At 64.2% G+C, this 44,464-nt stretch carries 44 protein-coding genes and 2 tRNA genes (1 of these 46 running past the window's edge); 24 read left to right on the top strand and 22 right to left on the bottom strand.

Annotated features, from left to right (window positions below; all coding sequences use genetic code 11):
* Window positions 1-2 precede the first annotated feature (2 nt).
* Both MKW15_RS16175 and orn read right to left on the bottom strand, forming a co-directional pair.
* Window positions 3-75: transfer RNA gene (locus tag MKW15_RS16175), tRNA-His, on the bottom strand.
* A 104-nt stretch (window positions 76-179) separates the two neighbouring features.
* Window positions 180-779 (bottom strand): oligoribonuclease, encoded by a 600-nt coding sequence (gene orn / locus MKW15_RS16170; RefSeq protein WP_240860051.1) that lies wholly within the window; start codon window positions 777-779, stop codon window positions 180-182.
* A gap of 48 nt (window positions 780-827) precedes the next feature.
* Here orn and MKW15_RS16165 point away from each other — a divergent pair, with 48 nt between their 5' ends.
* Window positions 828-2,450 (top strand): helicase HerA-like domain-containing protein, encoded by a 1,623-nt coding sequence (locus tag MKW15_RS16165; RefSeq protein ID WP_240860050.1) that lies wholly within the window; start codon window positions 828-830, stop codon window positions 2,448-2,450.
* 146 nt (window positions 2,451-2,596) lie between these two features.
* Here the strand turns inward: MKW15_RS16165 and cmrA are convergent, their stop codons facing one another.
* The 6 genes from cmrA to MKW15_RS16135 form a co-directional block, all read right to left on the bottom strand.
* The gene (gene cmrA, locus MKW15_RS16160; RefSeq protein WP_240860049.1) at window positions 2,597-3,409 is read right to left on the bottom strand and encodes a mycolate reductase; all 813 of its coding nucleotides are present in this window, start codon (window positions 3,407-3,409) and stop codon (window positions 2,597-2,599) included.
* Window positions 3,410-3,445: 36 nt separating this feature from the next.
* Entirely contained in the window at window positions 3,446-5,509 is a 2,064-nt protein-coding gene (locus MKW15_RS16155; protein WP_240860048.1) for an NADPH-dependent 2,4-dienoyl-CoA reductase, read from the bottom strand.
* A 43-nt stretch (window positions 5,510-5,552) separates the two neighbouring features.
* On the bottom strand, window positions 5,553-6,098 hold the full coding sequence (locus tag MKW15_RS16150) for a PadR family transcriptional regulator (protein WP_240860047.1): 546 nt from the start codon (window positions 6,096-6,098) through the stop codon (window positions 5,553-5,555).
* Window positions 6,099-6,894: 796 nt separating this feature from the next.
* On the bottom strand, window positions 6,895-7,326 hold the full coding sequence (locus MKW15_RS16145; RefSeq protein ID WP_240860045.1) for a hypothetical protein: 432 nt from the start codon (window positions 7,324-7,326) through the stop codon (window positions 6,895-6,897).
* Window positions 7,323-8,501: a globin domain-containing protein gene (locus MKW15_RS16140; protein ID WP_240860044.1), complete on the bottom strand. Its 1,179-nt coding sequence runs from the start codon at window positions 8,499-8,501 to the stop codon at window positions 7,323-7,325. Before MKW15_RS16140 ends, MKW15_RS16145 begins: the two co-directional genes overlap by 4 nt.
* 66 nt (window positions 8,502-8,567) lie before the next feature.
* Window positions 8,568-9,077 (bottom strand): RrF2 family transcriptional regulator, encoded by a 510-nt coding sequence (locus MKW15_RS16135; RefSeq protein ID WP_240860041.1) that lies wholly within the window; start codon window positions 9,075-9,077, stop codon window positions 8,568-8,570.
* Between the two features lie 118 nt (window positions 9,078-9,195).
* Here MKW15_RS16135 and MKW15_RS16130 point away from each other — a divergent pair, with 118 nt between their 5' ends.
* A complete protein-coding gene (locus MKW15_RS16130) occupies window positions 9,196-10,482 on the top strand; it encodes a uracil-xanthine permease family protein (protein ID WP_240860039.1) in 1,287 nt (428 codons plus the stop codon).
* On the opposite strand, the gene MKW15_RS16125 is transcribed toward MKW15_RS16130, so the two are convergent.
* Both MKW15_RS16125 and MKW15_RS16120 read right to left on the bottom strand, forming a co-directional pair.
* Entirely contained in the window at window positions 10,463-12,271 is a 1,809-nt protein-coding gene (locus MKW15_RS16125) for an alpha/beta hydrolase (protein WP_240860038.1), read from the bottom strand. The two genes, MKW15_RS16130 and MKW15_RS16125, sit on opposite strands and share 20 nt — an antisense overlap.
* Window positions 12,271-12,579 (bottom strand): hypothetical protein, encoded by a 309-nt coding sequence (locus MKW15_RS16120; RefSeq protein ID WP_240860037.1) that lies wholly within the window; start codon window positions 12,577-12,579, stop codon window positions 12,271-12,273. The genes MKW15_RS16125 and MKW15_RS16120 overlap by 1 nt, the downstream gene beginning before the upstream one ends.
* Before the next feature lie 439 nt (window positions 12,580-13,018).
* On the opposite strand from MKW15_RS16120, the gene MKW15_RS16115 reads away from it, so the two are divergent.
* The 11 genes from MKW15_RS16115 (at window position 13,019) to MKW15_RS16070 (ending at window position 20,158) form a co-directional block, all read left to right on the top strand.
* Complete coding sequence (locus MKW15_RS16115; protein WP_240860036.1) at window positions 13,019-14,140, top strand: tyrosine-type recombinase/integrase; 1,122 nt, start codon at window positions 13,019-13,021, stop codon at window positions 14,138-14,140.
* Between the two features lie 353 nt (window positions 14,141-14,493).
* A complete protein-coding gene (locus MKW15_RS16110) occupies window positions 14,494-14,757 on the top strand; it encodes a hypothetical protein (protein WP_240860035.1) in 264 nt (87 codons plus the stop codon).
* Window positions 14,758-15,250: 493 nt separating this feature from the next.
* Entirely contained in the window at window positions 15,251-16,672 is a 1,422-nt protein-coding gene (locus tag MKW15_RS16105) for a DNA primase family protein (protein ID WP_240860034.1), read from the top strand.
* Window positions 16,673-16,861: 189 nt separating this feature from the next.
* Window positions 16,862-17,194 (top strand): sigma-70 family RNA polymerase sigma factor, encoded by a 333-nt coding sequence (locus MKW15_RS16100; protein ID WP_240860033.1) that lies wholly within the window; start codon window positions 16,862-16,864, stop codon window positions 17,192-17,194.
* 162 nt (window positions 17,195-17,356) lie between these two features.
* Entirely contained in the window at window positions 17,357-17,533 is a 177-nt protein-coding gene (locus tag MKW15_RS24680) for a helix-turn-helix domain-containing protein (RefSeq protein WP_374247393.1), read from the top strand.
* A 609-nt stretch (window positions 17,534-18,142) separates the two neighbouring features.
* Window positions 18,143-18,325, top strand: a complete 183-nt coding sequence (locus tag MKW15_RS16095; protein ID WP_240860032.1) for a hypothetical protein — start codon at window positions 18,143-18,145, stop codon at window positions 18,323-18,325.
* Between the two features lie 2 nt (window positions 18,326-18,327).
* A complete protein-coding gene (locus MKW15_RS16090) occupies window positions 18,328-18,582 on the top strand; it encodes a hypothetical protein (protein ID WP_240860031.1) in 255 nt (84 codons plus the stop codon).
* Window positions 18,575-19,072 (top strand): hypothetical protein, encoded by a 498-nt coding sequence (locus tag MKW15_RS16085; RefSeq protein WP_240860029.1) that lies wholly within the window; start codon window positions 18,575-18,577, stop codon window positions 19,070-19,072. Before MKW15_RS16090 ends, MKW15_RS16085 begins: the two co-directional genes overlap by 8 nt.
* Before the next feature lie 50 nt (window positions 19,073-19,122).
* The gene (locus tag MKW15_RS16080; RefSeq protein WP_240860028.1) at window positions 19,123-19,869 is read left to right on the top strand and encodes a hypothetical protein; all 747 of its coding nucleotides are present in this window, start codon (window positions 19,123-19,125) and stop codon (window positions 19,867-19,869) included.
* A complete protein-coding gene (locus MKW15_RS16075) occupies window positions 19,866-20,006 on the top strand; it encodes a hypothetical protein (RefSeq protein ID WP_240860027.1) in 141 nt (46 codons plus the stop codon). Before MKW15_RS16080 ends, MKW15_RS16075 begins: the two co-directional genes overlap by 4 nt.
* Window positions 20,003-20,158, top strand: coding sequence for a hypothetical protein (locus MKW15_RS16070; protein WP_240860026.1), 156 nt, complete (start codon window positions 20,003-20,005; stop codon window positions 20,156-20,158). The genes MKW15_RS16075 and MKW15_RS16070 overlap by 4 nt, the downstream gene beginning before the upstream one ends.
* Window positions 20,159-21,459: 1,301 nt before the next feature.
* Here the strand turns inward: MKW15_RS16070 and MKW15_RS16065 are convergent.
* The 6 genes from MKW15_RS16065 to MKW15_RS16040 all read right to left on the bottom strand — a co-directional run bounded on the left by MKW15_RS16065 (window position 21,460) and on the right by MKW15_RS16040 (window position 24,380).
* Complete coding sequence (locus MKW15_RS16065; RefSeq protein ID WP_240860025.1) at window positions 21,460-22,257, bottom strand: hypothetical protein; 798 nt, start codon at window positions 22,255-22,257, stop codon at window positions 21,460-21,462.
* 44 nt (window positions 22,258-22,301) lie between these two features.
* Window positions 22,302-23,162: a hypothetical protein gene (locus MKW15_RS16060; protein ID WP_240860023.1), complete on the bottom strand. Its 861-nt coding sequence runs from the start codon at window positions 23,160-23,162 to the stop codon at window positions 22,302-22,304.
* A gap of 510 nt (window positions 23,163-23,672) precedes the next feature.
* Window positions 23,673-23,924: a hypothetical protein gene (locus tag MKW15_RS16055; protein WP_240860022.1), complete on the bottom strand. Its 252-nt coding sequence runs from the start codon at window positions 23,922-23,924 to the stop codon at window positions 23,673-23,675.
* The gene (locus MKW15_RS16050; RefSeq protein ID WP_240860021.1) at window positions 23,921-24,121 is read right to left on the bottom strand and encodes a hypothetical protein; all 201 of its coding nucleotides are present in this window, start codon (window positions 24,119-24,121) and stop codon (window positions 23,921-23,923) included. Before MKW15_RS16050 ends, MKW15_RS16055 begins: the two co-directional genes overlap by 4 nt.
* Window positions 24,118-24,261: a hypothetical protein gene (locus MKW15_RS16045; protein ID WP_240860020.1), complete on the bottom strand. Its 144-nt coding sequence runs from the start codon at window positions 24,259-24,261 to the stop codon at window positions 24,118-24,120. The genes MKW15_RS16050 and MKW15_RS16045 overlap by 4 nt, the downstream gene beginning before the upstream one ends.
* Before the next feature lie 46 nt (window positions 24,262-24,307).
* A tRNA-Arg gene (locus MKW15_RS16040) sits at window positions 24,308-24,380 on the bottom strand.
* A gap of 234 nt (window positions 24,381-24,614) precedes the next feature.
* On the opposite strand from MKW15_RS16040, the gene MKW15_RS16035 reads away from it, so the two are divergent.
* A complete protein-coding gene (locus MKW15_RS16035; RefSeq protein WP_240860019.1) occupies window positions 24,615-26,642 on the top strand; it encodes a cytochrome c oxidase assembly protein in 2,028 nt (675 codons plus the stop codon).
* Window positions 26,643-26,762: 120 nt separating this feature from the next.
* The gene (locus MKW15_RS16030) at window positions 26,763-27,218 is read left to right on the top strand and encodes a single-stranded DNA-binding protein (RefSeq protein WP_240860018.1); all 456 of its coding nucleotides are present in this window, start codon (window positions 26,763-26,765) and stop codon (window positions 27,216-27,218) included.
* A gap of 26 nt (window positions 27,219-27,244) precedes the next feature.
* Here the strand turns inward: MKW15_RS16030 and MKW15_RS16025 are convergent, their stop codons facing one another.
* The 3 genes from MKW15_RS16025 to MKW15_RS16015 form a co-directional block, all read right to left on the bottom strand.
* Window positions 27,245-27,829 (bottom strand): hypothetical protein, encoded by a 585-nt coding sequence (locus tag MKW15_RS16025; protein ID WP_240860016.1) that lies wholly within the window; start codon window positions 27,827-27,829, stop codon window positions 27,245-27,247.
* Window positions 27,822-28,202 carry a hypothetical protein gene (locus MKW15_RS16020; RefSeq protein WP_240860014.1) on the bottom strand — a complete coding sequence of 127 codons (381 nt, stop codon included), beginning with the start codon at window positions 28,200-28,202 and terminating at the stop codon, window positions 27,822-27,824. The genes MKW15_RS16025 and MKW15_RS16020 overlap by 8 nt, the downstream gene beginning before the upstream one ends.
* Before the next feature lie 97 nt (window positions 28,203-28,299).
* Window positions 28,300-28,497, bottom strand: coding sequence for a three-helix bundle dimerization domain-containing protein (locus MKW15_RS16015; protein WP_240860012.1), 198 nt, complete (start codon window positions 28,495-28,497; stop codon window positions 28,300-28,302).
* A 247-nt stretch (window positions 28,498-28,744) separates the two neighbouring features.
* Here MKW15_RS16015 and ettA point away from each other — a divergent pair, with 247 nt between their 5' ends.
* From ettA to MKW15_RS15995, 4 genes are all read left to right on the top strand, one after another.
* On the top strand, window positions 28,745-30,418 hold the full coding sequence (ettA, locus tag MKW15_RS16010) for an energy-dependent translational throttle protein EttA (protein ID WP_240860010.1): 1,674 nt from the start codon (window positions 28,745-28,747) through the stop codon (window positions 30,416-30,418).
* A 54-nt stretch (window positions 30,419-30,472) separates the two neighbouring features.
* Window positions 30,473-35,203: an NAD-glutamate dehydrogenase gene (locus MKW15_RS16005; RefSeq protein ID WP_240860008.1), complete on the top strand. Its 4,731-nt coding sequence runs from the start codon at window positions 30,473-30,475 to the stop codon at window positions 35,201-35,203.
* 62 nt (window positions 35,204-35,265) lie between these two features.
* A complete protein-coding gene (locus MKW15_RS16000) occupies window positions 35,266-35,754 on the top strand; it encodes an acyl-CoA thioesterase (RefSeq protein WP_240860007.1) in 489 nt (162 codons plus the stop codon).
* On the top strand, window positions 35,751-36,443 hold the full coding sequence (locus MKW15_RS15995; RefSeq protein ID WP_240860006.1) for a hypothetical protein: 693 nt from the start codon (window positions 35,751-35,753) through the stop codon (window positions 36,441-36,443). Before MKW15_RS16000 ends, MKW15_RS15995 begins: the two co-directional genes overlap by 4 nt.
* A gap of 7 nt (window positions 36,444-36,450) precedes the next feature.
* Here MKW15_RS15995 and MKW15_RS15990 read toward each other — a convergent pair whose 3' ends face one another.
* Window positions 36,451-38,469, bottom strand: coding sequence for a glycoside hydrolase family 13 protein (locus MKW15_RS15990; protein WP_240860004.1), 2,019 nt, complete (start codon window positions 38,467-38,469; stop codon window positions 36,451-36,453).
* A 73-nt stretch (window positions 38,470-38,542) separates the two neighbouring features.
* On the bottom strand, window positions 38,543-38,989 hold the full coding sequence (locus MKW15_RS15985; protein ID WP_240860002.1) for a globin: 447 nt from the start codon (window positions 38,987-38,989) through the stop codon (window positions 38,543-38,545).
* Window positions 38,990-39,116: 127 nt separating this feature from the next.
* Here MKW15_RS15985 and MKW15_RS15980 point away from each other — a divergent pair, with 127 nt between their 5' ends.
* The 3 genes from MKW15_RS15980 to MKW15_RS15970 all read left to right on the top strand — a co-directional run bounded on the left by MKW15_RS15980 (window position 39,117) and on the right by MKW15_RS15970 (window position 40,574).
* Window positions 39,117-39,695 carry an HNH endonuclease gene (locus MKW15_RS15980; RefSeq protein ID WP_240860000.1) on the top strand — a complete coding sequence of 193 codons (579 nt, stop codon included), beginning with the start codon at window positions 39,117-39,119 and terminating at the stop codon, window positions 39,693-39,695.
* Between the two features lie 143 nt (window positions 39,696-39,838).
* Window positions 39,839-40,093, top strand: coding sequence for an aa3-type cytochrome oxidase subunit CtaJ (ctaJ, locus tag MKW15_RS15975; protein WP_276615065.1), 255 nt, complete (start codon window positions 39,839-39,841; stop codon window positions 40,091-40,093).
* Complete coding sequence (locus tag MKW15_RS15970) at window positions 40,080-40,574, top strand: DUF5130 family protein (RefSeq protein ID WP_240859998.1); 495 nt, start codon at window positions 40,080-40,082, stop codon at window positions 40,572-40,574. The genes ctaJ and MKW15_RS15970 overlap by 14 nt, the downstream gene beginning before the upstream one ends.
* A gap of 86 nt (window positions 40,575-40,660) precedes the next feature.
* Here the strand turns inward: MKW15_RS15970 and MKW15_RS15965 are convergent, their stop codons facing one another.
* On the bottom strand, window positions 40,661-42,067 hold the full coding sequence (locus MKW15_RS15965; RefSeq protein ID WP_240859996.1) for a cation:dicarboxylate symporter family transporter: 1,407 nt from the start codon (window positions 42,065-42,067) through the stop codon (window positions 40,661-40,663).
* 160 nt (window positions 42,068-42,227) lie between these two features.
* On the opposite strand from MKW15_RS15965, the gene MKW15_RS15960 reads away from it, so the two are divergent.
* Both MKW15_RS15960 and MKW15_RS15955 read left to right on the top strand, forming a co-directional pair.
* Window positions 42,228-43,808, top strand: a complete 1,581-nt coding sequence (locus MKW15_RS15960; protein WP_240859995.1) for a sensor histidine kinase — start codon at window positions 42,228-42,230, stop codon at window positions 43,806-43,808.
* Window positions 43,805-44,464, top strand: the 5' portion of a protein-coding gene (locus MKW15_RS15955; RefSeq protein WP_240859993.1) for a response regulator. It continues 60 nt past the right edge of the window; 660 of the gene's 720 nt are visible here — the first part of the coding sequence; the start codon lies at window positions 43,805-43,807; its stop codon lies off the right edge, out of view. Before MKW15_RS15960 ends, MKW15_RS15955 begins: the two co-directional genes overlap by 4 nt.

Genomic DNA, 44,464 nt, shown 5'->3' with positions numbered 1-44,464 from the left:
GGGGTGGATGACGGGACTCGAACCCGCGACAGCCAGGATCACAACCTGGTGCTCTACCAACTGAACTACATCCACCATCGGCGTCGGAAACCCAGGTGTGATGCGCCGGGTCCCAGAGCCAAGGTCATACTCTAGCGGGTGGCCGCCATCCAACACCAATCGGTTGATGACCAGCGCGTTCAGGCGGGGCCGAGTTCCTCGACGATGGCGGTGAGGGCGTCGGCGTCGGGGCCCGGCTGCGGAACAAACGCGGCCGCACGGTAGTAGCGCAGCTCGCGGATCGATTCCTTGATGTCGGCGAGGGCGCGGTGGGCCAGACCTTTCTCCGGCTGCCCGAAGTAGATGCGTGGATACCAGCGGCGGCACAGTTCCTTGATGGAGCTGACGTCGACCATGCGGTAGTGCAGGTAGGCGTCGAGTTCGGCCATGTCCCGGGAGATGAACCCGCGGTCGGTGGCGATGGAGTTGCCGGCGAGTGGAACCGCTCCGGCGGTGGTCACGTGCTTGCGGATGTACTCGAGCACGCGCTTCTCGGCTTCGGCCAAGGTGACCGTGGATGCGCGCACTTCCTCGGTGAGCCCAGACGCCGCATGCATCTTGGTGACAACGTCGGGCATGCCGGCCAGAGCGTCGTCGTCGGCGTGGATCACGATGTCCACACCCTCGCCGAGAACGTTGAGGTCACCGTCGGTGACCAGAGCAGCGATCTCGATGAGCTTGTCGGACCCCAAATCCAGGCCGGTCATCTCACAATCGATCCACACCAGTTTGTCCTGCACGCATCGAGCTTAACCAACAGGTGTCGATCGCTATTGTTGCTCTCGAGGATGCTCGTCGACGAGAGGACGCCCGTGACCGACGCCAATGGCCCAGACCAGAGCACGAATCCGCCTGCCGAACCCAGCCCGGCCCAGAAGATCGCCGCCGGGTACGCGTTCGGGTCAACGTCGCTGGAATTGGGGACGGTATCGGTCGACGGACAGGTCGACCCTGCAGCCAGGGTGCGCATCCCACTTGCGATGATGAACCGCCACGGACTGGTTGCGGGCGCGACCGGAACCGGAAAGACAAAGTCGCTGCAGCTCATCGCCGAGCAGCTCTCCGCCAACGGTGTGCCGGTCGTGATGGCCGACATCAAGGGTGACCTGTCGGGCCTCAGCCGACCCGGGGTGGCCAACGACAAGATCACGTCGCGTGCGCAGCAGACCGGCGATGATTGGCAGCCGTCCGCGTATCCGGTCGAGTTCGTGTCGCTCGGCTCGACTGGCATCGGCGTGCCGATTCGCGCAACGATCACCTCTTTCGGGCCGATTCTGTTGAGCAAGGTGTTGGGGCTCAACGAAACCCAGGAATCCACGTTGGGACTGATCTTCCACTGGGCGGATCAGAAGGGTCTGCCGCTGCTGGATCTGAAAGACCTGCGCTCGGTCATTGCCCACCTCACCAGCGACGAGGGCAAACCGGAGTTGAAGGCGATCGGCGGTGTCTCGACGCAGACGGCCGGGGTGATCCTGCGCGCCCTCACGAATCTGGAGGCCGACGGTGGCGACACCTTCTTCGGCGAACCGGAGGTCGAGCCGGCCGACCTGCTCCGACTGGCGCCGGACGGCCGCGGCATCGTGACGCTCTTCGAACTGGGTGCGCAGGCCGCGCGACCGGCGCTGTTCTCCACCTTCCTGATGTGGATTCTGGCCGACCTGTTCGAGTTCCTGCCGGAGGTCGGCGACATCGACAAGCCCAAACTGGTGTTCATCTTCGACGAGTCCCATCTGCTGTTCGACGACGCGTCGAAGGCCTTTGTCGACCAGGTGGTGCAGACCGTCAAACTCATTCGCTCCAAGGGTGTCGGCGTGTTCTTCTGTTCGCAGCTGCCGACCGACATCCCCAACGAGGTGTTGTCGCAGCTCGGCGCTCGAATTCAACACGCGCTGCGTGCGTTCACTCCCGACGACCAGAAGGCGCTCAGCAAGACCGTCAAGACCTACCCCGTCTCCGATGTCTACAAGCTCGACCAGGCGCTGACATCGTTGGGCACCGGTGAGGCCGTCGTGACCGTGCTGTCGGAGAAGGGTGCGCCCACGCCGGTTGCCTGGACGATCATGCGTCCGCCCCGCTCGTCGATGGAAGCCGTTGGCGCCGAAGGCATCACCGCTGCCGCCAAGGCAAGTCCGCTGTATGCCAAGTACGGTCAGTCGATCGACCGGGAATCGGCATACGAGAAGCTGACCGCAAAGGTGTTGGCCCCGAACGAATCACCGGACGCACCACCGCCGCCGCCCGCACCCGCGCCCGCGCCGGCTCCTGCGCCCAAGCCAGCGCCTGAGGAGCCCGGAGTGCTCACCGAGGTGCTCACCAGCAAGCCGATGCAGAGTTTCCTGCGATCGGCGGCCAGTGCTGCGGGGCGAGAGTTCAGTCGCGCGATCTTCGGGACGGGTAGGCGACGGAGGTAGAGCCACCCCCCGCTGATCGAGCCGGTACCGAGCCGCTAGGCGAGGCACCGTGTCGAGATCACCTAACGCGACCCGCGCTAACCGAGTCCGAGATGTCCTTCGAGTAACCCGACGAATCGACGCTCGATCACCGACTCCGGGTTCGATCAGTGTTCGTCGTTACCGAGCTTCTTGTAGAAGGAGCCGACAATCGGCGCGACGATTGCCCGCGGGCTGTAGCCGCCGGCCACCGACATGGCCTTGGACAGGGTGCCGGGGACGACGCGCATCTTGTTGTGCGCCAAGGCATCCAGACTCATCTCGGCAACCTTGGTGCTCGAGTGCCAGAGGAAGTCGGGCACCATCCGGTCGACGATCGACGCGTCGTCGGCCGATGGTGTCTCGGTACGCACGGGTCCTGGGGCCAGCAAGGTTACGTGCACGCCCTGCCCGGCCACCTCGCCGCGCACCGACTCGCTGAACGTGTTCACGAAGGCCTTGGTGGCGGCGTAGGTGGCGTTGTTGGGAATCGGCATGTTGCCCGCGGCAGACCCGACCATCAAGATGCCCCCCGATCCACGCTGGACCATCTGGGGGAGAACCGCGAGGGTCAGGTCGTGAACCGCGTTGACGTTCAAGAGAACCTGCGCACGCTCATATGCGGGGTCGAGCTCGCTCACGGCGCCGAACGTGGCGATCCCGGCGTTGTTGCACAAGATCGAGATCTCTCGGTCGGCGAACTCGGCGACCAGAACCTCGACAGCGGGCGGCTCGGAGAGATCCACCGCGCGAACTTCGGCAACAACGCCGTGCCGATCCTGCAGCTCGCCGGCGAGGTCTTCGAGAATGTCGCCGCGGCGGGCGACCAGGATCAGCGAATGGCCACGCGCAGCCAGTGCGCGCGCCAGTTCCATGCCGATCCCGGATGATGCCCCGGTGACGACGGCTCGAGCGGATTCGGTGGGTGACGGCAACGGCATGGCGGCCATCGTAGCCGCCAGCCGTATCGGGCCCGGTCAGCCGATGCCCGCCGCCACCTCGGTACCCTGCCGGATGGCCCGTTTGGCGTCGAGTTCGGCGGCCAGGTCGGCACCGCCGATCACGTGCGTGGTGACGCCGGCGAGGGTGAGCGGGTCGATCAGCTCGCGCACCGATTCCTGGCCCGCACACACGACGACGTTGTCCACCTCGAGAATCCGGGTATCGGTGACATTGCCTTCCTCGTCACGGAAACTCAGGTGCAGTCCGGCGTCGTCGATCTTGTCGTAATGGGCACCCGAGATCTGCTCGACGCCCTTCATCTTGATCGTCGCGCGGTGCACCCAGCCCGTGGTCTTGCCGAGCGTCTTGCCCTGCTTGCCGGACTTGCGCTGCACGAGGTACACCTCGCGGATGGCCGGCAGCGGCCGCGGCTTGGTGACGAAGCCGGGTTTGGAGCCGTCCTCGGTGACGCCCCATTCCTGTTCCCACTCTTTGAGATTCAGCGACGGCGACTCGTCGGTGGTGAGGAATTCACTGACGTCGAAGCCGATGCCGCCGGCACCGATGACGGCCACCCGCTTGCCGATCTCGCGGCGTCCGAGCACGGCGTCGGCGTAGGACATCACCATCGGGTGGTCGACGCCCGGGATGCTCGGGATTCTGGGTGTGACGCCGGTCGCGACGATTACGTCGTCGTACTTCGCGTCGATGATCTCATCGGCGGTGACTCGCTTGTTCAGCAAGACGTTGACGTTGTTGATCTCGAGTTGCCGGGTGAAGTAACGGATGGTCTCCCGGAACTCTTCCTTACCCGGGATGCGCGACGCGATCGAGAACTGGCCGCCGATGCTGGGTCCGCCTTCGTACAGGTCGACCTTGTGGCCACGCTTGGCCGCGGCGACCGCGGCAGACAAGCCGGCCGGTCCTGCGCCGATGACCGCCACCCGCTTGGCCCGACGCGTCGGACCGAGAAGCAATGTGGTCTCGCGTCCGGCCTGCGGATTGACAAGGCACGAAACGTGTTTGCCGACGAAGGCGTGATCGAGGCACGCCTGGTTGCAGCCGATGCAGGTGTTGATCTCGTCGGAACGTCCCTCTTGTGCCTTGATCGCGAGTTGCGGATCCGCGAGGAACGGGCGAGCCATCTGGATGGCGTCGACGCGGCCACGCTCGAGGACTTCCTCGGCCAGTTCCGCGGTATTGATGCGGTTGGCGGCGATGAGGGGGATGGACACCTGGTCGCGGAGTCGTTCGGTGAACTTCACAAACGCGCCGCGGGGCACCGAGGTGACGATTGTCGGGACCTGCGCCTCATGCCAGCCGATGTCGGTGTTGATGGCGTCGACGCCATGCTCCTCGGCCTTGCGCGCCATGAGCGCGACCTCGTCCCACGTCTGGCCCTTGCGGATCAGGTCGGCGATGGACTGGCGCAGGATGATCGGGAAATCGCGCGGCACCTGGCGACGCATCTCCTTGATGACCTCCACCAGGAAGCGTTGCCGATTCTCGGTGGTTCCGCCCCACTTGTCGGTGCGGTCGTTGGTGTGCGGGCACAGGAACTGGTTGATGAGATAGCCTTCGCCGCCCATGATCTCGACGGCGTCGTACCCAGCTTGACGCGCCAGTTTGGCCGAGCGGCCGAAGGTACGGATGACGTGCCAGATGATCGGCTCGGTCATCTTCAGATGCTTGAACGGGTGGATGGGCGACGGTTCGGACCCGGCGGCGACCTTGAACGGGTTGTAGCCGTAGCGACCGGCGTGGATCAGCTGCATCGCGATCTTGCCGCCCTCGTCGTGCACGGCCTGGGTCACCTTCTTGTGACGCTTGACCTCGAGGACGTTGGTCAGCTTGCCGCCGGCCGGGGAGAGCACGCCCGTGCGGCTGGTGGCGAAGCCGCCGGTGATGATCAGACCCGCACCGCCTTTCGCGCGCTCGGCGAAGTACGCGGCGAGCTTGTCGGCGTCCCACACCCGGTCTTCGAGTCCCGTGTGCATCGACCCCATGACCAGGCGGTTCTTGATGGTCATGCCGCCGATCTGCAGCGGCTCGAAAAGGTGGGGGAAGTGCGGATTGCGCTCGGCCGTGTGGGCTGACATGGCGTTGCCTTTCATCTCAGGGGATTGATCGGTCGGGTGGTGGTCAGGATGAGAGTTCGCGTTCGAGGGCCTCGATGACCTCGTCGCACCAATCGACAAAGCTCTGCTCCTGGCGAAGGCCGCCGCGGAGCACCAAGTACTGGTGCAGCTTTCGTCCGGTCAACGACGTCGGGTCGGGGTAGTAGTCGGCGGCAAAGCCTTGGTAGATGGCCAACTGGGCGAGATGCTCGTCCCGATGCGCCTTGAGTTCGCCGATGATGGCAGCCAGATCGCCGAACTCGGCGGCCCGGAGCTTGACCCCGAGGTCGCTGTGCAGTGGTTGCAGGGGTGTGGGGCTCATCGCCCAGTCCGCCAACACCTTTCGGCCGTCGTCGGAGATGGTGTAGAGCTTCTTGTCCGGCCGTCCGTTCTGGGCCACCGACTCGAAGCTGACGAGTCCGTCGGTGTGCAGCTTCTTCAGGGTTCGGTAGATCTGCTGATGGGTTGCCGACCAGAAGTAGCCGATCGACCGGTCGAACTGCTGACCGATCTCGTACCCCGTGCCGGGGCGTTCGGCCAGGGATACGAGGATCGCATGCTCGAGCGCCATGATCCGACGCTAACACTGCAACAGCGCACTATGCAACTGTGTGTATATAAACTCGGGTGCATATAGGTGTCCGTACGCATCGCGTTCGGACAGCTCAGTGTCGCGGCCCTGTGGGTGCCCTCAGGCCACACCCTGTGCCGAATCGGCTCACCTGTGTGCTGCAGCACACAGATTCTCCAACAGGACACAGAGTGTCCGGAGCGCCTCCGCTGCGGGCTGCATTTCCCCAGGTAAGCGCGGTGGTCACCCAACTCGACGGATGGACGCGGGAAGGGCCACCCCACGCTGCCTGAGGCGCCGCCCAGAGGAGCGAGCTTGCGAGCCTCGACGGCCGGGCGAGCTGACAATGTCCTCTCACCAGCTCTTCGAGCCACTCGGCTGGCGCCTCGGGCACCTCAGGGAGCGGAGTGGCCGAACGCGTTACCGCAGGTCAGAAGCCCTGGTCGCCGAGCTCTTCTAGTCAGCGTCCATTCGACGGCGTCGCCGACGATCGTGGAGGCGGGAATAGGGCTGTGGAGCGCGGCGCGGCGACGATGATCCACGAAAAATAGGGGAAGAAACTCTTCCCCTACTCCTGGAGTCCTCCCCGCGAATCTTCTCGCGGGCGACTCAACAAGCAGGGGCAGAAAGTAGGGGAAGAACCTTCCCCTACTTTCAGTGGTCCGGTGGCTCGCTGACGTGGCCCGTTCGCCTACCCTTCGGGGCCATCCCTCGGCTGGCGCCTCGGGCACCTCCGGGAGCGGAGTGGACGAACGCGTTACCGCAGGTCAGAATCCTGGTCGCCGAGCTCTTCGAGTCAGCTGGCGGCAAGCACTGCCATTCCCAACCACAGCAGCGCGATGACCTTGACGACCTCGAGGGCGACGTAGGCGAGGTGTGCCCGGCTGCGCGGTGCTTCCTCTCCGGCCAGGATGTGGTCGGACCGTCGAGTGAGAACGGGCCGCACCCCGACCAGCTGCAGGGCCAGTGCACCGCACGCCACACCGGCGGCGATCGGGACGGTGACTCCGGCCCACGATCCGATGGCGACGGCCACGATGACGAGTACCGCCCACACCAGCTCGGCCGCGTTCAGTGCCCGGAAGACGATCCGGCCGATTCCCAGCCCGAGTGGCACGGTCACGCCGGGCGCGCGGAATTTGAGCGGTGCCTCCATGAAGGAGATCGCAAGGACCATGCCGAGCCAGACGAACGTCGCTGCGACGACGATCGCGCCTGAGGAGCTCATCGCGCGCCGGCCCGAAGGAGTTCGGGCCCAAAGGTCTCGTAGTGAATGCGCGCCTCGGTGAAATCGCGATCGAGCAGCTCGTCACGGACCGACGCCATGAATCCGGTAGGGCCGCAGAGCATCACATGCGATGTCGGATCGACGTCGATCCCGCTCAGTGACATCTGACCGACGCGGATCTGCTCGGAAGTCAGATGACCCGCACCGTGCTCGTACCACTGGATCAGCCGGCCGTTGGGCAGCGATTCGACCAGAGCGGCGAGCTGCCCTCGATGCGGTTGCCGATTGCGCGAGCGGTCGGCGTGGAGCACCGTTATCGGCCGTGTATCACGGTCGGCGCTCATCGAGGTCAACAAGCCGATCACCGGTGTGCATCCTATGCCGGCCGACGCCATCACGATCGGCGAATCATCCTCGGGGAGAACCAGATCGCCGAATGGCGTGCTCACGCGGAGGATGTCGCCTTCGAAGACCTGCTCGTGCAGTTGGCCGGACACCTCACCCGCGAGCTTGACGCTGAACGTCCAGGTGGTCGCGTCGGGCGAGCCCGTGAGGCTGTACTGACGGATCTGGTGGGCGCCGTCTGCGAGTTCGACCTGGACCGAGATATATTGACCCGGACGGAATGTCGGTAGCGGCTCGACACCCGCGACGGTGAACGCGATGGTGTCCGGTGCAACCTGTGTCCGCTCGACGACCCGCGCGTCGCGCCATACCGCGCCGGACTCGACCCCGGCGCCGGCGTACAGATCGGCCTCGGCGGTGATGAGGAGATCGGCCATGTCCCAATACAATTGGTCCCACGCGTCGGCGACGGGCGGCGTCACTGCCGAACCCAGTACCTCGACGATCGCGGCAAACAGATGCTCGTGCACCACGTCGTACTGCTCGCGGGTCACACCGAGCGAGGCGTGTTTGTGCGCGATGCGGTCAATGATGAACCGTTGGCGTCGCACGTCGGGCTCGAGTTGAAGTGCGGCGAAGGCGGCGATCGAGCCGGCCAGCGCTTGTGGTTGTTCTCCCGTCTTCTGGTGCGTCCGGTTGAACAGGTTGTCGAGCAACCCGGGGTGCGCGGCGAAGAGCCGTCGATAGAACGTGGGCGTGATGTCGCCGAGCGCGCCTTGGACCGCGGGTAGGGTGGCGGCGAGGGTTTCGCGTTGAGAATCGGTGAGCACTGCTGTCTCCGTTCCATCTGGCCCGTCCACGGTGGATCGGGTCGAGTCTCGTTGTGGGTGCGGGCGTCAGTCTGCGGTGTGGTCCCGCGCTCGCGCGGCGGTGTGGTCTGGGGTCACTTGGGGTGCGCGCAGCGCGAGCAGTACTGCGCCGGTGGGGTCGGCGACGAGGTCGGCGATGACCTGATCGTCGAGGCTTCGAAAGAAGGCTGTCCGCGCCTGCGCCAATGCCCCACGCAGGCGACAGGCACCGCGTAGCGGGCATGGTTCGGGGCTGTTGCAGTCGACCACCTCACCCGGACCCTCCAGGGTTTCCGCGAGCCATCCGACCCGGGCGTCGCGCCCCAGCTCGGTGATCATCAGACCGCCGCTGCGGCCGCGCCGCGAATGCACGACGCCCATCTCCGACAGCCGGCTGACCACCTTGGCGACATGTGTGTACGGCACCGACAGCTCGGTGGCGAGATCACGCGTGGTGAGAGTTCTTCTGTCGGAATGCTTCTTGGAATCCGCACGGTCGGCAGCCGCGAGGCGCATGACGACCCGGAGTCCGATGTCGGTGAACCGGGTCAGCTGCATGATGCGAGTCAACCATAATTGGAATATGAAATGCATATTTAATGCAGGTGATCCCGGTCACTCCATGGCGTTCTGCGCAGACGCGGCGTAACGGACGGCGATACCGCAGACTGAGGCGATGAGCGATGGCCCAGGGCAGTTCTTCCGGTGGCAGCGGATAGACGAGATCGGGGTGGGGAAGGTGGTGGGGCCGGGGGAGCGGCTTAGCTGGCCGCGCACGGTCGGGATCGGATTGCAGCATGTCGTGGCCATGTTCGGCGCGACCTTCCTGGTGCCGGTGCTCACCGGATTCCCGCCGTCGACCACGCTGCTGTTCTCCGGTATCGGCACCGTGCTGTTCCTCGTCATCACGCGAAACCGGTTGCCGAGCTACCTCGGCTCGAGTTTCGCGATCATCGCGCCAGTCGGTGCCGCCACGGCGTCGCACGGTCAGTCGTCGGCACTCGGCGGAATCGTCTTCGTCGGAGCATCTCTCGTGATCATCGGCGTCGTCAGCCATGTCGCCGGCACCGGCTGGATCGAAGTGCTGATGCCGCCGATCGTCACCGGGACCGTCGTCGCGCTCATCGGACTCAACCTCGCGCCGAGTGCAAAGAACAACTATGCGCAGGACGCGGTCACGGCGACCGTGGTGCTCGTCTTGCTGATCTTGTGCGTCGTCTTGTTCCGCGGCCTGATCGGTCGTCTGGCGATCTTCGCGAGCGTCGTTCTCGGCTATCTGTTCGCGCTCGCGCGCGGCGAGGTGGACACCGCTCCCATCGGCGCCGCGTCGTGGGTTGGGTTGCCGGACTTCCAGACTCCGACCTTTCACCTCTCGGTGGTCCCGTTGTTCTTGCCGGTGGTGTTGGTGCTCGTGGTGGAGAACATCGGCCACGTGAAGTCGGTCGGCATGATGACCGGTGTCGACTACGACCGCCGCATCGGGCGTGCGCTGGCGGCCGACGGTCTGGCCACCATGCTCGCCGGCAGTGGCGGCGGATCGGCCACCACCACCTACGCGGAGAACATCGGCGTGATGGCGGCAACCAAGATCTACTCGACGGCGGCCTATTGGGTTGCCGGTCTCGCGGCCATTCTCCTCGGGCTGTCGCCCAAGGTCGGTGCCGTCATCAACTCGATTCCGGCCGGTGTGCTCGGTGGGGTCACCACGGCGCTCTATGGTCTCGTCGGCGTGATCGGTGTGCACATCTGGGTGACGAACCGAGTCGACTTCGGTCTGCCGATCAACCAGTTCACCGCAGCAATCCCGCTGGTCATCGGTATCGCCGACTTCCAGTGGATGATCGGTGATCTCGAGTTCGGCGGGATCGCGCTCGGTTCGATCGCCGCACTCGTCATCTATCACGTCATGCACCAGATCGGCGGGTGGCGTGGCACCGCGGGCGTCAGCGTTCGGAATACCTGAGCAGCCTCGACCATTCGGGACTGAGCAATCCGTACGCGGTGTCGCGTCCGTTCAGGACATCGAGCAGCTTGTCGACGGGGTTGAGCACGTCATGCCCCAACCGTTGCGGGGTGACGGTGTCGGGCTCCCGGTAGATGTAGAGATCCGGCTGCTGCCCGGTGATGACCTTCACCATGTTGCGGAACGCGGTGGAATTCGGATCGTCCCAGTAGTCGCCGTGTGCCCGTGCTCCCGAGTCGTGGGTTACGCCGTCACGTTCATACGTGCCGGTGTCGAGTCGGGTGATGCCCGGGGCCGAATCAGGGTCGGCGCCATGGGGATTGCCGGGCAGTGATTGCACGTGATGGATGAAATCCCCGGGAAACGTCAGCGAGAATCTATGCGTATCAGGACTTGTCGGATTGCCGTCGTAGAGCCCGGTGCCCGCCGACGATGCGTAGATGATGTTGTCGGCGCGCAATCCGAGTTGGTCGGCAGTACCCACGATCGACCCGCCGTACGAATGCCCGATGTAGGTGGTCTTGGCGCCCGGTGCATGCTCGGCCAGTTCGACGTCGAGCTCGTGGCCGAAGGAGACCAGCCGTGGTGCCATGTCCGCGGCGAAGTGCGGGTCGACGGCGCTGCCGGACAGACCTGCCGTGGCGTGCAGAAGGGCTTGTCCGGCGCCGAATTGCGGGACGGCGGCCACTGAGGAGCCCAGACCCTTTCGCAGGGAATCCAGAAGGTGTTCGTGGCCGATGCGCTGCGGGAGGTCGCCGTCCATGTACACGATGACCGGGCCGCCCGTTTGGTGTGCGAGGTTCCACGCGGCCTTCCGGTTGCTCCGGTCCGGCGATGCCACGCCGCTGAGGTTGCTTCCGGTCCCCGGCACGTACACGGTGGCGTTGCGCGTGCCTGGTCGTAGGGCGCCGATCATCTCGACGACCCGGCCGTTCGCGGTGTTCTCGAACACGAGGAACTGGCGCTCCGATGTCCCGTCCGTGCCCGTCGGGTACGGGTCCGCGGTTTGTTCCAGCATCTTGCGGAGTTGATCCGCGCGGCGTCCGGTGCCGCGTCCGGCCTGGATCTCGTTCGCGAGCGCGTCGCGAATGTTGGTCTCGTTGGCCGTGATTCGATACTCGAATCCGACGCCGTCCATGTTCCCCATCGCCTCGGGGTCGGCCTGGATCACTCGACGAATGTCGGTCGGGCTCATCTGGCGCAGGATCGCCCGACGCTGATCCGGCGTCAGATGGCGCAACATGTCCACCACTTGATCGGGGTCGAGCCTCTCGCCGCCCGGAATGGTCACATCGGGCTGGCCGTTCACCATGGCGGCGAGATCGCTTGCAAGGTCGGAGATCTGACGTCCGTACGCGGTGTCGGACTTCTCGAGCGAGTCGAGTCCACCGCTGATCGCGGTGGCGAACTGCTCGGTGTCGGTGGTGGTCGAACCGTCGGGCAGGGCGACATCGCCCGCGTCGGACACGCGGTAGCCGAGGAATTCGGCGATCTGCACGTTGCCCAGCACATGGTCACGCATGTGAGCGAGATCTGTGCAGGCATCGGCGGCCGAGTCGGCAATCTGCTGGAGAACGTTACGCACCTCGTGAGCGTGGTCCTGTTCTTGGGTCACGCGGGTAGACGCTGCGCGTTGCGTGGCACCGAACCACAAGCGGGCGTCATCCATCGACCGCACGACCGTGTCGAGCGAGGTGTCGAGCGCGAACGCGGCATTGCCCGCAGCGGCGGCAGCTCTGCCGATCGAGTTCGTATCCCATTGCTGGAGTTGAGAAATGGTCGGCCGCATCAGCGTGTCCGGAGTTGGTCGAATCCGGCTGCTGCACGTGCGTCGGAATCGGTCGCCTCGACGTTGAACGCCCGCAACAGACCGCTCATGTCCCCGAGCCGTTTGCCGATCGACGCCGTGGCGCTCGCCGCCGGCTGCCGCGCGGCACCCAGAGCGTCGACAACGGCGCTCGACGGACCGACGCACGATCCGAATGCCTCGAAGCTGATGGCGTGCACCGCCACGTGCTGACGATGCCAGGTGTCGGCGATCTCGGTGATCTCCTGCTGATCGATGCCGAAGTGGAATATCGAAGTGAACGGGCTCATGAATGCTCCATCGAGACGTCGGAAGGGTGGAGACGTCGCCGGGTATCCGGCTATGTCAGTTCGACGCTTGCGAGTGGCCATCCGGTTCCACCGTCGATCACAAGGGGAACGGCCGTGGCCGGAACTGTCTACGGCGCGCCCGCGTGAATCTCTTTCAAACGACACAGTGGGCGCACACCGGCCGGAGGCCGGCAAGGGTGTCACGGTGCCCCCGGCAGGACTCGAACCTGCGACCTAGGGATTAGAAGACCGTTCGGGCGTCAACGTACACCACAACTCCACTACCTGCACGAACAACCCGAATATGCCCTGTTCGCATAGCGTGTCGCCCTACAGAGGGAACGCACCGGAGCGAACGGGAACGACAACGGTTGATAGGTGTTTGCTACACGTTTGCCGATCTAGATTCTTGCGTGTAGCAGCGCGTACCCTTACCGGCATGGCTTGGGCAGTGAAACTCCCGTCTGGAAACTTCCGGGGCATGTACCGCGATGCGGACGGCAAGCAACGATCGGCGGGCACCTACAGGCGGAAGTTGGAAGCTGCGAGCGCAGCGGATCGCGCGGAAAAGCAGGTGCGGAATGATCCTGAGGCGTTGGGCACCCTGACGTTCGCCGAGTTCCTTCCGGTGTGGCGCGCTCAGCGTGTGGTGCAGCCAAACACCGCTCAGGGTGACGAATCCAAGCTGACTAATCGTGTGGTGCCGAAGTGGGGTGAGGTGTTCCTGCGGGATATTCGGCAGGCCGACGTTCAGGCGTGGATTGCGGAGATGTCTCGGGACGGGCTGGCGGCATCGACAATTCAGAAGCACGTCAACCTGTTGTCGTCGGTGATGCGGGCTGCGCTTGCTGCGGGGAAGCTGCCGGTTGGTGATCGTGGGGAGCCGCCAACGAATCCGTGTAAGGGCGTCACGGTGCCGAAGCCGGACCCGTCGCCGGAACGCTACTTGTCCGATGCGGAGGTCACTGCCGTTCGGGACTTGTTGGAGGGGTTCGACAGGTTCGTGTTCGATGTGCTGATCGGCACCGGGGCCAGGTGGGGGGAAGCGGTGGCGCTCACGTGGGATCACGTGGATGTGAAGAACCGGACGGTTGAGATTGCGATTGCTTACGATCGGGCGGCTAAGGGGTTTAAGGCGACGAAGGGTCACGCGAAGCGCGTTGTTCCGTTGGGGGGGACGTTGGCGGGTGTGCTTGCTGATCGGTTGCGGTTGGTTGGTTTCGGTGAGCCGCCAAGTCTTCCGTTCGTGAAGGTGCCGAAGCCGCGTAGCGCGTTGTTGTTGGGCAATGCTGCGGGGTTGCCGTATGACTCGGCGTTGTTCTCGAAGCGGCTTGATGCTGCGGGGCGGGCGGCTGTGGTGGAGGTGGAGGGGCGGAAGCGGAAGGTTGGGCATATCCGGCCCCATGATTTGAGGCACACGTACGCTTCGCGGTTGGTGCAGCGGGGTGTTCCGATTCAGGAGGTGCAGCAACTACTTGGGCACCAGTCGATTGCTACGACGCAACGCTATGCGCGGCTGGGTTCGTCGGGTTGGGATGCGGTGCGGAACGCGCTCGGCTAGGTCGCCCTAGCATGCCGAAGCGTTGTGAGTCAACCCTTAAATCCCATCATGTGGGATAAGATCGGACATTTAGACGCTCTGGCTGTGAGCTTCGTCACAGGTGTGACGTGTTATCCACAGGGGTCGAGCATGAAACGCCTGGTCGAACTTTACTCGACGGTAAGTCTGTGGATAACTGCTGAGTACAATGGCTGATGTAGGCGGAACGGGTCCACCGTGACCGCCTTTTCTTGTGGGCAAATCAACGCTCACAGACTCCCAATGGTAGCCCCGCATCGACGGGGCTAGTCGTGTTGCCGATGGCAGGGGAAGCCGGATCGGCGGGGGTCTCGACAGTAGAAGGGGTTCCGCCTATGGGCGACTGGAAAACCGAGCAGATAGGGGCGATCGGTTCGGCGATGAGTGTTCGGATTCGCGAGCATGACGGGGATGAGGGTGAGGTGTGGCCGGTGGTTTGTCTGCTGCGGCAACGCAACGCCGATGACGGGGAGTGTCGCGTGGTGCTTGGTGTTTTGCATGCGGAGTCGGGTTCGGTGGTGCCGTTCGTTGAGCGGTGCTCGGATGGGCTGGCGATGACGTTGGCGACTGATGCGGACCGTTGCTGTTCAGTTACTTGAACAGATTCTTGAGCCGAAAGCGCAGGTGGTGGCCGGGGGCGGCTGTGAACCTGTTCAGAATTTTGAACGGCGGACTTGCTGGTTTGGATTGCCGCGCAACACAATTGACGTGCAAGGCAAACTTTGAGTTGAGGGAGAATTTTCAAATGGGCATGGCCCCACGCTCGCGTGCCTGTCACCGACCAGTGTCACCGGCTGTCACCGGCTTGTCACCGACAGTGTCACCGGCTGGCTGGCTCCAAAAAGATGCCCTGACCAGGGCAAACACCAAGTGTCACCGGCTGTCACCGACAAAACCCAACTCTGTTCGTTCGGGCAGGGCTTGTCAGTCAAAACGACTGCAGTGGGGTTTTGTTGGTGACACTGGTGACACCTAAACAAAACCGCAGGTCACGCATAGCTTCGCTGTCACCGGCTGGTTGGTGACACGTCGGTGACAGCAACCCGAATCCTTATCAAAACCTGAGAGTCCTACGGAAGGGACACGAGTCACATGGATGATGACAACCACAGCGACGACATTCTGGCCCAACAGGTCGAAGACATCTTCGCAACCACCAAAGACCCAGAATTGCGCGCTGGTTTGGAAGACCTGGTGCGTACGATCCCCGGTCCAGACGAACCATACGCGGTGGCGAAACTACTTGCCGCGCTGGGGGTCAACGTCAACCAGCCGTTCAAGTCGTGGGGAAACAGCTTCTATCTGTACACGGGCCAGCACTGGCGGAAGATGCCCGACGCCACGATGCGATCCCGCGTCTACGCCTATCTCGACGGCAAAAAGTATCTCGGGGCCAACGGAAACCCGACCGCCTGGAAGCCGGGTAAGGGCAACGTCGGCGGCATCATGCACGCCCTACACGCCAAGGTCGATGCCTTCGAAGAGACGTTGACTCAGGATGACGGAGCTATCCCTGTCGCCAATGGGTGGCTGCTTCCCAGCACGAGGGCGTTGCAGCCTCACACGTCGGCGCGTTTCAACCTGTTCGCGTCGACTGTGAGGTTCGATCCGAAGGCGCCGAAACCTAGCGCGTGGTTGAACTTCCTGGATGACGTTCTGCCTGACCAAGAATCGCAAAACCTGCTCGGGGAGTGGTTCGGCTACGTGCTGTCGGGCCGGACGGACCTACAGAAGGCGCTCATGCTGAAGGGTGCGCCGCGATCGGGCAAAGGCACGATGACGACGGTTCTACAGGAGATGATCGGACCCGGTGGACATGTCGGCATCTCAATGGCGATGCTCGGGGAGAGGTTCGGTCTTGAGCCAGTCATAGGCAAATCGCTTGGCGTGATTGGCGATGCGCGCATGGGTTCCAACAGTTCCATTGCGGTGGAGCGCCTGCTGTCGATCACAGGTGAAGACATGGTCTCTGTCGAAGAGAAGAACAAACCTGCGTTCTCGATTCGGATGCCGCTGCGAATCATGCTGCTAACCAACGAGATGCCGAATCTTCGGGATGCAAGCACGGCTTTGGCGAACAGGTTTCTTGTGTTGGAGACGGGGCAGTCATTCCTCGGTCGGGAGGATGTGGGCTTGCGTGATCGTCTGATGGCCGAGCTTCCGGGGATTCTGAACTGGGCGCTCGATGGGCTGGACAGGTTGAATGAGCAACGGGGATTTACGGTGCCGGTGTCCTCGGCGCAGGCGACCGATGATCTCGTACGCACCACGTCGCCCCTGTCGGCGTTCGTGGCCGATGAGTGCGAGGTCTCCGAAGGTGCGGTCGTGCCCGCTTCGGCCCTGTTCGGGCACTTCAAGGAGTGGTGCGCGTCAAACGGATTCCAGGCAACCAACTCGCAGCAGTTCGGCTCTCAGTTGCGGTCGACATTGCCGAGAGTTGATCGAAAGCAGCGCCGCATAGACGGCAAGCAGCAGTGGTGCTACACCGGCATCGCGGTTGCGGAAGGGCGATGATGGACAAGGTAATTAGCAGTGATGGTGAGGGGAAACCGGTGCGGGTGCGTGACCGCAAGTCGGGCGATGGGGTGATGTTGACTCAGGGTCCGTCGACAGTCTGGCTGTCGGGCCGGGAGGTGGATTCTCTGGTGGAGTTGTTGGGGGAGTTGACTAGACGCTGACGAGATTGAGGGCCGGGTTGGTGTCGTGTCGGCATCACCCGGCCCCTTCTCCTATCACGAGTTCGATGGTTTCAAACTGCCTGCTGTAGAGCGCCGCGAAGCGGTGGAGGATTTGCGTTGGAATCACGGTTTGTCTGGTGAAGCAATCGCAGACGCACTCGGCGTGGACCCGAAGACCGTCGCCAATGATATCAAGGCAACTCTGGAAAGTTCCAGAGACGATCCCCCGCCACCTCCCACAGGTAAAGACGGGCGCAAACGCGACACCAACAACATCGGACGCAAACCATTCAAGCCGAAATCGCAAAACCGCGACGGCGACTGGAATGAGGGCCGGAAAGCTCAAGAGCAGAAGTGAATCAGGGCCGAGTTACTCGCGCACATTCTGCAAGAAACTTCGTGTCCGACATGTTTGTACACTAATGGTATATGGGCGCAGGAACGGAAAAACTAATTGCGTTGCCCACCAACCAATAAACTAGAAAATATACGGACACAACGAAACGACAGGGGGTGAACATTGACCGAGATCGGATACGAACCCATCTCAGCACTCATCGAACTTACCGGACTATCCCAGCGCACAGCAATCAACCTGATTGACACCGGAGAACTCAGGGGCCGCAAGATTGGTGGCCGCTGGTTTGTTACTCGCGAGCAGTTGCGGGAGCTTGAGCGCGAGTCTGTGAGCGAGTGACGTGTATTGAAACCGACTGCTCGAATCCCAGAGGCAAGGCCCGTAACTTATGCCATCGCTGCTATATGAGACGTTGGCGAGCAGGAACGCTAGAGCCGATCGCCCACCGGCAAAACCCGTTCGCACAAGAATGCATCGACCTGTTCCATGAACTGAAGGCCGAGCAGGATGCACGCCTGGAAGCCGAGTGTGTCGGGTACGACACGGAGATCGAAGACTTCCATCGGGAGATCGAACCGCGAATAACGTACGCGGAAGTCCTGAAACAGGTTTCCCGTGAATGGGGAGCCCGCAGGAACTCGGCAAATAGCAATTGCACGGCCTGAGCGCAATTCTCCCGAACTTTCACCCTTCTCGGGTGTATTCACCCTACCGAACAATGATTAGGCCGTTAGAAAGCAAATGGGAAAGCATCTCTTACTAGCAGCGGCAAACGGTCGGCAAATCTGCGAAATCAGCCTATGCACCGACCTACGCACCAAAACCCGATTCGTGACATTGCGTCGCGGAGACAACCGCATTCGCGTGCCCATCGAGCAGGCATACACACTTGCGGACATGCTGGTCGGAATCGCCGAAACCATAGACAACCGATAACAGGAGATAACAATGACTCAACCATTGAGCGAAACCAAAGTTCTCGCAACCACGAATAGCGAGACCGCGCCGATACGCATCTCACGGCACAACTTCGGGCAATTCGAACGCATCGCGATCAACCAAGGCAGCTACGGAATCTCAGTGCCCGCCGTTGATCTGCCCGCACTGCTCGACGCGCTTCGGGAGGTCTGAGTATGGCCCTATTTCGAGACGCGGACAGCTTCGTTGCCGTTCAGTCGAACAACCGCAACAACAGCTACAAAATTCTGCTCAAGGTGACGCCCCATCACGTCACGATCGGACTGGAACCTGACGAAGCTCTCGACCTTGCCGAACGCATCATCGTGAAGGCCGGAGAACTCGACCGCGACCTAGCTGTGAAACACGTTGGGGCAGCGATCGACACCCTGATGCGCGCACCCGAGCAGGAGGCCGCAACCGATGCCTGAACTCCCGAACCTTGCCAGCACGGACCGACTCGGAGCCCGACTCGGTATCACATTCGAGCCCGACAGCGCCGACTATGCGCGGGCGAAAGACGCCCTCTGGTCGGTGTCCGTCCGTGCCAGGTCCATCACAGGCCGCGACTACCCCGACCCCGAACATGTTCCCGACCCCGTGGTCGATGTGGTGTTGTCGGCGGCTATGCGGTTGTACCGCAACCCTGATCGTTTCCTGACGAATCAGGCCGGATCGTTTCAAGCAACTCTCAGCGCTGCTGATTTTGCTGCGGGTGACATCTTCCTGAGCGCCGAGGTCGCGGTTTTGGAGAAACACAAGGCGCAGCCACGCAACCTGTGGACCGCGCAAATGACACGCGAAGACGGGCCGGGAGTAACCGAACCCGAACGCCCCACCTCGTATGTGTCCGACCCCACCAATCTCGGATTGGGCGACCCGTTCTACGTCGGAGACGCTTGGGGCAACGGTCCCTGGTGACCCATCGAAGAACGACGAAAGCAATTGACTAGCAACAGAAACGAGAAACCATGATCTCACCACAAGGATTCCCCGGACGGGACAAGAACGCCATCGAACAGATGGCCCCGATATTGAACCACCTGAACCTGCTGGACGACGACAGTTTCGAGCAAGTCCAGACACTCATCGAACGCGCCGAGCTGGCCTCCCACACCGCGTACGACGCCACAGCCGTCACCCTGGCGAACGCCAAGACCGTAGCTGCGAAACTCGCTTCTGACAGCAAGCTCGACGCCACAAAGATTCTCACCGCAGCAACGAATCAGCCGGCTCAAAACGCCGTGGACGCAATCTGCCTGGCGCTGTACGAATCTTCGGTAACTGAAGCCCGGAATATTGCGTTCGCGAATGCGGGCAAGCTCGCGGCCACACTGACCGCAAAATTCGATCAGCTTCGCGCTGAGTTCGATGCTTTGGTGCCGGAATTGAAGGGTGTGCGATCGGACCGGCAGGCCATCGACTCCGGCAAAATCGCGGGCTGGAAGCGGTTCCGTGAACTGGTTGACGTATGCGACGATCTGCGGGCCATTGCGAAGCTGGCGCGCGCCAACACTCTGGTTGCGACTGTGCGAACGCCTGGCGAGTGGGGCGAGCATTGGGAGTTCCGCCACGCCAAGGATCGGATGCAGACGTTGGGTTCTGATGAGTTCGGGGTATTCGCGGAGATCATGCGGCGGGAACCGTATGTGCCCGCGTCACGCGACGAAGCTCTAGCGACGGCTGAAGCCTGGACGAAGGGACTGGTGTCGGCATGACGACCTACAACGATCCCGAAGCCCGCGCCATCATCGACGCGGCCCGCGACAGCGAAGACGATACCGACCGCGAACACGACCGCTCGGTAGTCGAGCGCGTGTTCCACGCTGAGCACGGTTTGCGGGGCACACGATGATCGACCGCGACGGCAGACGGTTAACGGGCGGCGGCAAACCTGACGAGACAGAAGACCAGCAGTGTCGAGATGCCGAGTTGGTCGAGCGGGTGTTCAACGGAGAACACGACATCGAGATTCAGCACCATCGGCGGCGCGCATGGGCGACCTGATGACAGAACACGACGGGCGGCGCTGCGCCCGATGCCGAGAACACAAACCACGCGACCAGTTCAACCGCGACAGCTACGAACGCGACGGACTCCGCATCTACTGCCGACCATGCGACCGCGCCATATCAGCCGAACGCTACGCAAAGAAGCGCACAGAGTTGTGCGCCAATAGTCGAGCACGATACTGGCGCAACCAAGCCTTAAAGGCACGCGAAAACAAGCCCTCAGATCAATTCTGAGCACACCAGAACCCGGTCACCTTTACGTCTCTCTATGGGTGGCCGGGTTTTCGTCGCTCAGGGCGCATCTAAGGGGGGTGGAAAGGGCGATCTTGCGGTTCTCCGTTGGGTCACTCAATTTCTGGCGTCTCATTTTTGCCGGAGAGGGAAAGGGTCGCTGGGGAGGCAGATATCGACCGCCCTCAGGATCGGGGAGGCACCCCCCACCCCCAGGTCTGCTGGCGGCGTTTGTGCAACCGTTTGGTTGCATATTGTCTGCCAGTAAACACACTTTCACGACAATAGAACGGGCACCAACATTATGGTGATGATGGACAACTCAGTAGATTCGGTACTCGCACAATTCTCCGGACCCAAATTTGCCGACACACTCGGCGCAACAGTCGTCAGCGAATGGGATTACGTTCTCGATTTCAATCGACTCATCGTGAACGGGCACCAAGACAGCAAAGACGTGAAGCTGCACGACGAGTTCATGGCGAAGGCAACATCGGAGAAACCGTTGCGTGAGTGGCGTCGGGCGTTCCGGCGGCACGGGTTCCGTGCTGTGCGCGGCGACACCACGGTGATGACGGAGCCACCCGAGTATCCGATGCTGTTGTGGCGGTTAGCGAATGATTGGCGTGTCGGCTTGTCGTGGGCATCAGATGCGAAGTTTTGTCACAGCCGTCCGGTGATGACGGGTCACGCAAAGTCGACGGTGTTGTGGGCGTCGATCGTCCCGCCTGATGCGTTGTTGGGGATCAATTGGGGTCGTGCTGCTGCTCGTGCTGGTGGTCGCCCGTTATGGCGGACGGTTGAGCATGAGGCGCATGGCAGGTTCATCGTTGCGGTGGATGATTGTGCGGAGGTGTTCGTGGATGGCACCAAGTTGGTGCAGGCGGATTCGTTGGGTGTTGGGCGTGTGACGGATATTTACGGGTTTGAGGGGTTGACTCGTACGGCGGCTGCGGACATGGCTTTGGGGGCGGGGCGGTGCGTTCGGCGTTGTTGGCGGGGTCGGCGTGATTTGTGGGCGGGTGTGTGGTGGCTGCGTGCTGCTGCGAACCCGCCCTTCTGTGTCTACACGCCTAGTTCGTCGTCATCGACCTCGACAACGGAGCCACCGAATGTAAGCTCGACGTCGATGGGTGCTCCCCTAATCCCTCCGCCCGGTCGGGCGGCAAGTGCCGCGTCGAACTGCCCGAGCTTGTCGGGATCGGTGCGGGGTGGGTAGATGCGTCTGGGTTCATGCAAGTTGAGGCGTTGCCACCGTTTCCCCGTGCCGTCGGTGTATTCGTACCGAACGCCGGGGCCGTCTGCAGGCCGGTCGGTATAGTCCTTCTCGGGCAGCACCCACCCGGACTGTGCGGTGGCATTAGGCGCTACGAATCGGTGTGAGTCGTGTCTGAACTCGTGCCGCCTATCGGCAACCGTTTGCTGACAGCCCATCCCGCCGTGAACAACCCCGGTGACCTGCACATCGGTGAACGCACCTTGCCCGGTGTTCCGCAGGATCACGAGAATGGTTGGGTACGCCCGCGTATAGCTGACGCGGCGTTCTGCGACGACCAGTAGTCGAGCGGCTGACGCGAGGTCATCTCGGCGGTGCTCGACGTTCGTCTTGAGGCTTTGCCAGGCGAGGAACAATCCGACGATGGTGCCTGCGCCCGCAATTGCGCTGAGCCACCCGGGCACGTTGCCGTAATCGAGTCGATCCCACGGCACCGCGTTGGCGATGGAGGCCGCGATAAGGACAACGCCGACGATCGCAGCAGCGAGCAAAAGCGAAAGCACTGCGGCCATCGTGGGTGACGGGTGCCTGAGCTTGCGGAGTGCGCGGATAATGGCATCTGCGGCGGCGGTGACGGCCCTTTCCATGCCTGCGAGTATGACGGAACCGGCCCGCCATTTTGTGCGTCTGTCTAGCGATACATGTCCGCCCATGCCTCAATCGTCGGTTCAAGTCGTGCGGGGTAGTCCGGTCGGGGGTAGTCGCTTGGTTCGTCTCCAAACGAGAGCGCCTCAAACAGCGCGACGGCAGTCTCAGTCATCAGGAGCGCCATTGCCAGAGCGTCTGCTATCCCGTTGAACAGCCCGCGTCCGTCGCTCCCGACGTGCTCATGGACCCACTTGTAGCCGTGCACGGTACTAGAGGTGATGCAATAGGTTTGCTGAGCCAAGTGCTTTACCCCGAACTTCGTGACCTCTTCCCGCGCGTGTGCTGGTGGGTGGTCATCAATCCATGCTCCCGCGATCTCGATTGCTCTTGTCGGGCGGTCAAATCCGATAGTGGTAGCCGCTTCGGCGACATCACGAAACCGCTTCGACTGCGCGGCATGCTCGGCCCGTTGGGCCTCTTCATCGGCTGTGAGTCGTCCGCGATGCACGTTCTCGGCATGGGCAAAGTAGGCTCCCTGTTCGTGCCATTCCTTGCCTGCAAGTGATGTTGTCCGTTGTCTGCGAGTTTCGCGGTCTAGCGGGCTCAGTAGCCAAATCGTGCGTGCGGCGGATTCCATCGAGGTGCGGCACAGATTCATTGCAGCGGGTGCGTGGAGGCGTTCGGAGTCGCTGACATGGGGTAACAGCGAAACTATGCAGGAAGCGTTGTCGGTGGCTGCCATCGCCGGAAACACTGCTGTACCCGAGACGAGATATGGGTCTTCGAGGTCGGGGAGCAGCTCGAAAAGGGCTTCGTCGTCTGCTGCGAGGACGCTTCCTTGGTCGGGAACGCGCCGAGTCAATCCCCACGGGCCAAGTTCTTCGGCTTGTTTGGCGCGCGTCATTATCCGAACGTAGGTGCCGAGAATTGCTAGCTGTGTTGGTATATCGGTTGGTGGCAGCACGATGACTACGGTAACGGTGGGGTCTGACAACGATGACCTACGAATAGACGGGTCGAGCGTGCCGAACCCGAACGAGCGGAATGCCTGACGGCATACTCACGCGCGTGTCCCACTTCCCCTTAGCTCCCGATCAACCATTGCCCGATAGACCCTCTCGGCCACGACGAGTAGCCCGCCGAGATTGTCGGCAGGTTCAGTCATGGCACCTGCTCGTGTTTCGCGACGACGCGAGTGGTGGCCACCAAGCACGATGGTGGACTGGGCTACGTGCTGCCTGCTGGTTTGCGTCGAGCTAAGGCGATGACGACGGGCACAACGGTTTTCGGTGGTCGTGTGCTCGTGCCCTTGTCGGGAGTCGAACCCGGCTGAAAGACCGTCAGGGCTGCCCCGTAGTGGGGCTGAGATGGCTTGTGTTGGCACGGAATCCCCGCCACCACTAGATGGGGTGGGCTACGGGTTGAGTGCGTCCCAAACGCGCGATGCGTCTGTGAGGGCTGCGATTACGGCGTCAAGCTGGCGGCGGTCCTTGATCTCCACAGTTGCCCCAATCCCGTCGATCAACACCACGGGCGCGTCCACACGGTCAGTCATCAGGTTGTGGCCGGTCACGAGGTCAACCGACAGTTCGGGGCCGATCTCAGCGCGTAACCAAAAGTGCGCCTGCCAGCCGTCGGATTCGGGCGGTTCGATGTGCGGGGTCATCGGGCACCTGCTAGGGCGTCGAGCAGGCAGGCACGGAAGCGAGCGCAGAAATGCGGATCGTCGTCCGGGTCATCCGTCACGTTGAGCAGACGCGGAACGAACACAGACAGCATCGGGCCAGGGAGGTTGCCGAGCAGGTCTGCGGCTGCCTGGTATCCGTCCGTCCACTTGTCGGGTCCGACTGCTGCGGCGGTCATGCGGGAACCTCCGCACACCAGCCGAGGTCGATGCACAACGCCATGACAGCGATCGGGACGGCGTAGAAGGCGAGGACGGTGAAGACGAGGAGAGCGCCACCGGCAATAGCACGGCGACGCTCATAAGGTGTGTGATGCACGGAAAGTTCCTGTCCACGAGGTGATTACGTCGCGAACGGGCTTCGGTGCCCCCGGCAGGATTCGAACCTGCGACCAGCTGATTAGAAGGCAGCTGCTCTATCCCCTGAGCTACGGAGGCGTATTGAGTGCCGCATGTTCTGCAACACAATTTTGGCGTCTGCGCAGTTCAGGCCGACAAATCAAGGGATTAGAAGGCCCTTGCTCTATCCACCTGAGCTACGGAGGCGAGGCCGGGGGACCCGGCCGCCGTCCGGTGGCAGGCCGGACGAGCAGTTGGAGTCTACGACATCGGTGAGCGGATCAGCGCAGGCCGGGCGGCAGAGTCGCGCACGGATGGACCTACAGTTGAGGGATGACCCGCACGAGCCCGACAGTCCAGGCGGACGCGGCTCGCGACGCGATGCGCGAGCCGCGTGGCGTGGTCGCCGGGATTCTCTGGGCGGCGACCTGGATCGCCGCGATCGTGGCGATTGCGGTCACGGGGGTGTCTGCCGCGTCCGCGCTGCGCCTGACCGGCGTGCCCGACCCGGGGGCGCTGACCACCTACGGCCTGCCCGCGGTCACCGCGATCGGGGAGGTCGCCGCAGCCGTCGCGCTGGGGTGTGCGGTGTTCGCCGCCTTCTTCGTGCCGCCGCAAGGCGACGGGGTGCTCGACGTCGGAGGCTTCCGCGCGATTCGGATCGCGTCGACCGCCGCATTGATCTGGTCGATCAGCGCGTTGCTGCTCATGCCGCTGTCGGTGTCCGACGTGAGTGGACAGCCGCTGTCGACCACGATCAGGCCCGCCAACCTCATTCGGGTCTACGGCCAGGTCGCCGACGTTCGGACCTGGTTCTGGACCGCGGTGTTCGCGCTGGTGGCGGCCGTCATCGCGCGGGTCACCCTGCGCTGGGGTTTCACCTTCGCCACCGTACTGTTCGTGCTGCTCAGCCTGATGCCGCCGGCGCTGGCAGGGCACTCGTCGACCGGCGGTAACCACGACGTCGCGACCAACAGTCTGATCCTGCACATCGTCGGCGCGACGTTGTGGCTCGGCGGTCTGGTCGCGGTGGTGTGCTACGCGCTCGCCGACGGACGCTGGCGCACCCTTGCGGTGCGGCGGTATTCGCGTGTCGCGTTCTGGTGCATCGTCGTGGTCGGAGTGAGCGGCGTCGTCAATGCGCTTGTTCGGGTGCCGATCGGCGATCTGTTCACCGACACCTACGGACGACTCGTGTTGTTGAAGACCGCAGCACTGGTGGTGCTCGGCGCGTTCGGCGCGTGGCATCGGCGGTCGACCATCGCGCGGCTCGAGACCGAGTCGGGCAGCCGGTCGACGTTTGTCCGCTTCGGACTCGCCGAGATCGTGGTGTTCGCGGTCACGTTCGGCCTCGCGGTCGGGTTGTCGCGAACCCCGCCGCCAGATCTTGCCAATCCCGACATCAGCGTGGTCGAGAGCGAGATCGGGTACCGCCTCGACGAGCCGCCTTCCTTCGCGCGGATATTCACCGACTGGCGGTTCGACCTGATCTTCGGCACGCTCGCGATCGTCCTCGCGGTGGTGTATTTGCGCGGGGTGTGGCGGCTGCGGCGGCGTGGCGACGAGTGGCCGATCGGCCGGACCGTGGCCTGGCTGCTGGGGTGCGTGCTGCTGCTGTTCGCGACGTCGTCGGGTCTGGGGCGCTATGGACCGGCGATGTTCAGCGTCCACATGATCGCGCACATGTTGTTGTCGATGATGATCCCGGTGCTGTTGGTGCTCGGCGGCCCCGTGACCTTGGCTTTGCGCGCATTGCGGCCCGCCGGGCGTGGCAATCCACCCGGTCCGCGGGAATGGATTCAGTCGGCCATCCACAGCCCGGTGTCGCGGTTCCTCACCCACCCGGGGATCGCCGCGGTGATGTTCGTCGGCAGTTTCTACCTGCTCTACCTCGGGGGATTGTTCGAAGCGGTGGTGCCCTTCCACGCCGCGCACCTGTTGATGAACCTGCACTTCCTGCTGAGCGGGTATCTCTTCTACTGGTTGGTCATCGGTATCGATCCCGCACCCAGGCAGGTGTCACCGGTGGCCAAACTCGGAATCGTCTGGGGCTCTTTGCCGTTCCACGCATTCTTCGGGGTGGCGTTGATGATGACGAGCGCCGTCATCGCCGAGTCCTACTACCGCGGACTCAACCTGCCGTGGCACGACGACTTGTATGCAGACCAACGTGTCGGCGGCGGAATCGCTTGGGCTGCAGGCGAAATACCGCTCGTCGTCATCATGCTGGCGCTGCTCGTGCAGTGGCGTCGGTCCGACGACAAGCAGGCCCGGCGCTACGACCGTCGTGCCGAACGTGACCACGACGCCGAACTCACCGATTACAACGACATGCTGAAGGAACTCAACAGCCGACGTTGACTGTGCGGTTCGCGGCGTGAGTTGTCCACAGATCCACGCGGATCGGCGTAGATGGTGAACTGATGGCCGATGCTGTTGTGCAGCCGCAGATCGCGGCTCCCACAACTCAGGAGACCGGCCATGTACGAGACCTACACGACAGTAATCGGAACCGTGGTGTCGGAGCCGAGGCGGCGCCAGACCACCACCGGTGAGGACGTGATCTCGTTCCGGGTCGCGTGCACGTCACGTCGTGTGGACAAGCAGACGCAGGAGTGGGTGGACGGGCCGACGCTGTATCTCACCGTCAGCTGCTGGCGACGCCTGCTCGCGGGTGTGGGTCAGGCGATCGCGAAGGGACGTCCGATCATCGCGCACGGACAGATCAAGACGAACGAATTCGAGGCTGCCGACGGGTCGCGGCGCAGCGACCTGGAGATGACCGCGGTGTCGGTCGGGCTCGACCTCAGCAGGTGCGTGGTCGAGTACCGGGGCGTTGCCGCTCACCCACGGTCGGTGTCCGAGAACACGCGAACAGTCATCGAGCACCCCCGCCGCGACGCGACCGCCTCGACCCACCGTCGTCCGGCGGCCTGATTCCCGGTCGTCTCATTGGTGGCGGGTCACTGCGGGAAGATCGACTGCACGACACCGACGACGACGTTGCCGACGAAGAAGCGTGCTCCTGTACCAAATGCTCCGGCGAGCAGGATGCCGAGCGCGCTGTCGAAGGGCGCCGGCTCGACCACGGTTGAGACGAGCCCCGCCATTCGCAGTTCGTCCGACCACTCGACGCCGATATGGTTGTCGGTGCTGGTGAAGACGCCGATCTCGTTGCGTCCGCCGTACTTCGACCCCGAGACGAGACGATGGCCCGTCGAACTCGACGGCGTGAAAAGCCTTGTGTTGCCGAGGCCTTCGACACGGACTCCATAAGATCGTCGGGACAGCTGACCGGGGGAGGGCACTATGTCGCATTCGACGTCGTCGACGAAGAGTCGAAGGCGCTCGGGATCGCGAGTGCCGATCGGGACGTCCGTACGGGATGGCTGCGCTCCCGAGCGGACCAGGCGAGCAATCGGAACGTGATCGCCGGAGGCGGTCAAGGTGACGTCGTCGTCGGTGTGTCGCCACGTCAGCGTGATGTCGCCGAAGACAGGGTCGACGACCGACTGATCATGGTCGCCTGCGTCGGACCCGTTATCCAACGCGGATCATCGTCGCCCGGGTGACCGGTACGCCGTACGAGTAGGTCGTCACGTCATAACCAGAGGTGTTCTTGCGGTACACCTTTCGGCCATTCTCGGCCCCGAGGACGGCAAACGCCCGGTACCCGCCGGTCGGGGTCGAGACGAATGCGCCATACCCTCCGTGGCTGGTGTCTGCGGCAAGGAATGCTTGCGCAGTCGCGGTCGTGCACTGTGGCCCGGCGCCGGGGGCAACGGGGAACGTAATGCACTGGCGATAGGTGCCCGGATTCAGAGCAGCGCTTGCGTGACCCGCGCCGAGCACGGTTCCGGACGAGATGATTGCGACACTGGCTCCTGCGATGGCCAGACCCCCGACGAGTCGAATTTTCATGCCACCGATGCTAAGCACACCGTCGTTCCAAAGCCAGGAAAGTCGATCATCTGTGCACGGTCAACGGTTTGGGACGCACGGTCAACGGGGCGCACGGTCAGGACGGGCTACCCAGGATCGACCGGGCGCGGCGCTCGACGAGGAGCGGGACGTAGTCGCGAATGCGCACCCCGTCGAAATGAGTCACGCACTCGTCGATCGTCGCCTGAACGTCGGCGGTCGGATGGTCGCGGTAGTCGGCCTGCAACTGGCTACCGACTTCGGCAAGGAGGCGAGCTTCGTCGGTGTTCTTCACAACTACGATGGTACGTCGGTTCGAATCCGTCCCATCGGGCACAAATACCTGATCAGGCTGTGATTTGCGCAACCGCGAAGGTGTCGCCGACCCCCACTCCCGAGGCCGCGGGCGCGGTCATCGGGGACTCGGCGACCGGAGTCCCTCGCCGACCACTAGGCTGGTTGGGAGTCAGACGGCGCCCATGTGCCCATCCGCGGATGCGCCCACGAGGCGATGAGATCAGAGCCTGAAGGAGATTTCGTAAGTGGCTGAGTTCATCTACACCATGAAGAAGGTGCGTAAGGCGCACGGCGACAAGGTGATTCTCGATGACGTCACGATGTCCTTCTTCCCCGGCGCCAAGATCGGCGTGGTCGGTCCGAACGGCGCGGGTAAGTCGTCGATCCTCAAGATCATGGCCGGCATCGACCAGCCGTCGAATGGCGAGGCCTTCCTCGACCCCGACGCGACGGTCGGCATCCTGCTGCAGGAGCCGCCGCTGAACGAGGAGAAGACGGTCAAGGAGAACGTCGAGGAGGGGATGGGCGAGATCAAGGTCAAGCTCGATCGCTTCAACGAGGTGGCCGAGTTGATGGCCACCGACTACTCCGACGAGCTCATGGAAGAGATGGGCAAGCTCCAGGAGGACCTCGACAACGCCGACGCCTGGGACCTCGACTCCCAACTCGAGCAGGCGATGGATGCGCTGCGTTGCCCGCCCGGCGATTCGCCGGTCACCCACCTCTCCGGCGGCGAGCGGCGCCGCGTGGCGTTGTGCAAGCTGCTGCTGGCCAAGCCCGACCTGCTGCTGCTCGACGAGCCGACCAACCACCTCGACGCCGAGAGCGTTCTGTGGCTCGAGCAGTTCCTGGCGTCGTACCCGGGCGCCGTCCTCGCCGTCACCCACGACCGCTACTTCCTCGACCACGTCGCGGAATGGATCTGCGAGGTCGACCGCGGAAAGCTGATCCCCTACGAGGGCAACTACTCCACCTACCTGGAGAAGAAGGCCGAGCGTCTCGAGGTCCAGGGCAAGAAGGACCAGAAGCTGCAGAAGCGGCTCAAGGAAGAACTCGCCTGGGTCCGGTCGGGTGCCAAGGCCCGCCAGACCAAGAACAAGGCGCGTCTGGCCCGCTACGAGGAGATGGCGACCGAGGCGGAGAAGACCCGCAAGCTCGACTTCGAGGAGATCCAGATCCCGACGCCGCCGCGCCTCGGTGACGTCGTCGTCGAGGTCAGTCATCTCGACAAGGGCTTCGAGGGTCGCGTGCTGATCAAGGACCTCTCGTTCACCCTGCCGCGAAACGGCATCGTCGGCGTCATCGGACCCAACGGCGTCGGAAAAACGACCCTGTTCAAGACCATCGTGGGCCTCGAGCAGCCGGATTCCGGAACCGTCAAGGTCGGCGAGACGGTCAAGCTCAGCTACGTCGACCAGGGGCGCGCCAACATCGACCCCAAGAAGACGGTGTGGGAGGTCGTCTCCGACGGCCTCGACTACATCGAGGTCGGACAGAACGAGATGCCGTCGCGCGCGTACGTCAGCGCCTTCGGCTTCAAGGGCCCCGATCAGCAGAAGCGGTCCGAGGTGCTGTCCGGCGGTGAGCGCAACCGCCTCAACCTCGCGCTGACCCTGAAAGAGGGCGGCAACCTGATCCTGCTCGACGAGCCGACCAACGACCTCGACGTCGAGACACTCGGATCGCTGGAGAACGCGCTGGAGAAGTTCCCCGGCTGCGCCGTGGTGATCAGCCACGACCGCTGGTTCCTCGACCGCACCTGTACCCACATCCTGGCGTGGGAGGGCAACGTCGAGGAGGGCCAGTGGTTCTGGTTCGAGGGCAACTTCGAGGCCTACGAGGCCAACAAGGTGGACCGACTCGGTGCCGACGCGGCCCGGCCGCATCGCGTGACACACCGCAAACTGACCCGCGACTGAAACTCGCCCGCGATGGGGTAGGTCTCGCGGCGCGCGGTCGATAGCATCGAAAGCGTGACGTCGCTCGTGCCGGATGCGGTGAATCGCTACTTCAAACAACGTGCCGATGGGTCGGCGGCCGCCTACGACCAGGATGCCGAACAGGTGTTGCGCCATCTCGAGGTCGCGCAGGTGCGGCGGCCCGGGGAGGCGCTGGTCGAGGTGACCGTCGGCGACAGCGGCGGCATCGACATCGTCGTGGTCAACGACGACATGCCGCACCTGGTCGAGGCCGTCCTCGCGACCGTGGAAGCGCACGATCTCACCGTTGACCGGATGGACCATCCGGTGATGCCGGTGCAGCGCGACAATGGGCGTCTCGTCGCGATCGACGACGTCACCGGGGCCGTCTGGGAGTCGTGGATCTTCGTCGGTGGGCTGGGCCGCCACCAGGGCATCGACGCGCAGGCGCTACGAGCCGACCTGCTCGAGGTGGTCGGGCGCGTTGCCGATGTGGAGCGCGACGCGGCGGACATGCGTGCAAGCCTGAGCCGATGCGCGACCGAGGTGTCGCTCGCTCCGGTGCGCGAATCGACCGGTATCCGCGCGACCGATCGCTACGAGTATTCGAAGCTGCTGGAATGGTTCGCCGGCAACCACTTTCACCCGCTCGGCTACGCCCGGGTGGGCAACGACGACACCTTGGAGCAGCGTCGAGGAGTGTGGCGGACCGATGCGGTGAGCAGCGAGTTTCCTGCCGTCGTGGATTCTCCGTTGTTGCCCAGGGTGTGTCGTGTGCACATGGAGACCGGCATTCAGCGGTCGAACTTTCCGGTGCTGCTGCAGGTCCCCGCCTTCGATCGGCAGGGCAACTACGACGGCGAACACCGATTCCTCGGCGTCTTCACCTCGTCGGGACTGCACCAAACGGTGCTCGACGTTCCCGTGCTGCGCGTCAAGGTGCACGACGTGCTCCAGCACGCGGGTGTCGACGAGGACTCGTTCGCCGGTCAGTCGATGATCGAACTGCTGCAGAACTACCCGCTGGTGGAGATGTTCTCCTCGACGGAAGCCGAGCTGGGCCGGCGGGTCAGCGAGATGCTCGACGCCGTCGCCACACGGTCGCTGCGGCTGTTCGTCCGCGCCAACCCGGCCGGGCATACCGCGGTCGCGCTCATCTACCTGCCGCGCGATCGCTATAACACCCAGTCCCGACTCGCTCTGGAGAACGCCCTGGTGGACACGCTCGGGGGCAGCGACCTCGAGTACACGGCGCGGGTCAGCGAGATGCCACTCGCGCTGCTGCAGGTGCTGGTTCGGGTCGACGCGGACACCGCCCGGGAACTGGGGCCGCTCGATACCGGATCGGCCACCCACGCACGAATGCAGGCAGCGCTGACGTACGCGATCCGGGGCTGGGACGAACGGGTCCGCGAGATCGCCACCGACCCCGAGCTCTCCGGCGTGGCCGGGGCCGACGCCGACCTCGTGCTGCGTCAGCTCCCTGCCCTCGCCGGCGACTACAAGGAGCAGCGCGCACCGCGCGACGCGGTCGACGACCTGATCAATGTGCTCGGGCTCGAGCCGGGACAGACGGCGGTCACCCTGCGATCGGACCGCGACGGCGACCACATCGTGGACAGTCGTTGGTCGTTCACCCTGTATCTGTGCGATGAGTCCGCGACGCTCACCGATGTGCTGCCCGTCCTGCACAGCCTGGGACTCGAGGTGCTCGACGAACATCCCTACGAGATCAGCCGGGCCGACGGAACGGTCTGCTGGGCTTACGAATTCGGGGTGACGCTCGCGACCGGGATGACCGTCGACACCGAGGCCGTCGATGATCTGGATGCCCGATTCACCGACGCCTTCCGGCAGATCTGGGCTGCGGGCGCCGAGGTGGACGCCTTCAACGAATTGGTCATCCGCTGTGGGCTGGACTGGCGGGCCGCAGCCATGCTCCGGGCCTACGGCCGCTACCTTCGGCAATGCGGATTTGCCTACAGCGCAACCCATGTGGCACGCGTTCTGGGTGAGTATCGGGATGTGACACGAGGTCTGGTGGCGGCGTTCGGCGCCTCCTTCGACCCGGCCAGCGCGGACGAATCGGCGCGTGCACGGGCGCTTTCGCAACTCGAGACCGACATCGGCGCGGTGCTGAGCCTCGACGCCGACCGGATCGTGTCGGCATTCGCATCGGTGATCACCGGAACCTCGCGGACCAACTACTTCGTCGCCGACGAGAACGGCGATCATCAACCGGTGATGTCGTTCAAGCTGCGTCCGCGCGACATCCCGCAGGCCCCCAAACCTCGTCCGCTGCACGAGATCTTCGTCTACTCACCCCGAGTCGAAGGTGTGCATCTGCGCTTCGGTGCCGTCGCGCGCGGCGGTCTGCGCTGGTCGGATCGTCGGGAAGACTTCCGCACCGAGATCCTCGGCCTCGTCAAGGCTCAGGCCGTGAAGAACGCCGTGATCGTCCCGGTCGGCGCCAAGGGTGGATTCGTCGTCAAACGACCGCCCACACCGACCGGTGACCCGGCCGCCGACCGGGATGCCCAGCGCGCGGAGGGAATCGCGTGCTATCGGCAGTTCATCGCCGGCCTGCTCGACGTCACCGACAACATCGACCGTCAGTCGGGAGAGGTGGTCCCCGCTCGGTCCGTCGTTCGGCGCGACGGTGACGACAGCTACCTGGTGGTCGCCGCGGACAAGGGGACCGCGGCGTTCTCCGACATCGCCAATGATGTTGCGGCACAGTATGGATTCTGGCTCGGAGATGCCTTCGCCTCGGGCGGGTCGGCGGGATACGACCACAAGGCGATGGGCATCACCGCCCGCGGAGCCTGGGAGTCGGTCAAGCGGCATTTCCGGGAGATCGGCGTCGACACCCAGTCGCAGGACTTCACCGTCGTCGGCATCGGTGACATGAGCGGTGACGTCTTCGGTAACGGAATGCTGCTCTCCGAACACATCCGGCTGGTTGCAGCGTTTGATCATCGCCACATCTTTGTCGATCCCGACCCCGATGCCGCGTCGTCCTTCGCGGAGCGCACTCGGCTGTTCGAGTTGCCGCGGTCATCCTGGGCCGACTACGACGCAGACCTGATCAGTGCGGGTGGTGGGGTGTGGGCCCGGGATCGCAAGAGCATTCCGATCAGCGCCGAGATGACATCGGCGCTCGGCCTTCCCGACGACACGACGGAGTTGTCGCCGCCCGAACTGATCCACGCCATCCTGCAGGCGCCGGTGGATCTGCTCTGGAACGGTGGCATCGGAACCTATGTGAAATCCAGCGCCGAGTCCGACGCGGATGTGGGGGACAAGTCCAACGACGCCATCCGGGTCAACGGAGATCAGGTGCGCGCCAAGGTCATCGGTGAAGGCGGCAATCTGGGTGTCACCGAGCGGGGGCGTATCGAGTTCGACCTTTCCGGTGGTCGGGTCAACACCGACGCCCTGGACAATTCGGCGGGCGTCGACTGCTCCGACCACGAGGTGAACATCAAGATCCTGCTCGACTCGGTGGTGTCGAACGGACAGTTGCCCGCCGACCAGCGGAATCCGTTGTTGGAGTCGATGACCGACGAGGTGGCCGACCTCGTTCTGGCAGACAACATCTCACAGAATGCCGAGTTGGGGTTCAGCCGCACCTTCGAACATGAGCGCCTCGAAGTGCACGCGCGGATGCTGTATGCGATGTCTCGGGAGCGTGGCATCGACCTGCGGCTCGAGGCGCTGCCCGACGCGATCGAACTGCGCAAAAGGGCTCAGGGCGAACTACATCGAGGACTCACCTCGCCCGAGCTCGCCACGCTGATGGCCCACGTCAAACTGCTGGCCAAGGCCGACCTGCTGGCCAGCGACCTGCCGGACAACGATGTGTTCTCCGCCCGCGTCGGACGGTATTTCCCGCAGGTGCTGCGCGGTGAGTACCAGTCTGCGATCCATCATCACCGGCTCCGTCGTGAGATCGTCACCACGACGCTGGTCAACGACGTGGTCGATCAGGCAGGCATGACCCATCTGTTCCGACTCAGTGAGGGCACCGGTTGCACCACCGAGGAGGGTGTGCGTGCATATGTGGTGTCCAACAAGATCTTTGGGATGTCCGAGCTGTTCTCCCGGATCGGGCGCACCGATGCCCCCGCGGAGACCGTCGACCAGATGATGCTCTACGCGCGCCGACTAATGTTCCGCGCCTCGCGGTGGATGCTCGCCTTCCGCCCGCAGCCGCTGGCGATCGCTGCCGAGATCACGCGCTATACCGAGCGAATCGGCCGGCTGTCGGCGGTGATGGACGAGTGGTTCGGCGAGAGTTCGGCTCGCGACGTCGACGACCGGGTGGCCGGATACCGCGACCGGGGTGTCCCCGAGGAACTCGCGCGGGACGTTGCGGTGAGCCTGCATCGGTTCTGTTTGCTGGACATCATCGACTCCGCCGAGATCTCCGACCGCGACCCGGTGGAGGTCGGCGAACTCTACTTCGCCGTGATGGAACATTTCGGTCTCGAGGATCTGTTGACGGCGGTGTCGAACCTCGACTTCGGGGATCGATGGCATGCACTGGCACGCTTGGCATTACGCGATGACATGCACGGTGCGCTGCGGGCGCTGACACTCAAGATCCTCGAGGTCAGTGAACCCGAGGAGTCGTCGGCGGAGAAGATCGACGAATGGGAATCGTCGCAGTCGTCGCGGCTCGCCCGGGTGCGGACCGTGCTGTCGGAGATCGACGAGTCCGGGACACAGGACCTGGCGACGCTGTCGGTCGCGGCCCGGCAGTTGCGCAGCGTCATTCGCTGACGGCGGCGGCCGACTGACTCGAATTACGGACACAGTGTGGATGATGGGGAAGGGGTAGGCGAGTGCGCGTCGAGGATGAGGGGGAGGCCATCGACCGCGGCTACGTGGTGCGGGTGCCGGTGCGGTGGTCGGACATGGATGTGTTCGCCCACATCAATCACGCCCGCATGGTGACGTTGCTCGAGGAGGCCCGCATTCCGTGGCTCTTCTACGACGGGCGGCCGACCGCTGATCTGCGTCACGGTTGCGTGGTTGCGGACCTGCATGTGAAGTATCAGGCGCAGTTGCGACACGACGAGGGTCCACTCGAGGTGACGATGTACGTGTCCCGGTTGCGGGCAGTCGATTTCACCGTCGGCTACGAGGTGCGGCCGGGACGGGTGCGCTCGGGTGCGGGTGACGGCGAACCGACGGCGGCACCCGATCGGCCGGCCGTCGTGGCGAGCACACAGCTCGTCGCCTTCGACGTCGACGCCCAGCGAATACGGCGCTTGAGTCCCGAGGAGAAGGCGTACCTCGAGTTGTTCACCAGAACCGACGAGTCGCGGTGAGTGTCGACGAGCGGTTCGTCTCGATCAGCGGCAGCGATCGGACAGATGCGATCGCGTTCCTCGCCCACGCACAACGCCTCGACGACGCGGCGGTCGTACGCCTCGCGTCGCGTCCCGACGGACTGATCGCGCTGTGGACCCACACCGGATTCGATGTGCTGGCAACGCGATCGGTGGTGGGATCGATGGCGCCCGACGACCTCGTCTGCGACGCTGCGGCCCTGCACGCTGTGCTGAGTTCCGAGGCGCCGGGACCGGTCGATCCCGGATTCGGCCTCGACAGTGCTTGGCGCGGAGCACTTCCCGCACGTGCCGGATACCGTCATGTCGACGACGTGCCGGCGCGCAGCGTGGTCGAGTTGTCGCGCGAGGGCGCGCGTGTGGCCCGGTCGGAAGGTAGTGCCCATGGCCCGGCAACGGGCCTGCTCGATCAGGATGTCCTGAGTGTGTCCGCCGACGACGAATCCCTGACCGCGAGCATCACCATGCGTTCGGTGTTCGCGCTCACCGGCATGGGGTTCATTCGCGACGCCGACGGTCGGGCGGTCACCGAGACCTCCGACACCGATCGCATCGATCCGCAGGAGCCGGTCCGAATCAGATTGTCGCCCAGCTGGATACGAATCGACGCCCGATTCGGCTCCGTTTACCAGCGACGGCACCGAGACTTGTCGGTGTCGGTGCTCTGAAACTTGGTCAGGCCAGCCAGGCCGCGGCGTTGGGTGGTAGCTGTCCTTCGACCAGCGGGGCACTGGTGAGCAGGAGTTCGCCAGGCGGCAGCGGGACGGGTGCGTCGCTGACGTTGAGCGCACAGATCACCCCGCCGGTCGAGCGGCGGAAGGCCAGGCAGCCCTCCGGTGCGCCGTACCATTCGACGGTGTCGCCGGTGAATTCCGGTCGGTCGTAGCGCATCTCGATTGCCTGCCGATACAGGGACAGGGTCGAGTCGACGTCTTCGAGTTGGGCTTCCACGGTGAATCTCGCCCAGTCCTCGGGAATGGGCAGCCAGGTGCGTTCGGCCGTGGTGAAGCCGAACGGCGGCTTGGTGCCCTCCCACGGTAGCGGCACCCGGCAGCCGTCCCGGCCACGCTCAGCGTGGTCGGAGCGCTCCCACACCGGATCCTGCAGGGCGTCGTCGGGAAGATCGACGTTGGGTAGACCGAGTTCGGCGCCGTTGTAGATGAAAACGCTTCCCGGAAGCGCCATCTCGACGAGCAACATGGCCCGGGCCCGCGCGATGCCGAGTTCGACGTCGCCGTCGCCGTAGCGGCTGACCTCTCGTTCCACGTCGTGGTTGGAGAGGGTCCAGGTGGGCGTACCGCCCACGGACAGAACGGCATCCAACGAGTTCTCGATGGCCGTGCGGATGGCGGCCGGTTCGAAGTCGGCCTTGGCCAGCCGGAAGTTGAACCCGAGGTGCAATTCGTCGGGGCGAAGGTATTCGGCGAAGCGTTCGTTGTCGTCGACCCAGATCTCGCCGACGTTTGCCGCACCAGGGTATTCGTCGATCACCTTGCGGATCTTGCGGTGGATCTCGTGCACCGCGTAGTTGTTGAACCGCGGGTCGTCGTCGCTGTTCTGCAGCAATCCCACAGTGGACAGATCCATGTCGGGCAGGTCGGCGGGCTTGGCCATCCCGTGGGCGACATCGATACGGAAGCCGTCGACACCCCGGTCCAGCCAGAAGCGCAGGGTGCGTTCGAGGTCCTCGAAGACCTCGGGGTTCTCCCAGTTGAGGTCGGGTTGTTCGGCGGCAAAGATGTGCAGGTACCACTGGCCGGGTGTGCCATCGGATTCGGTGACGCGCGTCCAGGCGGGACCACCGAAAACGCTGTGCCAGTTGTTGGGTGGTTCGTCGCCGTTGTCACCACGGCCCTCGCGGAAGATGTAGCGCTCTCGGGCCGGGCTGCCGGGCTCGGCCGCCAGTGCCTCGACGAACCAGGCGTGCTGATCGCTGGTGTGATTGGGAACCAGGTCCATGGTGACCCGGATGTCGCGGTCGTGGGCTTCCTCGATCAGTTCGTCGAAGACTGCCAGATCGCCGAAGAGGGGGTCGATGTCCCGCGGGTCGGAGACGTCGTATCCGTGGTCGGCCATCGGCGAGCGCATGATCGGACTCAGCCAGATCGCGTCGATTCCGAGCAGCTCGAGGTAGCCGAGCTTGTCGATCACGCCCGGGAGGTCACCCACCCCGTCGCCGTTGAGGTCGGAGAACGACCGGGGATAGATCTGATAGAACACGGCCGAGCGCCACCATTCGGTATCTTCCGGGTCGAGCTGCCCGGCACCCGGTGGCGGTGGCAACACGGTCGATGTGTCGACGTCGGTGAGATCGTCGGGATGCTCGTCGAGATCTGTCGGCAATTCCTCGCCAACCTGCTGCTGATCCGGGGCGTCCGGGTCCGGGACGTTCGGGTCGGAGATCTGGTCGTCGGCCGCCTGGTCGTCGAGTGTGTCTACGGCGTCATCGGTGTCCGCGGTGTCGGTCTCGACGATGCTGCTGTCCGGCTCGTCGACGTCGTCGTTGTCGTCGGCCGCAAGTTCGGCGGGAGCGGTGGTGTCGTCGACCTCGGCGTCGGCGGTCTCGTCACCGCGCACCGCCGGGTCGGCGTCCGAGATCGAGTCGGCATCTGTGTCCACACCGCTGGGCTGGTTGGCGTCGCCTTCCTCAGCGGGGACATCATCACCATGTGTCTCATCGCTCACTCTGGTCATTCTGCCCTACCTGGGTTTTCGGTGAGAAATCCAGGTCAAGTCGGCGCGTCGGGTGCGACGCGCCGAGGGCACGTCAGATGGGCGAATTCATCATCGACTGCGCCGCCATCTCGATGTAGTCGGTGAGCGCTCGCCGGTGCTCGGAATCCAGCGTGGCGTCATCGATGGACGCGATCGCCGTGTGCATGCAGCGCAGCCAGGCGTCGCGTTCGATCGGCCCGATGCGATACGGATGGTGCCGCATGCGCAGCCGGGGGTGTCCGCGTTCGTCGGAGTAGGTGCGCGGACCACCCCAGTACTGCTCGAGAAACATGCGGAGACGACGCTCGGCCGGTCCCAGATCGGCCTCGGGATACAGCGGTCGAAGGACGTCGTCCTTGGCCACCTCGCGGTAGAACACCGCCGTGATGCGGTCGAAGGTCTCGGCACCGCCGACCGCCTCATAGAAGCTGCGGGGGTCGGGTGCCTGCTGCCTGCCCGAGTTGGCGGGCTCGATGCCGCCCGGGATCTCGCCACTCATGTCTCCACCTTTCACCACCCATTGTCACGGGCGTCCGACGGTCCCTCAACATCGAGGTTCTCCGGCCGTGCGCATGTCGGGGTTCCGTGGTGAACTGTGACCACGTCCGGTGTTGACGGGAGGCGCAATGGCACGCAGCGCACAGCAGGCGATCAAACCGCAGGCAACGACCGAATCCGGCTCCTCGCTGTGGGGCCGTCGCCGGGTGCTGCTGCTCAACGCGACCTTCGAGCCGCTCACCGCCATCTCGGTCCGCCGCGCGATCGTGTTGATCCTGCGCGAACGCGCCGAAGTGGTGCACACCGAAGACCCAGGCCGCGCGGTGCACTCGGTCGACACGGTGGTCCCGATCCCGTCGGTGATCCGGCTACGTACCTACATTCGGGTTCCCTATCGGGCCGTCGTGCCGATGACCAGAGCCGCGCTCATGCACCGCGACCGATTTCGATGCGGCTATTGCAGTGGCCGGGCGACCACCATCGACCACGTCGTACCGCGTAGCCGGGGCGGCGCGCATGGATGGGACAACTGCGTCGCGTGTTGCGCGAGCTGCAACCACCGCAAGGCCGATCGGCTGCTCGCCGAGCTCGGCTGGACTCTGCACCACAATCCGACCGCGCCGAAGGGGCACCACTGGCGTTTGCTGTCGACCATCAAGGAGATCGATCCCTCCTGGGAGCAATACCTCGCCGTCGGCGCAGCCTGAACGGGTCCGCAGAGTTCTACGACGCGCTGTAGGGGTCCGCTGCACCAGACCGTCCTAGGTGGGCTAGATTGTTTTCACGACCTGCGCCGGAGCGTTCATGACCACGTCCGCGCCGCGCAGGCACAACCGATCGAAAGGGTGACATGGACATCGACAGCCTGATCGTCCCCATCGGAGTGCCGGTCACGATCATCACGGTTTTCTTCGTCGTGCTGTGTGTCGTGTCGATGGCGTTTTCGTTCGGGGTGAAGTACCCGAAGGTTCAGGAGTACACACTCGACGAGCCGTGGGATCGCGCGCCGCTGCTGTTCAGTGCCACCGACATCGAGCCGATGGCCCTGCCGCGACACGCAGAACCCGGCGATGTGGATGGAGGTTCGGCAAGTGGCAAGTGGTGAGGTAACCCAACCGATCTCGCACGGCGAGCTGACGGTCTCGTCGCCGGCCGAGCTGCCCATCGGCACCGTGATCACCAACAGCGGACGCGTCTCGGCCACCCGCTACCCAGGCCAGGCGCCCACCACGCCGCCGTTCAGCCGCGACGAACTGATCGCGCTCGACGACGCACTCAAGGCCGCCAGCGAGAAAGCGCTCGTACGGTTCTCGGTGTACCTCGGCGACCTGGGCGACGACGCCGTTGCCTCCGCCCGGGCCGTGCTCGCCAAGGCTCCGGAACCCGCGTACGGAACCCTTATCGCGGTCTCGCCGAGCTCGCGTGATGCCGTGGTGGTTTCCGGTGTCGCCGTGGCCGACCGGGTCAACGATCGTGTCGCAGCGCTCGGCGTCACCGCAGCCGTCACCAGCTTCCGGCAGGGCAAGCTGATCGACGGACTCATCGCAGCACTGCATGTGATGGCGACAGCCGCCGCGTCGAGCTGACATCGAGGGCCGATCCGGCCCGTTCTGAGAGCACACAGCGCAAAGGGCGCTCCCACCGAGGTGGGAGCGCCCTTTGCGTGTGCTCGCTACTGTTTGACCAGCTCCGGCGCATCGTCGGTCTGGGTCTTCGTGCTGGGTAGATGGTCGAGGTCGTCGTCGACCATGTTGGCCTCGTTGAAGGGTTCGCGACCCGACAGCACATCCTCCACCCGATCCGGGTTGTAGGTGTGGGTCCACGATCCGACGAGCAGGGTGGCCACCGCATTGCCGGAGAAGTTGGTGACCGCCCGGGCTTCCGACATGAATCGGTCGATGCCGACGATCATGCCGACGCCGTCGAGCATTTCCGGCCGATGTGCCTGCAATCCGCCCGCCAGAGTGGCCAGTCCGGCGCCCGTGACACCGGCGGCGCCCTTGGAGGCGATGATCATGAACGCCAAGAGCCCGATCTGCTCACCGATCGACAGCGGATCGCCCATGGCGTCGGCGATGAAGATCGAGGCCATCGTGAGGTAGATCGCGGTGCCGTCGAGGTTGAACGAATAGCCGGTGGGCACCACCACGCCCACGGTGGTCTTGTCCACGCCGAGATGCTCCATCTTGGCGATCAGCCGGGGCAGCGCGGATTCCGACGACGACGTCGCGAAGATCAGCAGATACTCGCGCGCCAGATAGCGCACCAGACGGAAGATCGACACCCCGGCCATGGTGCGCAGCAGCACACCGAGAATGCCGAATACGAACACGATGCAGGTGATGTAGAAGGCCAACATGAGAACGGCCAACTGTTTGACGGCTTCCCAGCCGGTCTGTCCCACGACGTTGGCGATCGCGCCGAATGCGCCGATCGGGGCGACCCACAGGATCATAATGAGCACCTTGAACACCAGCTTCTGGAAGTAGGCGACCGCGGTGAGGATCGGCTCACCGGTGCGTCCCATCGCCTGGATCGCGAAGCCCACCAGCAGCGCGACGAACAGCGCCTGAAGCACGCTGCCCTCCGTGAGGGCTGAGAGCATCGATTCCGGCACGATGCCGCGGATGAACTCGATGGTGCCGCCCGACTCGTGGGCCTCCTCGGCCAGTTCGGCGCCCTTGCCCGCATTGGCGTCGATGTTGAGTCCCTCGCCCGGCTTGATGAGGTTGCCGACGACGAGACCGATGGCCAACGCGACGGTCGACATCACGAGGAAGTAGACGAAGGCCAGGCCACCGACCTTGCCGACGGTCGCGGCCTTCCGCACCGACCCGATGCCGAGCACGATGGTGCAGAAGATCACCGGAGCGATCATCATCTTGATGAGGTCGATGAACATCGAGCCGAGGAACGCGATGTCCTTGCCGAACTCCGGCCACACGAGACCGACCACGATGCCGGCCGCAACCGCGACGATCACCGCGATGTAGAGCCAGTGGGTCCGGTCGCGCTTCTCGATGCGCTTGTCCAGCGGTGGTTCGGCGGACGGGGTCTGCGCTCGCGATCTGAAGGTCATCGGTCTACCTCTCGGGTTGTCGCATGTCCTGCGGTCGTCGTTGTCGGGGGTTCGGTAGAAATGGTGATGGTTGGTTGTGACTCGGGTCACCCTTGCGTTCATTACGTTCACACGGCCCGGTCGGGAACCGAAAGCGGTCGGGACACCGTGAGGAGTCGAGATGGGCAAGCTCCTGCCGCGAAGCCTGGCGGGACAGGCGGTCGCACTGCAGGTGGCAGTGGTCGCGGTCATCGTGATCGGGGGCAGCGTGCTGGCCGTCATCGACAGCCGCATCGACGAGGAGCGCGCCGCGCGCGACCAGGTCACCGCCGTCGCGGTCGCCTTGGCCGATGCGCCGTCGGTGGCCGCGGCGCTCGAGGCACCTGACCCGACGGCGGCACTGCAGCCGGTCACCGAGCAGGTCCGAGCCGCGACCGGGATCGCCTTCATCACGATCATGTCGACCGACGGAACCCGATTCACCCACACCACGCCCGCCCTGATCGGGCAGAAGTACATCGGTGCGACAGCGCAGGCGTTGCGGGGGGAGGTGTACACCGAGGAGGAGACCGGCACCCTCGGGCCGTCGATCCGCACGATCGCACCGGTGCGTGCGCCCGACGGTCGCATCGTCGGGATGGTCGCTGCGGGCATCACCATCGAGAAGCTCACCGAGGCGTGGATGGGTCAGCTGCCGCTGATCCTGACCGTCGCCGTGGCGAGCCTGGTGGTCGCGTTCGGTGGACTATGGCTCATCCGGAGGAGGTTGCGAGCGCAGACCGGAGGCCTCGCGCCCGCCGAACTCCGCCTGATGTACGAGCACCACGACGCCGTACTGCACGCGATCAGAGAAGGTCTCATCGTGCTCGACGACGGGCGTGCGGTGCTGGCCAACGACGAGGCGAGGCGGCTTCTCGGATCTGTGGCCGACGCCGGCGAGAACCAGCTCGACATGCCGGGCTTCCTCACCGACGGGGTCGGATCGCTCGACGACGTCCTGACCGCGCATCGGGGCCGCGTGCTGATGATGAGCAGATCGCCGGTGCCCGGCCGCGAGGATGGCGCGGTGGTCACGATCCGTGACCGCAGTGAGGTCCTCGAGGCACTCGGTGAGCTGGACACGATGACGCGGTTCGCCGAGACGCTGCGTTCGCGGGCGCACGAGTCCGCGAATCGGCTGCACACCATCATCACGCTCATCGAGATGGGCCGAGCAGATGAGGCCGCACGATCCGCCACCACCGAACTGGAACTGTCCCAACAACTCATCGACCACATGACCGACGCGGTCGTCGAGCCCACGCTCGCGGCGCTGCTGTTGGGCAAGATCGCCCAGGCATCCGAACGGGGGATCACGCTGACCCTGACCGAGGACTCACATCTCACCGACCGCACGGCCGGCCTGCTGCAGCCGAGCGAGATGATCACGGTGGTCGGCAATCTCATCGACAACGCCCTCGACGCCGCCGACCCCGACGATCCCTGGGTGGAGGTGACCATCGTCGGCGACGCCGCGTCGTTGGAGGTCACTGTCGCCGACAGTGGTCCGGGAATGGACCCGGATGTGTTCACCAAGGCGCAGGAGCGTGGGTACTCGACCAAGAACGGCGGCGACGAGGCGGGACGTGGGTTGGGACTCGCACTCGTCGCGCAGGTGGTCGCGCGCCACCACGGCACGCTACGTGCGGAGAACACCTATGGCTCGGTGGTCACGACCCGGTTGGGTCGGGCCGTCAACACCGGATCGACGGGCGCCCCGTGAGCGAGTCTGGGGATCGTCCGATCCGGGTGCTGATCGTCGAAGACGAGCCGGTGATCGCCGAGGCGAACGGTGAATATCTTCGTCGCATGGGCGGTTTCGAGGTGGTGGCCACCGTGGCGACCGCACACGATGCGATGCGTACCGCCAGTGCTGCGGTGTCGGACGGGGCGCCGATCGATCTGGTCTTGCTCGACCTCGGTCTGCCCGATGCCCGGGGCGTCGACCTCGCGGCGGCGCTGTCGGGGCTTCGGCCAGGTCCGGACGTCATCGCCATCACCGCGCAGCGCGAACTGGCGACCGTTCGGACTGCGATGTCGCACGGCGTCCTGCTGTATCTCCTCAAACCGTTCACCTTCGCAGCGTTCGAGGAGAAGATCGGCCAGTATCGACGGTATCGGGAAGCGCTGTCGGGGAGCGGTGACGCAGTCAGCCAGCGTGACGTCGACCGTGCGGTGTCGGAACTGCGGATGACGGGCGATCGCCGGACCGCCAAGAAGGGGGCCGTGCCGGAGACCGAGGACACCGTCGGGCGTGCGATCCAGGACAGCCCGGCGGGCCTCACTGCCTCTGAAGTTGCTGCGCGGCTGGGTAGTTCACGTGTCACCGCATGGCGCTACCTGGAACGGCTGGCCGACGACGGTGCGGTCGACCGGGTC

This window comes from Gordonia gummivorans (assembly GCF_022513585.1).
Classification (GTDB): Bacteria; Actinomycetota; Actinomycetes; order Mycobacteriales; family Mycobacteriaceae; genus Gordonia.
Note: the sequence above shows the minus strand (reverse complement) of the source record. Positions and strands in the feature narration are given on the sequence as shown.

Coding starts and splice junctions, on each gene's coding strand:
- MKW15_RS16165 (WP_240860050.1), top strand. CDS start 828: ATGCTCGTCGACGAGAGGACGCCCGTGACCGACGCCAATGGCCCAGAC.
- cmrA (WP_240860049.1), bottom strand. CDS start 3,409: ATGCCGTTGCCGTCACCCACCGAATCCGCTCGAGCCGTCGTCACCGGG.
- MKW15_RS16155 (WP_240860048.1), bottom strand. CDS start 5,509: ATGTCAGCCCACACGGCCGAGCGCAATCCGCACTTCCCCCACCTTTTC.
- MKW15_RS16150 (WP_240860047.1), bottom strand. CDS start 6,098: ATGGCGCTCGAGCATGCGATCCTCGTATCCCTGGCCGAACGCCCCGGC.
- MKW15_RS16145 (WP_240860045.1), bottom strand. CDS start 7,326: ATGAGCTCCTCAGGCGCGATCGTCGTCGCAGCGACGTTCGTCTGGCTC.
- MKW15_RS16135 (WP_240860041.1), bottom strand. CDS start 9,077: ATGCAGCTGACCCGGTTCACCGACATCGGACTCCGGGTCGTCATGCGC.
- MKW15_RS16130 (WP_240860039.1), top strand. CDS start 9,196: ATGAGCGATGGCCCAGGGCAGTTCTTCCGGTGGCAGCGGATAGACGAG.
- MKW15_RS16125 (WP_240860038.1), bottom strand. CDS start 12,271: ATGCGGCCGACCATTTCTCAACTCCAGCAATGGGATACGAACTCGATC.
- MKW15_RS16120 (WP_240860037.1), bottom strand. CDS start 12,579: ATGAGCCCGTTCACTTCGATATTCCACTTCGGCATCGATCAGCAGGAG.
- MKW15_RS16115 (WP_240860036.1), top strand. CDS start 13,019: ATGGCTTGGGCAGTGAAACTCCCGTCTGGAAACTTCCGGGGCATGTAC.
- MKW15_RS16110 (WP_240860035.1), top strand. CDS start 14,494: ATGGGCGACTGGAAAACCGAGCAGATAGGGGCGATCGGTTCGGCGATG.
- MKW15_RS16105 (WP_240860034.1), top strand. CDS start 15,251: ATGGATGATGACAACCACAGCGACGACATTCTGGCCCAACAGGTCGAA.
- MKW15_RS16095 (WP_240860032.1), top strand. CDS start 18,143: ATGACTCAACCATTGAGCGAAACCAAAGTTCTCGCAACCACGAATAGC.
- MKW15_RS16090 (WP_240860031.1), top strand. CDS start 18,328: ATGGCCCTATTTCGAGACGCGGACAGCTTCGTTGCCGTTCAGTCGAAC.
- MKW15_RS16085 (WP_240860029.1), top strand. CDS start 18,575: ATGCCTGAACTCCCGAACCTTGCCAGCACGGACCGACTCGGAGCCCGA.
- MKW15_RS16080 (WP_240860028.1), top strand. CDS start 19,123: ATGATCTCACCACAAGGATTCCCCGGACGGGACAAGAACGCCATCGAA.
- MKW15_RS16075 (WP_240860027.1), top strand. CDS start 19,866: ATGACGACCTACAACGATCCCGAAGCCCGCGCCATCATCGACGCGGCC.
- MKW15_RS16070 (WP_240860026.1), top strand. CDS start 20,003: ATGATCGACCGCGACGGCAGACGGTTAACGGGCGGCGGCAAACCTGAC.
- MKW15_RS16065 (WP_240860025.1), bottom strand. CDS start 22,257: ATGGAAAGGGCCGTCACCGCCGCCGCAGATGCCATTATCCGCGCACTC.
- MKW15_RS16060 (WP_240860023.1), bottom strand. CDS start 23,162: ATGACGCGCGCCAAACAAGCCGAAGAACTTGGCCCGTGGGGATTGACT.
- MKW15_RS16055 (WP_240860022.1), bottom strand. CDS start 23,924: ATGACCCCGCACATCGAACCGCCCGAATCCGACGGCTGGCAGGCGCAC.
- MKW15_RS16050 (WP_240860021.1), bottom strand. CDS start 24,121: ATGACCGCCGCAGCAGTCGGACCCGACAAGTGGACGGACGGATACCAG.
- MKW15_RS16035 (WP_240860019.1), top strand. CDS start 24,615: ATGACCCGCACGAGCCCGACAGTCCAGGCGGACGCGGCTCGCGACGCG.
- MKW15_RS16030 (WP_240860018.1), top strand. CDS start 26,763: ATGTACGAGACCTACACGACAGTAATCGGAACCGTGGTGTCGGAGCCG.
- MKW15_RS16020 (WP_240860014.1), bottom strand. CDS start 28,202: ATGAAAATTCGACTCGTCGGGGGTCTGGCCATCGCAGGAGCCAGTGTC.
- MKW15_RS15990 (WP_240860004.1), bottom strand. CDS start 38,469: ATGACCAGAGTGAGCGATGAGACACATGGTGATGATGTCCCCGCTGAG.
- MKW15_RS15985 (WP_240860002.1), bottom strand. CDS start 38,989: ATGAGTGGCGAGATCCCGGGCGGCATCGAGCCCGCCAACTCGGGCAGG.
- MKW15_RS15980 (WP_240860000.1), top strand. CDS start 39,117: ATGGCACGCAGCGCACAGCAGGCGATCAAACCGCAGGCAACGACCGAA.
- ctaJ (WP_276615065.1), top strand. CDS start 39,839: ATGGACATCGACAGCCTGATCGTCCCCATCGGAGTGCCGGTCACGATC.
- MKW15_RS15965 (WP_240859996.1), bottom strand. CDS start 42,067: ATGACCTTCAGATCGCGAGCGCAGACCCCGTCCGCCGAACCACCGCTG.
- MKW15_RS15960 (WP_240859995.1), top strand. CDS start 42,228: ATGGGCAAGCTCCTGCCGCGAAGCCTGGCGGGACAGGCGGTCGCACTG.